A 57671-nucleotide genomic window follows, 5' to 3' on the forward strand; every position below is an offset into this window, starting at 1 on the left:
GGCGCGGACGTTTGCCGCAGAGCGGGCAATTGCCGCTGTGGCGGTGATACCGCCAAAGAATGGTGCCACGATGTTACCCAGCCCCTGGCCAATCAACTCGCTGTTAGCTTTATGCTTGGTTCCGGTCATCCCATCGAGTACGACGGCGCACAGCAGAGATTCAATTGCCCCCAGCATCGCCATCGAGAAGGCTGCCGGTAACAGCGCCTGTAACGAGCTCCAGCTTAGGGTAAAGTTTGATTCCGGCATATTCCACGGCAGGACCAGCTGCGGCAGCAACTGCGGGATACCATTACCCTGTGAGCCGTCAGCCAGAATGTAGTGGAACTGAGAACCAATGGTGGCGACATGGCCGCCGGTCAGGTTCACGATACCCATTACCGCACAGCCTGCCAGCAGTGCGGGAAGGTGACCCGGCAGTCGGATCCCCAGGCGCGGCCAGAAAATCAGGATCCCCAGCGTCACTACGCCAATGGCGGCATCGCCGAAATTGATGGTCGGCAAGGCCATAAACAGCGCACCAACCTTCTGCAGATAGTGCTCCGGGACATGGGCCATCTGCAGGCCAAGAAAATCTTTAATCTGCATGGTACCGATGGTGATACCAATACCCGATGTAAAACCTAACGTTACCGACACGGGGATATATTCGATCAGGCGGCCAAAACGAGCGAGGCCGAAAAGGATCAGGAATATCCCGGACATGAGCGTGGCAACCAGCAGGCCTGCCAGCCCAAACTGTTGCGACACTGGATACAGAATCACCACGAAGGCGGCGGTTGGGCCAGATACGCTAAAGCGCGATCCCCCGGTAAGGGCGATAACAATCCCAGCGACGGCTGAGGTATACAGGCCGTACTGCGGCGCAACGCCACTGCCTATTGCCAGGGCCATTGCCAGCGGAATGGCGATGATCCCAACGGTTATCCCGGCGATCAGGTCACGGGTAAAGCGAGAGGCAGTATATTTTTCTTTCCAACAAGCGTCGATGAGGGCGCGGAAAGGCATCACATGTGAGGAAAATAATCTGTTCACAATAATGTTTCATCCATGAGCGCATCATCTGTCAACTAAATGGCAGGTGAAGGAGGCATAAGTCATACAAATAAGTATTGCAGATAAAAAAACCCGCCGCAGCGGGTTTTTGAGCCGGGCTCGATTAATGCTCGAACATAGCAGAGATGGATTCTTCGTTGCTGATACGACGAATCGCTTCGGCCAGCATACCCGACAGGGTCAATGTACGCACGTTTGGCAGCGCTTTGATTTCGTCAGTCAGTGGAATAGTGTCACAGACAACGACTTCATCAATCACTGAGTTGCGCAGGTTGTTTGCCGCATTACCTGAGAAGATCGGGTGAGTGGCGTAAGCAAATACGCGTTTAGCACCACGTTCTTTCAGTGCTTCTGCTGCTTTGCACAGCGTACCGCCGGTATCGATCATGTCATCAACCAGAACACAGTCACGACCTGCAACGTCACCGATAATGTGCATCACCTGAGAAACGTTCGCACGCGGGCGACGTTTGTCGATGATAGCCATGTCGGTATCGTTCAGCAGTTTAGCGATAGCGCGGGCACGCACGACGCCACCGATATCCGGAGAAACCACAATCGGGTTGTCCAGGTTCAGCTGCAGCATGTCTTCTAACAGGATCGGGCTACCGAATACGTTATCAACCGGTACGTCAAAGAAGCCCTGGATCTGTTCAGCATGCAGGTCAACGGTGAGGACGCGGTCAACGCCAACGCTGGACAGGAAATCAGCGACGACTTTAGCGGTAATCGGTACACGAGCGGAACGTACGCGACGATCCTGACGTGCATAGCCGAAGTAAGGAATAACGGCGGTGATACGGCCTGCGGAAGCACGGCGCAGCGCATCAACCATAACGACCAATTCCATCAGGTTGTCGTTAGTAGGGGCACAAGTGGACTGGATGATGAAAATATCACCACCGCGTACATTTTCATTAATTTGTACGCTGACTTCGCCGTCGCTAAAGCGACCTACAGCGGCGTCGCCGAGTGAAGTGTACAGGCGGTTGGCAATACGTTGTGCTAGTTCCGGGGTGGCGTTACCAGCAAAAAGCTTCATATCAGGCACGAGAAGAACCTCAGGCATGCGTCCATTGGTGGAAAGAATCTGCCGAAAACTGTGCGGGCCAGGCAGTATCCTCTCCATGCGGTGTATTAAAGAGCGCGATGCAACGTCTGGAACAGGGTGACGTTGTCACCGCAACTCAGCTTGCCCGGCTTACTCTTTATCTTTCGCGTTTCATTTGCGCTGGCATCAATTCCTCACACCAGTTACATACTGAAATTGTATGCATCTGGCGATTCGTCATTTCGCCATTTTCCTGAAACCCGAAGGATTTAGAGTAACGCTCTGTGCAATGGGGAGAGGTTGACGCCTTTCGCCACAAAGCCTTTGAGCCATTCCGGGGCTTGCTCAAGCACCTGGCGAGCACGAGACTCAGTGTCAAATTCAGCAAAGACACAAGCCCCTGTACCAGTCAGGCGCGACGGCGCGTATTCTAACAGCCAGGAAAGCGCCGCATCAACCTCGCGAAAACGTTTTCTTGCGATAACCTCGCAATCATTGCCGAATTCACATTTTAGTAACGTTTTTATTGACCTTTTTGGCGTGTTGCGCGGGAGGTCGGGATCGTTAAAAATCACCGGTGTCGGAATACTGACTCCCGGATGAGCAACCAGATACCACTTTTCCTCAGGCTCGACCGGCGTCAGAATTTCGCCAACGCCTTCGGCAAAGGCCGCGTGGCCGCGCACGAATACGGGAACATCCGCCCCCAGCGTTAAGCCGAGTGCCGCCAGTTCATCAACCGAAAGTCCGCACTGCCAGAGATGGTTCAACGCCACCAGAACGGTTGCCGCATTAGACGAACCTCCGCCAAGACCGCCGCCCATCGGCAGGCGTTTGTCGATACTGATGTCCGCACCGCTCCCTTTGGGAAGGCAATTGCTTTCAGATGCCGCTTTCATCAGCGAACGTGCCGCACGGACGATCAGATTGTCTTCATGCGCAACGCCTTCCACTGGGGTTAACAGGTGAATTTCGCCGTCGCTACGCGGCGTAATATCTATCGTGTCGCCATAATCAAGAAACTGAAATAAGGTCTGCAGCGTGTGGTAACCGTCCGCACGCTGTCCGGTGATGTATAAAAACAAATTCAGTTTTGCCGGAGAGGGCCAATGGGTCATCATTTCACAATCCAGTTATCCATTTTCAGCTTAATACGCTGGGAGCCGTCGGACAGCTCCATGTTTGCTGGCATCGCTGGCTGGGTTTTGCTGTCGTAGGCGCTATAGACCACTTTCCAGTTTTTACCGTCTTTGCTGTAGTTCACTTCACTCAGACGATATTGGTCGTCGAGCTTATAATCGGTGGCGTCACCTGGCAGTCCAAGGATCCACTGGCGCAGGCTGTTTAATGGGATAGGCATGCCGGTCAGTTTGCCGATCATCTCTTCAGCGTCGTCGGCGGTGTAATGCTTGCCTTTGTTATCGACCAGTTCGACGTTGCCCGGCTGCGCATTAAGTTCCAGTTCAGTGCTGCCCAGAGGGTTGGTCAGCAGGAGACGATAGCGATCCTGACCGGTTTGCTGCCAGAAAAATCGGGCATACACTTTCTGTTGATCGGAAATATAGGCAAACGCACCACGCGTCTGATACTGGTTCAGGGCGCGAACTTCCTGTTGGTGCTGGCGCCACTGCGGAGAATCGGGGCTTTTACCGGGACCTTTAGGCGTGTTGAGCGTACAGGCAGTAAGAACCAGGGCCGCCAGCGGCAGCAGGCGAATCAGGCGAAAATCAGGCAGGGTCATAATGATGACAAATCCTTGAGATACGTTGCAGTTATAACTCTTAATGCTAGCGCCGCCATCAGACATCGTCTACGTTCAAGTTATCTTAAATCGCTTAAATTTGTGCACTAAGCTATTACTCCAAAAGGGGTCAGTCTCTTTTATTGACCGCACGCATCCTGTATGATGCACCCAGTCTAACCTTATCAACGCTGGTACTATTCCCGCACACATGACCCTTTTAGCGCTTGGTATTAACCATAAAACGGCACCTGTATCGCTGCGAGAACGCGTAACGTTTTCGCCGGATACGCTCGATCAGGCGCTGGACAGCCTGCTCGCGCAGCCAATGGTGCAGGGCGGGGTAGTGCTGTCGACGTGTAACCGCACGGAGCTGTATCTCAGCGTTGAAGAGCAGGATAACCTGCAAGAAGCGCTGGTTCGCTGGCTGTGTGAATACCATAACCTCAATGAAGAAGATCTGCGCAACAGCTTGTACTGGCACCAGGACAACGACGCGGTCAGTCATTTGATGCGTGTTGCCAGCGGTCTGGATTCACTGGTGCTCGGTGAACCGCAAATTCTTGGGCAGGTGAAAAAAGCGTTTGCGGATTCGCAAAAAGGTCACCTGAACGCCAGTGCGCTGGAACGCATGTTCCAGAAATCATTCTCTGTCGCAAAACGTGTACGTACAGAAACTGACATCGGCGCCAGCGCCGTGTCGGTGGCGTTTGCCGCCTGTACCCTGGCGCGGCAGATATTTGAATCGCTCTCCACGGTAACCGTGCTGTTAGTCGGTGCGGGCGAAACCATTGAGCTGGTAGCGCGACATCTGCGCGAGCACAAAGTGAAGAAGATGATCATCGCCAACCGTACTCGCGAGCGTGCGCAGGTGCTGGCGGATGAAGTCGGCGCCGAGGTGATTTCACTGAGTGATATAGACGCGCGTTTACAGGATGCCGATATCATTATCAGTTCTACCGCCAGTCCGCTGCCGATTATCGGCAAAGGAATGGTGGAACGTGCGCTTAAAAACCGCCGCAATCAGCCTATGTTGCTGGTGGATATCGCCGTACCGCGCGATGTCGAGCCGGAAGTGGGTAAATTGTCTAACGCCTATCTGTACAGCGTTGATGACCTGCAAAGCATCATTTCGCATAACCTGGCCCAGCGCAAAGCGGCGGCGGTGGAAGCCGAAACGATAGTGGAGCAGGAAGCCAGCGAGTTTATGGCCTGGCTACGCGCCCAGGGCGCAAGCGACACTATCCGCGAGTATCGCAGTCAGTCAGAACAGATCCGTGATGAACTGACCGCCAAAGCGTTGGCCGCTCTTCAACAGGGCGGTGATGCGCAAGCCATTATGCAGGATCTGGCCTGGAAACTGACCAATCGCCTGATTCATGCACCAACCAAATCACTTCAACAGGCCGCCCGTGACGGGGATAGTGAACGCCTGAATATTCTGCGCGACAGCCTCGGGCTGGAGTAGCAGCACACCAATCTTATTTTTTACAGGGTGCATTTACGCCTATGAAGCCTTCTATCGTTGCCAAACTGGAAGCCCTGCATGAACGCCATGAAGAAGTTCAGGCGCTGCTCGGTGATGCGGGTACTATCGCAGACCAGGATCGCTTTCGTGCGCTGTCGCGCGAATATGCGCAATTAAGCGATGTATCTCGCTGTTTTACGGACTGGCAACAGGTTCAGGAAGATATCGAGACGGCTCAGATGATGCTCGACGATCCTGAAATGCGTGAAATGGCGCAGGATGAACTGCGCGAGGCAAAAGAGAAATGTGAGCAGCTGGAACAGCATCTGCAGGTCCTGCTATTACCTAAAGATCCCGATGACGAACGTAACGCCTTCCTCGAAGTGCGCGCGGGAACCGGTGGTGATGAAGCGGCGCTGTTTGCCGGCGATCTGTTCCGCATGTACAGCCGTTACGCAGAATCGCGTCGCTGGCGGGTTGAGATCATGAGCGCCAGCGAAGGCGAGCATGGCGGGTTTAAAGAAGTCATTGCCAAGATTAGCGGCGAAGGCGTTTACGGGCGACTGAAGTTTGAGTCTGGCGGCCATCGCGTGCAGCGCGTACCTGCGACGGAATCGCAGGGGCGTATTCATACCTCTGCCTGTACGGTCGCGGTTATGCCGGAACTGCCGGATGCCGAACTGCCGGACATCAACCCGGCCGATCTGCGTATTGACACCTTCCGTTCATCAGGCGCGGGCGGTCAGCACGTTAACACCACCGACTCCGCAATCCGTATTACCCACTTACCGACCGGTATCGTAGTGGAATGCCAGGACGAACGTTCACAGCATAAAAACAAAGCCAAAGCGATGTCGGTGCTGGGGGCGCGAATTCGTGCGGCCGAAGTGGCAAGACGTCAACAGGCGGAAGCCTCTGAACGCCGCAACCTGTTGGGCAGTGGCGATCGCAGCGATCGTAACCGTACCTATAACTTCCCGCAGGGTCGTGTGACCGATCACCGCATTAACCTGACGCTCTACCGTCTGGATGAAGCGATGGAAGGCAAACTGGATATGCTCATTGAGCCGATTGTCCAGGAATACCAGGCCGATCAACTGGCGGCATTGTCCGAGCAGGATTAATGGATTATCAGCACTGGCTGCGTGAAGCGATAAGCCAATTACAGGCAAGCGAAAGCCCGCGCCGTGACGCCGAGATTTTACTCGAGTTCGTTACTGGTAAAGGGCGCACCTTTATTCTGGCTTTCGGCGAAACGGAGTTAACCGAGGCGCAGCGTCAACAGCTTGATACGCTACTGGAGCGGCGTCAGCGGGGAGAGCCGGTGGCGCACTTAACCGGCGTGCGTGAGTTCTGGTCGTTGCCGCTGTTTGTGTCTCCAGCCACGCTTATTCCGCGTCCGGATACCGAGTGTCTGGTGGAGCAGGCGCTGGCTCGCCTGCCGGCCTCAGCGTGTCGTATTCTCGATTTGGGAACCGGCACGGGTGCCATTGCGCTGGCGCTGGCAACCGAGCGTCCGGATTGTGCAGTGACAGCTGTAGACCGCATGCCTGATGCCGTGGCACTGGCCATTCGCAACAAGCAGCAACTGGGCATCGACAATGTTTGCGTGCTGCAAAGTAACTGGTTCAGCGCATTGCAGGGACAGCAGTTTGACATGATTGTCAGCAATCCGCCGTATATCGACGAACAGGATCCGCACCTGGCGCAAGGCGACGTTCGCTTTGAACCGCTGTCGGCGCTGGTGGCGGGCGATCAGGGACTGGCGGATATCGTGCATATCATCGACCAGTCTCTGCGCATGTTAACGCCCGGCGGCTATCTGTTGCTGGAACATGGTTGGCAGCAGGGCGAGGCCGTCCGTGATGCCTTTACTCGTGCGGGTTACCTGGCGGTTGAAACCTGTCGTGACTATGGCGGCAACGAGCGAATTACGCTTGGACGCATCCCATCATGAGTACCTTCGGTGTGTTACTCAACGTCCATCTCATCAGCATTGCGCTTTCGGTTGGTTTGCTGACGCTGCGATTTTGGTGGCGTTACACCGACTCGTGCCTTGCCTGCGCGCGCTGGACGCGCATCGTGCCGCCGGTTGTCGATACCGTTTTATTACTCAGCGGCGTAGCGTTAATGGTTAAAGCGCACATCCTGCCATTCACTGAGCACGGGACATGGCTGACTGAAAAGCTGTTTGGGGTTATCATTTACATCGTTTTGGGTTTTATTGCGCTCGATTATCGTCGGGCGCGCAGTCAGCAGGCGCGATTAATCGCTTTTCCGCTGGCGCTGGTGGTGCTGTACATCATCATTAAACTCGCCACCACAAAAATACCGTTACTGGGGTAAGCATGAGGTCGTTAGCTGATTTCGAATTTAATAAAGCGCCATTGTGTGATGGGATGATCCTGGCGTCGGAGTCTATCCGTCTGGATTTTCCAACACAAACTGTCTATGACGAACTGGAACGTCTGGTCAGTCTGGCGCAAGAAGAAATTAGCCAGCTCCTGTCTCAGGATGAGCAACTGGAAAAACTGCTGGCACTTTTTTACGGCGAATGGGGTTTTACGGATACCCACGGCGTCTATCGTCTTTCTGATGCACTATGGCTTGATCAGGTACTGAAAAGTCGTCAGGGCAGTGCCGTATCCCTGGGTGCGATCTTATTGTGGATTGCCAACCGACTGGAGCTGCCACTGGTGCCGGTGATTTTCCCGACACAACTCATCCTGCGTATTGAATCGCTCGATGGCGAAATGTGGCTAATCAATCCGTTCAATGGCGAAACGTTAAATGAGCACACGTTGGAAGTGTGGCTGAAGGGGAATATCAGCCCGGTCGCGGAGCTGTTTAACGAAGACCTGGATGAGGCGGATAATGCAGAAGTAATTCGTAAGCTGCTCGACACGCTGAAATCATCGCTGATGGAAGAGCGGCAAATGGAGCTGGCGCTGCGTGCCAGCGAAGCACTATTACAGTTTAATCCTGAAGATCCGTATGAAATACGCGATCGTGGATTAATTTACGCGCAGCTGGAGTGTGAACATGTTGCGCTGACCGATTTAAGTTATTTCGTTGAACAGTGTCCGGAAGACCCGATCAGCGAAATGATTCGTGCGCAGATTAATACTATTTCGCACAAGCAAATTGTATTGCATTGATTAATGACACTTTACCTACCGTTTAAGGCGATCCTATGAAACAAAAAGTGGTTAGCATTGGCGACATCAACGTGGCAAATGACCTGCCGTTCGTGCTGTTTGGCGGAATGAACGTGCTGGAATCCCGCGATCTGGCGATGCGCATTTGTGAGCACTACGTAACCGTTACTCAAAAGCTGGGTATCCCTTACGTGTTCAAAGCCTCCTTTGATAAAGCCAACCGTTCTTCCATCCACTCTTACCGTGGGCCGGGCCTTGAAGAAGGGATGAAAATCTTCCAGGAACTGAAGCAGACTTTTGGCGTAAAAGTGATCACCGACGTTCACGAAGCCAGCCAGGCTCAGCCTGTTGCTGACGTGGTGGATGTAATTCAGCTGCCGGCCTTCCTCGCTCGTCAGACCGATCTGGTGGAAGCGATGGCGAAAACCGGTGCTGTTATCAACGTGAAAAAACCGCAGTTCGTAAGCCCGGGCCAGATGGGCAATATCGTGGATAAATTCCATGAAGGCGGCAACGACAAAGTAATTCTGTGCGACCGTGGCGCGAACTTTGGTTATGACAACCTGGTTGTGGATATGCTGGGCTTCAGCGTGATGAAGAAAGTTTCTGGCAACTCGCCGGTGATTTTTGACGTTACCCATGCGCTGCAATGCCGTGACCCGTTTGGCGCAGCAAGCGGCGGTCGTCGTGCGCAGGTTACTGAACTGGCGCGCGCGGGTATGGCGGTAGGTCTGGCCGGTCTGTTTATTGAAGCGCATCCTGATCCAGCCAATGCGAAATGCGACGGTCCATCCGCGCTGCCGCTGGCGAAACTGGAACAGTTCCTGACTCAGATTAAAGCGATTGATGATCTGGTTAAAAGCTTCGACGAGCTGGATACTGAGAACTAAGAAAGTGTTGCAGTCCGGAGAGATATCTCTTCGGACTGCTGTTTGAGAAAAGTGTTAAGGGTGGGCGTCAGGCGCCAAACGCACCATCAATTGTATGCATTGCCCCCGTCACAAATCCAGCCTCAGGGCCTGCAAGCCAGGCAACCATTCCCGCAACTTCCTCTGGACGGCCATGTCGTTTTAGCGCCATAAAACTGTGCATCACCTCTTTCAGTGGGCCATCTTCCGGGTTGGCATCGGTATCAATAGGACCCGGTTGAACCACGTTTACCGTAATGCCCCGCGGTCCAAAATCACGTGCCAGCCCCCGGGCCAGCCCTTGCAGCGCTGATTTACTCACCGCATAAGAGGCCAGGCCAGCAAGAGGCATACGGTCGCCATTCACAGAACCAATAATGATAATGCGTCCGCCGTCAGGCATCTGTCGTGCCGCTTCCACGGCCGCATAGTATGGGGAGTGAATGTTAATCCGGAACAGTCGCTCCACGTCATCCGGATCCTGCTCCAGCGCATCACCAAACAGAATAATGCCTGCATTAACTACCAGCACGTCCAGCGGGCCGCTTTCGCGTACCCGGTTGATGACGGCGTTACGATCGGCGCTATCGGTTTGCGCTGTCTGGGTACCCGTCTCATCAGCAAGCGCTTTGGCAGCGTCAGGGGAGCCTGAATAGGTAAAGGTAACCGATGCGCCATCCGCGGCAAAACGGCGCACGATAGCCGCGCCAATCCCACGACTGCCGCCAAGAACCAGAACTGACTTGCCATTAAAAGAAGACATGAGGTACTCCTTGAACAATTATGTAGTGATCGATATATAATAGGTGCACAGTTTTCTGTCAATGGATTTGTAATGAACACTACAAAATGCACTCGAGCACCTGGACGCCCACGTAATTTTGATCCAGAAATGGCCGTTGCCAAAGTACAACCCTTGTTTCACGCACATGGCTATGACGCCGTTAGCGTGGCGGATGTCACCGCGGCGTTGTCGATCAAACCCCCCAGTTTCTATGCTGCTTTTGGGAACAAAATCGGTCTTTATGAACGCGTGCTTGGTCGCTATGTACAAACCGATGCGATTCCGTTTGATGATATTTTGCGCCCCGACAAACCCGTTTCTGCATGTCTTACCGATCTGCTTGAAGAGGCGGCGCGACGTTATGCCGCAGATCCGCATACGCCGGGATGTTTGGTCCTGGAGGGCACGCACAGTAACGATCCGCAGGCGCGGAAGGTCGCGCGGAATTTCTACTCGGCTGCCGAACATAAAATTCACGACTTTATCGCACAGCGGCATCCTAAAGAGGCTGACAGCCTGACTGATTACGTCAGTACCACAATGCTTGGCCTGTCGGGAAAAGCGCGTTGCGGGCATTCGTTCGAACGTCTGCTAGCCAGCGCGCGAATCGCCAGCGTAGCGGTGCGGCATCAGCTTTCCTGATTTTCATCACGTGAAAAGGTAGATAAATATGATGGGTAAACTGGGACTTCGCTTTAATACTCCCCCTCCGGCTATTCGCAAAGCAACGTTGGCCGCAATTCTGATCGGAACTTCATTTCTGGCGCATTCTCAGGACAAGGCCGATGTTATTTTGTATAACGGCAAGCTGATTACCATGGATGAACAACAACCCAACGCGCAGGCGCTGGCGGTAAAAGGGCGGCATATTATTGCGGTGGGTAATAATGAAACGGTGAAAAAATGGTCCGGACCGAACACGAAGGAAATCAATCTTACGGGGCAAACCGTTATTCCGGGATTAATTGATGCGCATCTGCATGGCATTCGGGGTGGGAGGACGTTTTTATTTGAAACCTACTGGTTTGATACTAAAAATTTACCCGATGCGTTAAATAAATTGTCGCAATCTGCGGCACAGAAAAATACTGCGCAATGGGTGGCGGTGGCTGGCTCATGGATACCTGAACAATTTGCTGAAAAACGGGATCCGACGGTTCAGGAACTGAATCAGGCGGTGCCTCATCATCCTGCGTATATACAAAGTCTTTATGACTATGCCCTGTTAAATCAAAAGGCTATCGAGACCCTAAAACTTAATAGTCCACAGCCGGATGTTCCGGCAGGGATCGTGATAGAACGCGATGACAAAGGGCTGGCAACGGGGAAATTGCGCGGGACCATTGGCAGTTTTAACCAGCTTTTCGCCCAGATTAGCCAGACTTCCGATGTTGAAAAGAACCTTAACGCCTTTGTTCGTTATTTAAATAAACGCGGCGTGGTCGGGTTTATCGATCCTTCTGCCGGGCATGAGCAAGCTTATCGTGATTTCTTTAAACTTCAGCAGCAGCAACCTCTCAGGATACGTGTTGGATATCGTTTATCCGCACCGCCTGGTAATGAAACGGAATGGTTTAAACAACGTCTGGCATTTCGCCCGGCAATACACGATGACGGCAGAATAGCCTTTCTGGGCTTCGGTGAAAGCCTGGTGATGGCAATGAATGACGGCGTACGGATGTCATCTGGATTTAAGTCTTCTGCACAATCCCAGCAAGAACAATTTAAGGTGCTCCAGCTTGCCGCCCAGGAAGGGGTCGCCGTAGAAATACATGCCTATACCGATGACAGTGCGGATGCGATTTTAGATCTCATTAGCGAGGTGGCTAAATCGTATGACATTGCTCCGTTACGCTGGTCTATTGCGCATCTCAATACCGGTACGCCAGAAACAATTACCCGCATGAAGAAACTCGGCTTGGCCTATTCTGTCCAGATGGGGCCATATTTTGAATCTCCCGCCATTGGACGCGCAAATGGTAAAACGGTGGCGGCACTCTCATCACCAGTTCAACCCGCGTTAGAGCAGGGGGTAATCGTTGCCGGCGGTACAGATGCGACGCGGATTGGCGTTGCGGGAGTGTGGCATGCCATTGAGTATCATGTCACAGGTAAAGCACTCGACGGCTCAGTACGCCATGACACCCGCCAGTTAAGTCGGGAAGATGCGTTAAAAATGTATACCCGAAATGCCGCCTGGCTGGCTTTTGCAGAACAGCAGAGGGGTAGTTTGCGGGAAGGTAAGTTCGCCGATTTTGCGGTGCTTAATCAGGATATTATGGCTATTCCGGCAGACAAATTGCACCAAACGGAGTCGTTATTAACGTTTGTCGATGGTCAACAGGTTTATCCGGAGCTGTGAGCGGTAAAAGAAAACGGCCCTGAGAAGGGCCGTGGGTTCTACCAGAAAAACTCATCAGGCAAATATCGTCATCAGATAGGCGATAAACAGCGCCAGATGCGCCGCACCGTTAAGCACATTGGTGCGTCCGGTGGAGAAAGATATGTGGCACAGTACCAGTGATGAAACCATCACAATCATCTCTGGCGCGCCCAGCGCAAAGACCAAATCATTCCCGGTTGCCCATGCGATCAGGGTCACTACCGGAACGGTCAGTGAAATGGTGGCTAATACTGAACCGAAAAACAAATTCATCGCCCGCTGTACCTGGTTGCTCAGAACCGCTTTCAGCGAACCCAGTCCTTCAGGAGAGAGGATCAGTAACGCTACCAGGAAACCGGTAAAGGCGACCGGCGCATTCAGTTCAGTCAGCAATGTCTCCAGCGGGCTGGCGTTCATCTTGGTCACAGCAATAACGGCGATCAGATGAATGATAAGCCAGGCAGCGTGCCATAAATTGCTATGTGCTGACGGTTTACCGTGATGCGGGTCGTCGTCGTCACCCTCGTCTTCATGCTCGTAAATGAACAGACTCTGGTGCGTTTTAGTTTGGATCAGCAAAAATACACCGTACATTGCCGCAGAAATTAACGCCACCAACAGCGCTTGTGCGGTAGTGAAATTCGCACCCGGTAAAGCCATCGGGAACACCAGTACAATAATGGCCAGTGGGAACAGAGCAATTAAATACTGCTTAATACCAAACAGATTCATATACTGAGTGGCAAATTTACGGCCACCTAACAGTAATGAAAAACCGACCAGGCCGCCGGTTACGATCATAATGATTGAATATAGCGTATCGCGCATGAGCGTAGGCGCTGCATCGCCGGTCGCCATTAATGCGGAGATTAAGCTGACTTCAAGAATAACAACGGACAGGCTGAGGATCAGCGACCCGTAGGGTTCGCCAAGTCGATGTGCTAATACATCCGCATGACGGACAACACTGAATGCACTGCTTAATATACCAATAAGGGCCAGCGCATTAATGCCGATGACCACTGGTAGTGACTGACTGCTCCCCCATAAGAACAGTACTACCAGTGCCAAAATCGGGAAGACGAGAGAGGTCTCCTTGTGGCGGGTTTTTACCGCCTCATGTACGTGTGTCATTGAATTAATTCTCCGTCTCTGCAGGTATTTATACCCGTCATACTTCAAGTTGCTTATGCGTTGGCTACGCTCGCTCACCCCAGTCACATAGTTATCTATGCTCCTGGGGATTCACTCCCTTGCCGCCTTTAAGCAACTCGAATTATTTAGGGTATATAATTATAAAAAGTATTAAAGAATGTAAAAAATAACAGAAAACCTGGTTTTGTAGGTGACATTTTACGAAATTTTACTACATCGCTTATTTTTCCTCTCAAAGCGGTCAAAAACAAAGTTCTAGCTTATAGACTGTTTAATTAACAGAAGGTTAGATGAAGAAATTTTCTATAAATGCCCATTATTGGCGCATCACCGCATTGTTAACCACACTTAAGGTTTAGCCTAAAAAGAGGAGTTCACAATGCCATATAAATCCAAAAGCGATCTGCCTGAAAGCGTGCAGCATGTTCTGCCAGCCCATGCTCAGGACATCTACAAAGAAGCTTTCAACAGCGCCTGGGAACAATATAAAGATAAATCTGACCGTCGTGATGATGCTACCCGAGAAGAGACAGCACACAAGGTGGCGTGGGCCGCGGTCAAAAATGATTATCAAAAAGGTGATGATGATAAATGGCATAAAAAGGCGTAACAGTATCAATTATAATGCCTTTATGAACTAGCTTGCATCAGGCGTTAGCGAATCGTGCTACGCCGCGCCGTTGCTGGCTTGCAAGCGAGCGGTGAATTGCCTATTGTCCAGCTATTGGTTTCAAAATGAGCAGTTAAAAAGCCCGGAAGGCGTCAAAAAAGTTGTCGCAGGGAAGCAGCAGTGGCGGAGGTGTAAGGTGTTAACGCGTGATTTTTTATTGAATGCCGACTGTAAGACGGCATTTGGTGCTATTGAAGAATCACTACTCTGGTCAGCGGAACAACGGGCAGCCTCACTGGCCGCCACGCTTGCATGCCGACCAGATGATGGACCGGTGTGGATCTTCGGTTATGGATCATTGATGTGGAACCCGGCCTTAGAATTTGAAGAGTCCTGTACCGGGACGTTAGTCGGCTGGCACCGTGCCTTTTGCCTGCGTCTGACGGCGGGGCGAGGAACGGCGTGTCAGCCAGGACGTATGCTGGCCCTGAAAGAGGGCGGACGCACCACCGGTGTGGCCTACCGTTTGCCGGACGCGTCCCTGGAACAAGAGCTTTCACTGCTGTGGAAGCGAGAAATGATCACCGGCTGTTATCTGCCGACCTGGTGTCAGTTGGCGCTTGATGACGGCAGGACGGTGAACGCACTGGTCTTTATTATGGATCCGCGTCATCCGCTGTTTGAGTCAGACACGCGCGCGCAGGTTATTGCGCCGCTTATCGCCGCGGCGAGCGGACCTTTAGGCACCAACGCCCAGTATCTGTTCTCACTGGAACAGGAGCTGGTCAAGTTGGGGATGCAAGATGATTGTCTTAACGATCTGGTGATCACGGTCAAACGATTGTTGGGAGAGAATCTGCCGGAAGGTGTTATGCGTCCAGGATTTGCCTAATATCGCCCGATGTTGTATGCCCGATAAGCCAGGTGCTTATCGGGCGTTTAACGCTTAGGCTGCAATAAAACTTATCGAATGCTCAAGCGACTGGCTATGGCTGTCGATCAGCACATTCCAGACGCCGGTATACGGTACGGTTAACCATGCGTTATCACGATCCTGCACGCTTAAGATGTCGGACTGCGTGTCTTTGACGTGATTTTTCTCGCTTATCAGGTGGATGTGGCAACGCTCAGAACAGCGCACGACTACCGTATCACCACCAAATAACTTTAAACTCGCCTTCACTAATGCCATTTTTCACCCCGTTCTTGAAAACAACGTACTTTCTGTCGAAAGTGCTGCGTGATGTTGTTCACATTTCACTCATTGCATAACACCAAAGGGGGGGCAACAGGATGCTGATTTTGATCAAAAAATGGCATAACGATTAAACAAAAGTGACAAAATCCCTCAAAAGGGTTGAAAAGGCGTGCTAACGTTCAACGAAACCGCGCCCATCTAAGATTAAATCCGGAAATTTCCGGCACTTTCAGTGCGCGTGCCTGCAAGCGCTGTCAGAAGGTCAGCACTTTATCTGCAGCCAGCGTCCATTGAGCCAGTTCAACCAGCGTGCCGACGGCTACTCCGTCAATTAACGGTAGCGTCGTGATCCCACGGCCATCGGTGCAGGTTTTGCACAGTTTGACCGGCACATTTTGCGCCGTCAGGATCTCCAGCATTTGCTGAATATTATATCCTTCCGCAGGTTTTTGACCGCTAAGCCCCGCCGTTACCGCGTCCGACATTAAAAACAGACGCAGGTCGAGATCCGCTTCCTGTTCGCGCAGGGCGATGGCCAGACGCAGGCTGTTAAATAACGATTCGCTTCCATAGGCTGCACCGTTCGCGACGATCACTATCTTTTGCATTATTACTCCTGTTGTCAGATGGAAGGGATAATTCCTGGCGTGTATGTTACTCCCTGTTCCTGATGTGGGAAAGAAAGCATTGTTGCAGGAGTGGGTACCTCTAATTATCCATGTCAGAAAATCCCGAAAACGGGGATAAAGGCTGCAATTAACAGCCGAAGACGTTATGGTTTAGGTTAAGTGTGTCTAATTAATTGATGTAAGAAACAACTGACGATTTGAGCCGTAATATTTATTTTTCTCTCGCTGTATTCTCACTCTTGCCATTGGCAGGCGGTATTGCCAATGCACGGACATCTTTTATTCACCAGGCTGAAAACCCTTTCGATAACAATAGTGATGGCTTACCCGATCTCGGTATGGCGCCGGAGTCGCGGGCAGGCGAAAAGCACTTTGCCGAAATGGTCAAAGCGTTTGGTGAAGCCAGCATGACCGATAACGGGCTTGATACGGGTGAACAGGCGAAGCAGTTCGCATTTGGTCAGGTGCGTGACACGGTCAGTGAACAGGTTAATCAGCAACTGGAATCCTGGCTCTCTCCCTGGGGAAACGCCAGCGTTGGATTGCAGATGGATAACGAAGGCAGCTTTACCGGAAGTCGGGGAAGCTGGTTTATCCCATGGCAGGACAATCAACGATATTTAACCTGGAGCCAGTTGGGGCTGACGCAACAGGACGAAGGTTTAGTCAGCAATGCGGGGATTGGGCAGCGCTGGGTACGCGACGGCTGGTTTCTGGGTTACAACACTTTCTATGACAACCTGTTGGATGAAAATCTGCCCCGGGGAGGCCTTGGCGCCGAGGCGTGGGGCGAATACTTGCGCTTATCCGCTAACTATTACCAACCGTTGTCCTCCTGGCAGGAGCGTTCCGCAACCCAGGAACAACGGATGGCCCGCGGCTACGACCTGACTGCGCAAATGCGCATGCCGTTCTATCAACACCTCAATACCAGCGTCAGCGTGGAACAGTATTTTGGCGACCGGGTGGATTTGTTTCATTCCGGAACCGGGTACCACAATCCTGTGGCGGTGAATCTGGGATTGAGCTATACGCCGGTGCCATTGATTACCGTGACGGCACAACATAAGCAGGGCGAAAGCGGAGTCAGCCAGAATAACCTCGGCTTAACGCTGAATTACCGCTTTGGCGTGCCGCTAAAAAAACAACTGATGGTCAGCGAGGTGGCAAACAGCCGATCGCTGCGCGGCAGTCGTTATGACGATCCGCAGCGTAACAATCTGCCGACGCTGGAATATCGCCAGCGTAAAACATTGTCGGTATTTTTGGCCACGCCGCCCTGGGATCTCAAGTCTGGTGAGACGGTGGTGCTGAAGCTGCAGGTGCGTAGTTTGCATGGGATCCGCCATTTGACCTGGCAGGGTGATACCCAGGCGTTGAGTTTAACGGCGGGTAGCGATAACCGAAGCGCGCAAGGCTGGACGATTATTATGCCGAAGTGGGACAGCAGCGAAGGCGCGACAAACCGCTGGCGGTTGTCTGTGGTGGTAGAAGATGAGCAGGGTCAGCGTGTCTCTTCCAATGAGATCACGCTATCACTGACCGAACCGTTTATTACCGTTTCGGAAAATGATCCTCGTTAGCAATGAAGCATCAACGCGTTATCAGAAAATGCGTTCCTGATGTACCCATACCGCGGCTTCGACGCGTGATTTGAGCTTCATTTTCTTCAACATATGCTTCACATGGACTTTTACCGTACTTTCAGTGATGTCCAGACGGCGGGCGATCATCTTGTTCGGCAGCCCCTGGGCAATGAGCTTGAGAATGTCGCGCTCACGCGGTGTCAGTTGGGTGACATCACGGTCCGACGTTGCACGATTAGCACGCAGGCTGGCGGCCAGAACCGGCGTTAAGGCCTCACTCAGCACCATTTCACCGGCCGCTGACTGCTGTAAGGCTTTGAGTAAATCTTCAGGCTCCATATCTTTCAGCAGATAACCGTCAGCGCCGCGTTTCAGTGCGGTAACTACGTCTTCTTCATGATTGGATACGCTAAACACAACGATACGGCCCGACAGTGACTTTTCACGCAGCTTATCGAGAGTTTCCAGGCCGTTCATGCCGGGCATGTTGAGATCAAGCAGGATCAGATCGGGATCAAGGGATTCAGCCAGCTCGATACCCTGCTCACCATTGCTGGCTTCGCCGACAACGGTAATATCGGGCGCCATGCTGACAAGCTGTTTTACACCGGTTCGCAGCATCGGATGATCGTCGATCAACAGGATGGTTGCCGGTTCCAGATTACTCATGGGTATCTCCTTGGACTTCTGTGAAGTTTGTTTCGGGAATAAAAGTGACAGCAACTTCAGTACCGCCCGTCTCGCGACGGCGTACGCGGCAATCGCCGCGCAAGCTCTGCGCACGGTCGCGCATTATAATCATGCCGTAGTGGTTACTGCGTTCGGCGTTTTCCGGTACGCCGCAGCCGTTATCTTGCACTGTTAGTTTGACCTGCTTGCCATTTTGCACCACCGTCACGACCACTTCATTGGCCTGAGAGTGTTTAAGTGCATTACTCAGGGCTTCGCGCGCAATTTGTAGCAGGTGAATCGCCTGATGCGAAGGGACCAGGCGTGGCGGTAGCTGATAATCCAGCTTAACCGTAAATCCAAAACGGGCGCTGTACTCCTGACAGCTGGCTTCAAGCGCCGGTCGTAATCCAGGTTCCGTGAGCTGTAAACGGAAGGTGGTTAACAGCTCACGCAGTTGTGCCCATGAAGCATTCAGCTCGTTACGTATCTGGCTGAGCAACTCGCGACAGTTATCTGAAAGCGCATCGCCCTGCATCTGCAAACAGCTAACCTGCATCTTCATACAAGAGAGCGATTGTGCAATAGAATCATGAAGTTCGCGTGCAATGGTGGCACGCTCTTCCATCACGATCAACTGCTGTTGACGCTCCTGATGTCTGTCGAGCGCGAGCGTTGCGGTCAGTTGCTCAACCAGGGTATCAACCAACTGCTGCTGATCGTGGCTGAGATGGCGTCCGTTCGGCAAGGTGGCGAGCAGAATACCATATTGGGTATGCGCATCGGTCAGCCGCCATTTCAATGTGATCCCGCCGTCAATCGCGGGCAGTGTTCCGCGAGGACACAGATGGCAACCTTTTTCATCACAGCTGGCATTGGACTGACAGGTAAATTCCTGATGATTGTCTTCATCTTCCAGGTCGTAAACCCGGAGTTCAATATCATGTAGCAAGGTCAAATTTTGCAGACCGTTCAGCACCGGAGAGAGGCGTTCGCACAACGGCACCTGAGAGTGCAGGCGGCGGTTGGCTTGCCACAGAAAAGAAAGGATCTGATTTTTGTGCTCCAGTCCCGCCGTTTTTTCCTGCACCCGCTGTTCCAGCACGGCATAACTCTCAGCCAGCTCTTCGGACATATTATTCAGTGCCGAACCCAGAGCGGCCATCTCATTACGCCCGCTGATACGCGCGCGTTGGGTAAAATCACGTTGGCTGACGGCTCGCGCCATCGCCAGCAGCTGTTTCCACGGCTCTAACAGGCGCACGCGCAGCCAGATAATGGTGAAAACCAGCAGCAATGCCATAAATATGGCCATCAGGCGATGCAGCAGGACGACGCGTTCAATGCGTAATTCGGTGGTATGGTCAAAGGCGGTAACCAGCTTATCCAGACCGCCTACAAAGCGCGTCACATCCTGCGCTACCGCATCAGGCGTTTGCGCATGCGCAAGCCCCGGCGCCAGTTCAGTGTGCCAGTAATCCTGTAGTGCTTTTAACTGCGCCTGTTGTCCGTCTCGCTTTGCGGCACGCGTCAACTCCGGGCTAAACGCCGTTTTCTCCATTTCATCCAGAAGCGGTTGATCGCTAGCGTCCAGCGGTACGGCTGCCAGCAGGCGATAACTCTGCATGCGCAGCGATCCCGCTTTGTTGATTGCATGGGCGCTACCCTGAACGCCCTGAACCAGCCAGCCGGAGACAGCCATACCCGCCACGCCGATGGCTGTGGACAATAAAACAATCAGCGCCACCTGGTTGACCAGCGTAAGCGGGGAGAGACAACGTTTAAACATGGTGACTTGTTCCTTCGGGTTTTCGTCGAACAGAAAACCTTATTGAATGACGATTCTGCTGCAGGCAGTGGCGTTATTCTCGGCGATACACTGGAGTATACCCATACCTCAAACGGGCTACCTCTTAATTGCCAGCGGAGGGAGAGATCCTGGGCGAGGGGGAGTAGGGGGCGACAGAAGCGTGAAAAACCACATCTTTTTTACCGAAGTTATGTACTCATTTAGGGTAATGATAAATTTTAGGCATGAATAATGACACCTTTTCCTTTGATTTATATCAACTTACCTCCAGCTGTAAACCCTAATGTTGCAGGCATCGAAACAAGTATCAGAGGTGTCTATGAGTCACTCATCTGCCCCGGAAAGGGCATCTGGAGCTGTAATTACCGAATGGCGGCCGGAAGATCCCGCCTTCTGGCAGCAGCGTGGTCAACGAATCGCCAGCCGTAACCTGTGGATTTCAGTCCCTTGCTTGCTGCTGGCGTTTTGCGTGTGGATGTTATTTAGCGCCGTGGCGGTGAACTTACCGAAAGTCGGTTTTGATTTCACCACTGAACAGCTGTTCATGCTGACGGCATTACCTTCGGTGTCAGGCGCGCTGCTGCGTGTTCCGTACTCCTTTATGGTTCCCCTGTTTGGTGGACGTCGCTGGACAGCGTTTAGCACCGGTATCCTGATCATTCCTTGCGTATGGTTAGGTTTTGCGGTGCAGGATACCTCCACGCCGTTTAGTACTTTTATTATTATCTCTCTGTTGTGCGGTTTCGCCGGTGCGAACTTTGCGTCCAGCATGGCAAACATCAGTTTCTTCTTTCCAAAACAGAAACAGGGTGGTGCGCTGGGTCTGAACGGTGGCCTGGGCAACATGGGCGTCAGCGTGATGCAGTTGGTTGCGCCGCTGGTGGTTTCACTGTCAATCTTTGCCGCATTTGGTAGCCACGGGGTTGAACAACCGGATGGTACGCAGCTGTATCTGGCAAACGCCGCATGGATTTGGGTACCGTTTCTGGCGGTGTTAACGCTGGCTGCATGGTTTGGTATGAATGAACTGGCAACCTCAAAAGCGTCGCTGAAAGAGCAATTGCCGGTGCTGAAACGTGGGCATCTGTGGATTATGAGCCTGCTGTATCTGGCAACCTTCGGTTCATTCATCGGTTTCTCTGCCGGTTTTGCCATGTTGTCAAAAACGCAGTTTCCTGAGGTACAGATCCTGCATTACGCCTTCTTTGGACCGTTGATTGGCGCGCTGGCTCGTTCAGCGGGTGGCGCAATCTCTGACCGTCTGGGCGGAACCCGTGTAACGCTGGTGAACTTTGTGCTGATGGCTATTTTCAGTGCCTTACTGTTCCTGACGCTGCCATCAAACGGCGTTGGCGGCAACTTTATCGCCTTCTTCGCGGTGTTCCTGGCATTGTTCCTGACGGCTGGTCTGGGGAGTGGTTCAACCTTCCAGATGATCTCCGTTATCTTCCGCAAGCTGACGATGGACAGAGTGAAAGCTGAAGGCGGTTCAGAAGAGAAAGCAATGCGCGAAGCAGCAACCGACACCGCGGCAGCGTTGGGCTTTATCTCAGCCATTGGTGCGATTGGCGGCTTCTTTATCCCGAAAGCATTTGGTACGTCTCTGGCGTTAACTGGTTCGCCGGTCGATGCGATGAAAGTCTTTCTGATCTTCTATGTCGCTTGTGTGGTCATCACCTGGGCGGTATACGGACGTCATTCTAAAAAGTAAAAAAGTAGTAGCAGTTGATTATCCATTGCGCGGCGTTAGACCGCGCTTTTTTTTGCTTTAAATTAGTTACAACATACTTATATGTGAGCTCATGACGAAAGTCTGCGAAAACGGTGCTGGTAATATGCCTGGCAGGGGGGATACCCCTTAATACCCACTTATAAAGAATTTAACATTTGTATGATAAGTGATTTTAATAAAATCATTTAAATTCAATATGTTGACTGTTTTATTAATATCCTACTAAGGGGGTATGTGAAAATCGACCCTCTGTTTTCATCCCTGCATGCCTTGATCGTTATCAATTCTCACGCCCTTTCAGAGCGTTACCTTCGCTCTCAATCAAGCAATGTCGATTTATCAGAGAGCCGTCAGGCTCCTACAGGAGAAAACCGATGAGTAAATTCCTGGACCGGTTTCGCTACTTCAAGCAGAAGGGCGAAACCTTTGCCGATGGGCATGGCCAGCTTCTCAATACCAACAGGGACTGGGAGGACGGATACCGCCAGCGTTGGCAGCATGACAAAATCGTGCGTTCAACCCACGGGGTAAACTGCACGGGCTCATGCAGCTGGAAAATCTATGTGAAAAATGGTCTGGTGACCTGGGAGACCCAGCAAACTGACTACCCACGCACGCGTCCAGATATGCCTAACCACGAGCCTCGCGGCTGCCCACGTGGTGCAAGCTATTCCTGGTATCTCTACAGCGCTAACCGTCTGAAATACCCGCTGATGCGCAAACGTCTGATGAAGATGTGGCGTGAAGCAAAAAGACTGCACAGCGATCCGGTAGACGCATGGGCATCCATCATCGAAGACGCCGACAAAGCAAAAAGCTTCAAACAAGCGCGTGGTCGTGGTGGGTTTGTTCGTTCTTCCTGGCAGGAAGTGAATGAACTGATTGCTGCATCTAACGTTTACACCATCAAAACCTATGGCCCTGACCGCGTTGCAGGCTTCTCTCCGATTCCGGCGATGTCGATGGTTTCTTATGCTTCCGGCGCACGCTATATGTCGCTGATTGGTGGTACCTGCCTGAGCTTCTACGACTGGTACTGTGACCTGCCGCCGGCTTCCCCGCAAACCTGGGGCGAGCAAACCGACGTACCGGAATCTGCCGACTGGTATAACTCCAGCTACATTCTTGCATGGGGCTCTAACGTACCGCAGACCCGTACTCCGGATGCGCACTTCTTTACTGAAGTTCGCTATAAAGGCACCAAAACGGTAGCGATTACTCCGGACTACGCAGAAATTGCCAAACTTTGCGACCTGTGGCTGGCACCGAAGCAGGGAACCGATGCGGCGATGGCAATGGCGATGGGCCATGTCATGCTGCGCGAGTTCCACCTCGATAACCCGAGCCAGTACTTCACCGACTACGTTCGTCGTTATACCGACATGCCAATGCTGGTGATGCTCGAAGAGCGTGACGGCTACTATGCTGCTGGTCGTATGCTGCGTGCGGCGGATCTGGTCGACTCTCTGGGCCAGGAAAATAACCCAGAATGGAAAACCGTCGCTATCAACAGCAACGGCGAAATGGTTGCGCCAAACGGTTCAATAGGTTTCCGTTGGGGCGAAAAGGGCAAATGGAACCTTGAGCAACGCGACGGTACGTCCGGTGATGAAACCGAACTGCAACTCAGCCTGCTGGGTAGCCAGGACGATATCGCTGAAGTGGGCTTCCCGTACTTTGGCGGCGAAGGTACCGAGCACTTCAGTAAAGTAGAGCTGGAAAATATTCTGCTGCACAAACTGCCGGTTAAACGCCTGCAGTTGGCCGATGGCTCTACCGCGCTGGTGACCACCGTTTACGACCTGACCATGGCTAACTATGGCCTGGAACGTGGTCTGAACGACGAAAACTGCGCGACCAGCTACGATGACGTGAAAGCGTACACGCCGGCATGGGCAGAAAAAATCACTGGCGTATCACGTTCTCAGATCGTGCGCATTGCCCGTGAATTTGCGGATAACGCCGATAAAACACACGGTCGTTCGATGATCATCGTCGGTGCGGGCCTGAACCACTGGTACCACCTCGATATGAACTATCGTGGCCTGATCAATATGCTGGTGTTCTGCGGTTGTATCGGTCAGAGCGGCGGCGGTTGGGCCCACTACGTCGGCCAGGAAAAACTGCGTCCGCAAACCGGCTGGCAGCCGCTGGCGTTTGCTCTTGACTGGCAGCGTCCGCCTCGTCATATGAACAGCACTTCCTACTTCTATAACCACTCCAGCCAATGGCGCTATGAGACGGTTACTGCGCAGGAACTGCTTTCCCCGATGGCAGACAAATCCCGCTACAGCGGTCATTTGATTGATTTTAACGTTCGCGCTGAACGTATGGGCTGGTTGCCATCTGCGCCGCAGTTAGGGACTAACCCACTGCGTATCGCCGAAGAAGCGCAGAAAGCAGGTATGACGCCGGTGGATTACACCGTTAAATCCCTGAAAGAAGGTTCTATTCGTTTTGCGGCAGAGCAGCCGGAAAACGGTAAAAACCATCCGCGCAACCTGTTTATCTGGCGTTCTAACCTGCTCGGTTCTTCCGGTAAAGGCCACGAGTACATGCTCAAGTATCTGCTGGGTACTGAACATGGTATTCAGGGCAAAGATCTCGGCCAGCAGAGCGGCGTGAAGCCTGAAGAAGTGGAATGGCAGGATAACGGTCTGGACGGCAAACTGGATCTGGTTGTCACGCTGGACTTCCGTCTGTCGAGCACCTGTCTGTATTCCGACATCGTGCTGCCGACCGCAACCTGGTATGAAAAAGACGATATGAATACCTCGGACATGCATCCGTTTATTCATCCTCTGTCTGCGGCGGTTGACCCGGCCTGGGAATCGAAGAGCGACTGGGAAATCTACAAAGCCATCGCCAAGAAATTCTCTGAAGTTTGCGTGGGTCATCTCGGTAAAGAAACCGACGTCGTTACGCTGCCAATTCAGCACGACTCTGCCGCAGAACTGGCACAACCGCTGGACGTGAAGGACTGGAAAAAAGGTGAATGTGACCTGATTCCTGGTGTTACCGCACCGCACATCATGACCGTTGAGCGTGATTATCCGGCAACCTACGAGCGTTTCACCTCCATCGGCCCGCTGATGGAAAAAATCGGTAACGGTGGTAAAGGGATTGCCTGGAATACCCAGAGCGAAATGGATCTGCTGCGTAAGCTCAATTACACCAAGGCTGAAGGTCCGGCAAAAGGCCAGCCTTGGCTTAATACCGCAATTGATGCAGCCGAGATGATCCTGACGCTGGCGCCGGAAACTAATGGTCAGGTAGCCGTTAAAGCCTGGGCTGCGCTGAGTGAATTTACCGGTCGTGACCATACGCATCTGGCGCTGAATAAAGAAGACGAAAAAATTCGCTTCCGCGATATTCAGGCGCAGCCGCGCAAAATTATCTCCAGCCCGACCTGGTCAGGACTGGAAGATGAACACGTGTCTTATAACGCCGGCTATACCAACGTTCACGAGCTGATCCCATGGCGTACACTGTCTGGTCGCCAGCAGTTGTATCAGGATCATCAGTGGATGCGTGACTTTGGTGAAAGCCTGCTGGTTTACCGTCCGCCAATCGACACCCGTTCGGTGAAAGCGGTGATCGGCGAGAAATCTAACGGTAACCCGGAAAAAGCGCTCAACTTCCTGACGCCGCACCAGAAATGGGGTATCCACTCCACTTACAGCGACAACTTGCTGATGCTGACGCTGTCACGCGGTGGCCCGATTGTGTGGATGAGCGAAGTCGATGCGAAGGATCTGGGAATCGAAGATAACGACTGGATCGAAGTCTTCAACAGCAACGGTGCGCTGACGGCACGTGCAGTTGTCAGCCAGCGTGTACCGGCCGGGATGACCATGATGTACCACGCGCAGGAACGTATCGTTAACCTGCCGGGTTCAGAAATCACCCAGCAGCGCGGTGGGATCCACAACTCGGTGACCCGTATTACACCGAAACCGACCCATATGATCGGCGGCTATGCGCAGCTGGCCTACGGCTTTAACTACTACGGCACCGTCGGTTCAAACCGTGATGAGTTCGTAGTTGTACGTAAGATGAAGAACATTAACTGGTTGGATGGCGAAGGCAATGACCAGGTACAGGAGAGCGTAAAATGAAAATTCGTTCACAAGTCGGCATGGTGCTGAATCTCGATAAGTGCATCGGCTGCCACACCTGTTCAGTGACCTGTAAAAACGTCTGGACCAGCCGTGAAGGTATGGAGTACGCCTGGTTCAACAACGTCGAAAGTAAGCCTGGCGTTGGCTTCCCGAACGACTGGGAAAACCAGGAAAAATGGAAGGGCGGTTGGATCCGTAAAATCAACGGCAAACTGCAGCCGCGCATGGGTAACAAAGCGCTGCTGTTGGGTAAAATCTTTGCTAACCCGCATCTGCCGGGCATGGATGATTACTACGAGCCGTTTGATTTTGACTACCAGACATTGCATAACGCCCCTGCAGACAGCAAAGCGCAGCCGATTGCTCGTCCTCGCTCGCTCATCACCGGTCAGCGAATGGACAAAATCACCAGCGGTCCGAACTGGGAAGAAATTCTGGGCGGCGAGTTTGAAAAACGCGCCAAAGACCAGAACTTCGAAAACATGCAGAAGGCGATGTACGGTCAGTTCGAAAACACCTTCATGATGTACCTGCCGCGTCTGTGTGAGCACTGCCTTAATCCGGCGTGTGTGGCGACCTGTCCGAGCGGCGCTATCTACAAGCGTGAAGAAGATGGCATCGTGCTGATCGACCAGGACAAGTGCCGCGGCTGGCGTATGTGTATCACCGGCTGCCCGTACAAGAAGATCTACTTCAACTGGAAGAGCGGGAAATCTGAGAAGTGCATTTTCTGCTACCCGCGTATCGAAGCTGGTCAGCCGACCGTTTGCTCCGAAACCTGTGTAGGTCGTATCCGTTACCTCGGCGTACTGCTGTATGACGCAGATGCGATCGAAAGCGCGGCCAGCACCGAGCACGAGAAAGATCTGTACCAGCGTCAGCTGGACGTGTTCCTCGATCCGAACGATCCGGCGGTTATTGAACAGGCGCTGAAAGATGGTATTCCGCTGAGCGTCATTGATGCCGCACAGCAGTCTCCGGTTTACAAAATGGCGATGGACTGGAAGCTGGCGCTGCCGCTGCATCCGGAATACCGCACACTGCCGATGGTCTGGTACGTGCCGCCATTGTCACCGATTCAGTCTGCCGCCGACGCGGGCGAGCTGGGCAGCAACGGTATTCTGCCGGATGTTGACAGCCTGCGTATTCCGGTTCAGTACCTGGCGAACCTGCTGACCGCTGGCGACACCCAGCCGGTACTGTTGGCCCTGAAACGTATGCTGGCGATGCGTCACTACAAACGTGCGGAAACAGTTGACGGTAAAGTTGATACCCGTGCGCTGGAAGAGGTGGGCTTAAGCGAAGCGCAGGCACAGGAAATGTATCGTTACCTGGCAATCGCGAACTACGAAGATCGTTTCGTGGTACCGAGCAGCCATCGTGAACTGGCGCGTGACGCGTTCCCGGAGAAAAGCGGTTGTGGCTTTACCTTCGGCGACGGTTGCCACGGTTCTGATACTAAATTCAATCTGTTCAACAGCCGCCGCATCGACGCTGTCGATGTGACCAGCAAAACGGAGCCGCACCAATGATTGAACTCGTCATTGTTTCGCGTCTGCTCGAGTACCCGGATGCTGCCTTGTGGCAGCATCAGCAGGAACTTTTCGATGCACTCGCGTCATCTGAGAACCTGGATAAAGAGGATGCCCAGACTCTGGGCGTTTTCCTGCGCGATCTAACCGCGCAGGACATGCTGGATGTGCAGGCCGCCTACAGCGAACTGTTTGACCGTGGCCGCGCGACATCGCTGCTGCTGTTTGAACATGTTCACGGTGAATCCCGAGATCGCGGTCAGGCTATGGTTGACCTGATGGCACAGTATGAGCAGCACGGTTTGCAGCTCGACAGCCGCGAACTTCCCGATCATCTGCCTCTGTATCTGGAATATCTTGCGCAACTGCCGAAAAGCGAAGCGCTAGGTGGCTTACAGGATATTGCGCCGATTCTGGCGCTGCTCAGCGCTCGTTTGCAACAGCGCGAAAGCCGTTATGCGGTGCTGTTCGATCTGCTGTTAAAACTGGCGAATACCGTTATCGACAGCGATAAAGTGGCTGAAAAAATTGCGGATGAAGCCCGTGACGATACTCCACAAGCGCTTGATGCGGTCTGGGAAGAAGAGCAGGTGAAATTCTTCGCCGATCAGGGGTGTGGCGAGTCGGAAATCTCCGCTCACCAGCGTCGTTTTGCCGGGGCCGTTGCGCCGCAGTATCTGAATATCACCACCGGAGGACAGCAATAATGCACTTCCTGAATACGTTCTTCTTTGACATCTATCCGTACATCGCGGGTTCTGTCTTTCTGATCGGCAGCTGGTTGCGTTATGACTATGGGCAATATACATGGCGTGCAGCTTCCAGTCAGATGCTGGATCGCAAAGGGATGAACCTGGCGTCAAACCTGTTTCACATCGGGATCCTGGGAATCTTTGCTGGGCACTTCCTTGGCATGTTGACGCCGCACTGGATGTATGAAGCCTGGCTACCGCTTGAAGTGAAACAAAAGATGGCAATGTTTGCGGGCGGTGCCAGTGGCCTGATGTGTCTGATTGGTGGCGTACTGCTGCTGAAACGTCGTCTGTTCAGCCCACGCGTGCGGGCCACCACCACCGGAGCGGATATTCTGATCCTCTCACTGCTGGTGATCCAGTGTGCACTGGGCCTGCTGACCATTCCGTTTTCCGCCCAGCATATGGACGGTAGCGAGATGATGAAGCTGGTGAACTGGGCGCAGACAGTGGTGACCTTCCAGGGCGGAGCGTCTCAGTATCTCGATGGTGTTGCGTTCATTTTCCGTATGCACCTGGTGCTGGGTATGACGCTGTTCCTGTTGTTCCCATTCTCTCGTCTGGTACACATCTGGAGCGTCCCGGTCGAATATCTGACACGCAAATACCAGATTGTTCGCGCGCGTCACTAATCGTACATTTGAGAATGACAAAACCCTGCTTCGGCGGGGTTTTTTTATGCCTGTTTGCCGGATGGCGGCGCAAGCGCCTTATCCGGCCTACGAAGGTATCAGCGAGCGCTGTCGGCCTGATAAGTGCAGCGCATCAGACGAATAGCGGGCACGTATCGAGTTCGTAGGCCTGATAAGCGCAGCGCAGCAGACAAATTACGGGCACATGTCGAGTTAGTAGGCCTGATAAGCGCAGCGCAGCAGACAAATTACGGGCACATGTCGAGTTCGTAGGCCTGATAAGCGCAGCGCAGCAGACAAATTGCGGGCACATGTCGAGTTAGTAGGCCTGATAAGCATAGCGCATCAGGCAAATAAAAGGCATTGCTGAGGAATTGAGTGTGTTGCTTTATGAAGTGATGGTGGTGGGGGAAGGATTACTCAGCGCTACGCGCTTCGCCCTTCGGGTCGTTGCCTGCGGCAACGCTTTCTCGCTACGCTCGAATCGAACCTTAGTCGAAGCTTCTCATCCTTCCCACATGGGCAGAATATGGGGCATTAGAGATTGATTTGCTGTTGGTGCTTTATGAAGTGATGGTGGTGGGGGAAGGATTCGAACCTTCGAAGTCGATGACGGCAGATTTACAGTCTGCTCCCTTTGGCCGCTCGGGAACCCCACCAGGGGTAATTCAAATTGTAGGCAGTGCTAGAAGATGGTGGTGGGGGAAGGATTCGAACCTTCGAAGTCGATGACGGCAGATTTACAGTCTGCTCCCTTTGGCCGCTCGGGAACCCCACCACAGGGTAAATTCATTATGCTGCTTGCATTCTATAGCGGGAAGGATTATTCGGAGCTAAAGCTCCTCACCCTTCGGGCCGTTGCCTGCGGCAACGTTCTCTCACTATCGCTCGAGTCGAACCTTGAAGTCGATGACGGCAGATTTGCAGTCAGCTCCCTTATGATCGCTCGGGAACCCCACCTCGGGGTAATGCTAATTACTGGCATGCTTCCGTTGGAAGCGGGGCGCATCATATCAAATGATGCGCCCCTGTAAAGCATTCCGTTGATAAAAAAGAACTGGTTGCCTGATTTTTACACGTAAAGATGTAAAGGTAACCAATTAACTTATCAATCGATTACAGAATAATCGTTCGGTTACCGTAAACAAAGACGCGTTGAGCCAGAACCTGATATAGCGCACGGCTTAATACATTTTTTTCAACGTCGCGACCCGCGCGCATCATATCTTCGGCAGTGTAGGTGTGATCAACATGGATCACGTCCTGCATAATGATTGGGCCTTCATCGAGGTTATCATTCACGTAGTGGGCCGTCGCGCCGATGATCTTCACGCCACGCTCATAAGCCTGATGGTATGGACGAGCACCAATGAATGCTGGCAGGAATGAATGGTGAATATTGATAATTTTATTCGGAAAGCGTGAAACAAATGTCGGGGTCAGAACGCGCATGTATTTAGCCAGCACGACATAATCCGGCTGGTGGGCGTCGATAGCATCAGCCATTTTCTCATCATGTTCGTCACGTGTTAAACCTTCATGGCTCACCAGCTCAAACGGAATATCAAACCGTTCAACCAGAGGACGCAAGGTCTCGTGATTGCCGATCACCGCGGCGATTTCAACATCCAGCCCGCCGTAATTGGCCTTCATTAATAAATCGCCCAGGCAATGCGCTTCCTTGGTGACCAAAATGACGATGCGGCGGCGGCCTGCTGGGGTTAATTCACGAATCGAGCCTTCAGGTAAGGCGCTGTCCAGATCGGCAAGCAGCGTGATGTCGTTAAATATGCCCTCCAGTTCGGTGCGCATAAAAAAGCGTCCGGTACGGTGGTCCACAAACTCATTGTTCTGCACGATGTTCAGTTCATGCTTGTAACAGATATTTGTAATGCGCGCGATCAGACCTTTTTGGTCCGGGCAAATAGTACGCAGCACTTTTCGTTGTAATGAATGCATTTGCAGCGGTGATCCTGTTGAGAATGTTTGCAAAATTGATACTGTCGGGCGTTGATTAGCCGCAGCACTTTTTAAATTTTTTACCTGAGCCACAAGGGCAGGTATCGTTTCGTCCAATTTGAGGGCGTGTACCGTCTATATAGTACCACTGACCGTTTTCTTTTAAAAAACGAGAGCGCTCGATAATTGCACCTGTTTTACCTTGTTCAGAAAACCGTGCGACAAAACTGACATAGCCGATATTTTCTGTGTCTGCCGTCTCTTGTTCAAAAACGGTCAGTCCAAGCCATTCGGTATGAGTAAATCCTGCGATAATGTCGTCGCGAAACTCGGCCGCATGACAATCCGGATGCCAGGTCCTGATAAGGTAATCTGCGTCTTTCATCACAAAAGCACAGTAACGAGAACGCATGAGGTGTGACGGCGTAGGTGCTACTTGCGCGCCGGACACATAACGGTAGCAACATAGGCTATACTCGACAGCGCTACCACAGGGACAAAGCTGAGACACAAAGTACTCCCTGGAATATAAAAACGGCGTAAAAACGCCAGAGTGGCACTATGTTAACTGAGCGGTAGCGATGTTGCTACGTCTGCAAGCCAGGGGAAGTTTGTACGTATAATGAGAAAAATAAAAATTGGGCTGGCGCTAGGTTCCGGCGCAGCGCGAGGTTGGTCGCATATTGGCGTTATTAAAGCCCTTAAGCATATGGGTATTGATGTTGATATCGTGGCAGGGTGCTCCATCGGTTCGTTGGTTGGCGCTGCCTACGCCTGCAATAAGCTGCCTGCTCTCGAAAAGTGGGTCTGTTCTTTCAGCTATTGGGATGTTTTACGGCTGATGGATCTCTCGTGGCGCAGGGGAGGTTTACTGCGCGGTGAACGGGTATTCAATCAGTATCGTAATGTGATGCCGGTAGAAGCAATTGAGCAATGTACTCGCCGTTTCGCAACAGTGGCCACCAATCTGAGTACGGGTCGGGAACTTTGGTTCACCGAAGGTGATTTACATCTGGCTGTCCGGGCCTCCTGCAGTATTCCTGGCCTGATGTCACCTGTGGCGCACAATGGTTACTGGCTGGTCGATGGTGCGGTGGTGAATCCTGTCCCTGTCTCCCTGACTCGCGCGTTGGGGGCCGATATTGTTATTGCGGTCGACCTGCAACACGATGCGCATCTCATGCAACAAGATTTACTCTCCTTCAACGTCAATAGCGATGCCGAATCGGGTGATGATGCTGACGAACTCTCATGGCATGCCCGTCTGAAAGAACGCTTGAGCAACATTACTGCCAGGCGTGCAGTAACTGCGCCCACGGCGATGGAGATTATGACGACGTCTATTCAGGTTCTGGAAAACCGACTGAAACGTAACCGCATGGCCGGTGACCCTCCAGACATTCTGATTCAGCCGTTTTGTCCACAAATATCCACGCTGGATTTTCACCGCGCCAGTGCGGCAATTGCTGCCGGGCAGTTAGCGGTCGAGAAGAAAATGGATGAGCTTCTACCCCTGGTGAAAACCAACGTCTAACGCATTTTTTATCAACACTTAAGCTAATTCTGACAGGCGTGAGTGGCAATAGCATGCCACTATTTATTAAAGCCAGTCAGGGGGGAGAATATGACGCAGCCATTGGTCGGAAAACAGATTCTTATCGTTGAGGATGAGCCGGTATTTCGCTCACTCATGGACTCATGGTTTTCCTCTTTGGGAGCGACAACGGCGGTAGCTGGTGACGGACTTGAAGCACTGGACTTGCTTGGGCATTTTAAACCCGACCTGATGATCTGCGACCTGGCTATGCCAAGAATGAACGGTCTCAAACTGGTTGAGTATTTACGTAATCGTGGCGATCAGACCCCGATACTGGTGATTTCTGCGACGGAAAACATGTCCGACATAGCCAAAGCGCTACGACTCGGTGTGGATGATGTCCTGTTGAAGCCGGTGAAAGACCTTAATCGCTTGCGAGAAACCGTCTTTGCCTGTCTTTATCCCAACATGTTTAATTCACGCGTGGAAGAAGAAGAACGGCTGTTTCGCGACTGGGATGCGATGGTGGACGATCCTGCTGCTGCTGCGAAGTTGCTAAAAGAATTACAGCCTCCAGTGTCGCAAGTGCTCTCGCACTGTCGCATTAACTACCGACAATTGGTGGCAGCCGACCAACCGGGGCTGGTGTTGGATATTGCGCCGCTGTCGGATCATGACCTTGCATTCTATTGCCTTGATGTGACGCGGGCAGGGGATAATGGCGTGCTGGCTGCATTATTACTGCGAGCGCTATTTAATGGTTTACTGCAGGAGCAACTGACACAACAAAATCAACGGTTGCCAGAGCTAGGTACGTTATTGAAACAGGTAAATCATCTGTTGCGGCAAGCCAATTTACCAGGGCAGTTTCCCTTGCTGGTAGGGTATTACCACAGTGGATTAAAAAATCTAATTCTGGTATCAGCAGGGCTGAATGCGACATTAAATACCGGTTCCCACCAAGTGCAAATCAGCAATGGCGTTCCGCTGGGTACCTTAGGTAATACGTATCTTAATCAGCTGAGCCAACATTGTGAGTCATGGCAATGCCAGATTTGGGGGGCGGGAGGTCGCCTGCGCTTGATGTTGTCTGCGGAATGAACAATTGAGAGGCGTGCAAATGAAATTGGTTCACCCTCCCCATGCTGTGAGTGCTACTATCAGCGCCAGATTTATTCGTATTTATCTTAATTATACCGACGCGCGTCCTTTTCAGACCAGAAGCTTGTCGCTGTACTGATATACTCGGATGCGATACAGAATGATGAACACGTTCAATACATGAACAGTCCAGGAGAGTTTTAAATGGCTGCCCTTAATTCAAAAGTCAAAAAAGCCGTTATCCCGGTTGCGGGATTAGGAACCAGGATGTTACCGGCTACGAAAGCAATCCCGAAAGAGATGCTACCGTTGGTTGATAAGCCATTAATTCAGTACGTCGTAAACGAATGTATTGCTGCGGGCATCACTGAAATTGTACTTGTAACTCACTCGTCTAAAAATTCTATTGAAAACCACTTTGATACCAGCTTTGAACTTGAAGCGATGCTGGAAAAACGTGTAAAACGCCAGCTTCTGGAAGAAGTGCAATCTATTTGCCCGCCACATGTGACTATTATGCAGGTGCGTCAGGGGCTGGCTAAAGGTCTGGGCCACGCGGTATTGTGCGCGCACCCTGTGGTTGGCGATGAACCGGTAGCTGTAATCCTGCCGGACGTAATTCTTGACGAATACGAATCTGATTTATCCCGCGACAACCTTGCCGAAATGATTCATCGTTTTGATGAAACAGGTAGCAGCCAGATTATGGTTGAACCGGTAGAAGATGTTACGGCTTATGGCGTTGTTGATTGTAAAGGTGTTGAATTATCCCCGGGCGAAAGCGTCCCGATGGTTGGCGTGGTTGAAAAACCAAAAGCTGATGTTGCGCCTTCTAATCTGGCCGTTGTGGGTCGTTACGTTCTTAGTGCCGATATCTGGCCTCTGCTGGCTAAAACCCCTCCGGGAGCGGGTGATGAAATTCAGCTGACAGATGCTATCGATATGCTGATTGAAAAAGAGACGGTTGAAGCTTATCACATGAAGGGCAAAAGCCATGACTGTGGTAATAAACTGGGCTATATGCAGGCGTTCGTTGAATATGGTATTCGCCATAATACTCTCGGCGCCGAATTTAAAGCCTGGCTGGAAGACGAGATGGGTATTAAGAAGTAACCTTCTGGTATTATCTGGTCAGAACGGCGCTGTATTAACAGCGCCGTTTTTTTATACCTAATCCGGGTAGGGTTGAGCGAAGTACCGGTAAAAAAAATCCCGCCACTGGCGGGATTTTAAGCAAACTATTTCTGAATTATTCCTTGATCAGGAAATCGTCCAGTTGTTTACCTTGTTCTTCCATCGCTTTTTTGATCACTGCCGGTGTACGACCCTGGCCAGTCCAGGTTTTAGTTTCACCGTTTTCGTCAACATAGCTATATTTAGCCGGGCGTGCAGCGCGCTTAGCTTTGGTGCCAGATTTAACAGCAGCCATGCTATTCAGCAATTCGTTCGGATCAATGCCGTCAGCGATCAGCATTTCACGATATTGTTGCAGTTTACGAGTACGTTCTTCAACTTCAGCAGCAGCAGCGCTTTCTTCTTCGCGACGCTCGCTAACTACAACTTCTAATTTTTCCAGCATTTCTTCAAGCGTTTCCAGAGTGCATTCTCTTGCCTGCGCACGAAGAGTACGGATGTTGTTCAGAATTTTAAGTGCTTCGCTCATTGTAGTAATCTCAAACTTATATTGGGGTGGTTTGTTGAGCTAATAATAGAGCGATAAATTCAGTTGTGCAATAGCCAGGAATGTAAGGAATTCAAAATTGCGCTTTATTTACTATCAGAATTAATTCTCCTGTCTTAAATTCCCCATGATGTTGGGCATAAAAAAGGCTTATTGGCGAGGGGGCTTCTCAGCGGCTGAGAGTAAAAATTCAAGATTCAGGTCACATTTTATGGTGTACAAATAGTATCTCTTTGCAGTGATTTCAACCTTTTGTATTAGTTTTGCTTACGTGAATTCGCTAATACATGGCGACAGTGGGTAGATTCAATAACAATATGGGAAGGGTTTCTTTATTGCCGTATGATGATAAGTGACATTGATAAATTTCATGAGCACTATTTGTGAAAGAGTGTGTATATACGCGTCCGAGCACAGGCTGTTTGGTCGATGGTTGTATGCTCTCTCACTATCCGTTACTTAAATTCAGGCGGCACTGTGCGAGCTTGCCCGCTCATTTATACGCCTTTGCGACCAACGCTACACCGACATGTTCGTGAAATATGATACAATCCAGCCCATATTTATTTCCCCGGGTGAGGGCCTTCGGTCAATGGCACAACTATATTTTTACTATTCTGCAATGAACGCAGGTAAGTCGACTGCATTGTTGCAATCTTCGTACAATTATCAGGAACGTGGGATGCGTGCCGTTGTATATACAGCGGAAATTGATGACCGTTTTGGTGCTGGAAAAGTAAGTTCGCGTATAGGTCTGTCGTCACCTGCAAAATTGTTTAACCAAAATTCATCATTGTTCGAAGAGATTCGCGCCGAGAATGCGCAGCAAAGAATTCACTGTGTACTGGTCGATGAGTCTCAGTTTCTGACCCGACAACAGGTTTATGAATTATCTGAAGTTGTCGATCAACTGGATATTCCTGTTTTGTGTTACGGCTTACGCACTGATTTTCGTGGTGAGTTATTTGGTGGCAGCGAATACCTGCTTGCGTGGTCAGATAAACTGGTTGAATTAAAGACCATTTGTTTCTGTGGCCGTAAGGCCAGCATGGTATTACGCCTTGATCAGGCTGGAAGACCTTATAACGAGGGCGAGCAGGTGGTTATCGGCGGGAATGAACGCTATGTGTCGGTATGTCGTAAACACTACAAACAAGCGCAGTCTGAGGGCTCTCTGACGGCGATACAAGAACGACACAGCCACGATTAACCCAGTACGCTTCTGAGCGCTTATAAACACAGGGTAGGCTGGAACCTTCGCCAATGTTCTCTACCCTGTCAGACTCTCTTCTGACGGCTATTCTCACATCTTCCTGAATACATCTCTTACCGTGCCATTCTATTCACACGGCTAGATTGCGTATCACCCGATTTTCATAACACAAGACGAAAAAAAACGGTCCCAACTGGGACCGTTTATGGTGAAACTAAAACTTATCTGAGCAAATTAAGCGGATTTCTTCGCTTTCTTTTCTGCTTTCGGTGCAGCTACTGCTTCAGTCTTAGCGGCAGTCTGGTCTTCGCTGTACTCGCGACCGTAGTAGGTATCCAGCAGAATCTGTTTCAGTTCAGCAATCAGCGGGTAACGTGGGTTAGCACCAGTACACTGGTCGTCAAACGCGTCTTCAGACAGTTTGTCTACGTGTGCCAGGAAGTCAGCTTCCTGAACGCCAGCTTCACGGATAGACTTAGGAATACCCAGTTCAGCTTTAATTTCTTCCAGCCAGCCCAGCAGTTTCTGGATTTTCGCGGCAGTACGGTCACCCGGTGCGCTCAGACCCAGATGGTCTGCGATTTCAGCGTAGCGACGGCGTGCCTGCGGACGGTCGTACTGGCTGAATGCAGTCTGTTTAGTCGGGTTGTCGTTCGCGTTATAACGAATAACGTTGCTGATCAGCAGGGCGTTCGCCAGACCGTGAGGAATGTGGAACTGAGAACCCAGTTTGTGCGCCATTGAGTGACATACACCCAGGAAGGCGTTAGCAAACGCGATACCGGCGATAGTTGCTGCACTGTGTACACGCTCACGCGCTACCGGGTTCTTAGAACCTTCATGGTAAGACGCTGGCAGGTTTTCTTTCAGCAATTTCAACGCTTGCAGAGCCTGACCGTCAGAGAACTCAGACGCCAGTACTGAAACGTAAGCTTCCAGAGCGTGAGTGACCGCATCCAGACCACCGAACGCACACAGTGACTTCGGCATATCCATAACCAGGTTGGCGTCAACAATCGCCATATCCGGAGTCAGCGCATAGTCTGCCAGCGGGTATTTCTGCCCAGTTGCATCGTCGGTAACGACCGCAAACGGAGTCACTTCAGAACCGGTACCGGAAGTGGTGGTAACTGCAACCATCTTCGCTTTTACGCCCATTTTCGGGAACTTGTAGATACGTTTACGGATGTCCATAAAGCGCAGTGCCAGTTCTTCGAAGTGAGTTTCCGGGTGTTCGTACATAACCCACATGATTTTCGCGGCGTCCATCGGGGAACCACCACCCAGTGCGATGATTACGTCTGGTTTGAAGGAGTTAGCCAGCTCAGCACCTTTGCGAACAACGGTCAGAGTCGGGTCAGCTTCAACTTCAAAGAACACTTCGGTTTCAACGCCAGCAGCTTTCAGAACGGAGGTGATCTGGTCTGCATAACCGTTGTTGAACAGGAAGCGGTCGGTCACGATCAGCGCACGTTTGTGTCCATCGGTAATCACTTCATCCAGTGCGATTGGCAGAGAGCCACGACGGAAGTAGATAGATTTCGGAAGTTTGTGCCACAACATGTTTTCAGCTCGCTTAGCAACGGTTTTCTTGTTGATCAGGTGCTTAGGACCAACGTTTTCAGAGATGGAGTTACCACCCCAGGAACCACAACCCAGAGTCAGGGAAGGTGCGAGTTTGAAGTTGTACAGGTCACCGATACCACCCTGAGAAGCAGGGGTGTTGATCAGGATTCGTGCGGTTTTCATCATCTGACCGAAGTAAGCAACACGCTCTGGCTGGTTGTCCTGGTCAGTGTACAGGCAAGAGGTATGACCGATACCGCCCATCGCAACCAGTTTTTCAGCTTTGATAACTGCGTCTTCGAAGTCCTTCGCACGGTACATTGCCAGCGTTGGAGACAGTTTCTCGTGAGCAAACGGTTCGCTTTCGTCAACAACCTTCACTTCACCGATCAGGATCTTGGTGGTTTCTGGTACGGAGAAGCCTGCCAGTTCAGCAATCTTGTATGCCGGCTGACCAACGATAGCTGCGTTCAGCGCGCCATTTTTCAGGATAACGTCCTGAACTGCTTTCAACTCTTTGCCCTGCAGCATGTAGCCGCCGTGAGTCGCAAAACGCTCACGTACTGCATCATATACGGAGTCAACCACGACGACAGACTGCTCAGAAGCACAGATTACGCCGTTATCGAAGGTTTTAGACATCAGAACAGATGCAACAGCACGTTTGATATCAGCGGTTTCGTCGATAACCACAGGGGTGTTACCTGCGCCTACGCCGATAGCCGGTTTACCGGAGCTGTATGCCGCTTTAACCATGCCTGGACCACCGGTCGCAAGGATCAGGTTGATGTCCGGGTGGTGCATCAGCGCGTTAGACAGTTCAACGGAAGGTTGATCGATCCAGCCGATCAGATCTTTCGGTGCGCCAGCAGCGATTGCTGCTTGCAGAACGATGTCAGCTGCTTTGTTAGTTGCATCTTTTGCGCGCGGATGCGGAGAGAAGATGATGGCGTTACGGGTCTTCAGGCTGATCAGTGATTTGAAGATTGCAGTAGAAGTCGGGTTAGTGGTTGGAACGATACCGCAGATGATACCAATCGGTTCAGCAATGGTAATGGTACCAAAAGTGTCGTCTTCAGACAGCACACCACAGGTTTTTTCATCTTTGTAAGCGTTGTAAATGTATTCAGAAGCGAAGTGGTTTTTAATCACTTTATCTTCGACAATACCCATGCCGGATTCGGCAACGGCCATTTTCGCGAGAGGAATTCGAGCGTCTGCGGCAGCCAGAGCGGCGGCACGGAAGATTTTGTCAACCTGTTCTTGAGTGAAACTGGCATATTCACGCTGGGCTTTTTTTACGCGCTCTACAAGTGCGTTAAGTTCAGCGACATTAGTAACAGCCATGATGCTCTCCTGATAATGTTAAACTTTTTTAGTAAATCATCTGCTCGATACGAGAGTATAGACAGACCGACGAAAATTTGTGTAATGGTTTGAAAATCAAACGGTTAATTAACGTCCACTTTACTTTGATTTACTAAAAGAGCTTATACGCTAGCGCCTGTTAACTCTAACGCGTTACCTCCAGGTGGCGTAAGCAAGATTACTCACTTCTGAGTAGTAATTGCGTGATCTGGATCAAAAATTCGCAAAGCTGACACCTTTCAGCAGACCCTTTTAGCGTTTCTCGTTAAGTGTTAATAAATTGACGTAATGAATGCTAATAACATTAGCATATTTAATACATATTAATAACACTGAGTATTGGTAGCGTATTTACATTGATATACGCAGATAGAAGGTGAAGTATGCTGACAAAAGGCGTATCTTCAGCGCGGATTTTATCAATTTTTATGACTCATTTTATCCGGCTAACGCTTCGGAGCTAACCGTGATCCAAACGCTATTTGATTTTCCTGTCTATTTTAAATTTTTCATTGGGTTATTTGCGTTGGTCAACCCGGTAGGGATCATCCCCGTCTTTATCAGTATGACCAGCTATCAAACTGCCGCAGCACGAAACAAAACCAACCTCACGGCAAACCTATCGGTCGCAATCATCCTGTGGACTTCGCTGTTTCTTGGTGATGGTATTCTGCAACTCTTCGGCATCTCAATTGACTCGTTCAGGATCGCTGGCGGCATTCTGGTTGTGACTATCGCGATGTCAATGATTAGCGGAAAACTAGGGGAAGATAAACAAAACAAACAGGAAAAATCAGAAACCGCAATCCGTGAAAGTATCGGCGTTGTGCCGTTGGCATTGCCGTTGATGGCGGGGCCGGGGGCGATAAGCTCAACCATTGTTTGGGGTACGCGATATCATAGCGCGATTAACCTGTTTGGCTTTTTTGTAGCGATTGCGTTGTTTGCCCTGTGCTGCTGGGGGCTGTTCCGCATGGCACCATGGTTAGTGCGTCTGTTGGGCCAAACCGGTATCAACGTCATTACGCGTATTATGGGACTGCTGTTAATGGCTTTGGGTATCGAATTTATCGTTACAGGCATCAAATCCATTTTCCCTGGTTTGCTGGCCTGAAACCTCTCTTCTGTGCAAACGGAGTCGTGTCCGGCTCCGTTTCCTTTCATTATCAGTAAAACTTCTCACTAAAGTTGAAAATCAGCAGAGCAATAATAAAAAATGCTGATGATTAACTCTCCTGTTAGCCATTGATTCTAAAGATATAACACGTCCCAGTACGCCCGGCGAAAACCGATACTGCTGTTATTTTATTAACATCATACTCTGGGGCTTGCTGAAGGATTATCGAAATGTTATTAGTTATTTCAGCCTTTATTTCAGATGAATGTGCTAATTAATAACCAATTGTTAAATTTATGTGCATTTTGACATGGCGTTGACTTCGGACAGGATGGTTAACACTATAGTCGACATAATGCATTGATTTTTGTGATCTTTTCATAATAAATCTTCATTCGTAAGACTTTTTAAGTGAGATTTATTTCCAATAAAAGAGAATTGGTTAACAAATTTGTAAAATGTATTGGCGGTTAAGAAACGCATTTGATACTTTCCGGCCAAGTATTATGCAGAAGAATTCACGTTGATGAGAATCATTTGCAGTTAGTTTCTCTCAACAGGGTAATAGCGTGTTTCCGGCAGGGGAGGCACGTAGAGAATCGACGCAAGGCGGTCATACGAATCGCCAGAATAAATAAAGTCGGTGATAGCAAGCAGTAAAACAATAAACCACCTGACGGCAGAAAATCTCCGGTGCCGTACAGGGATCCTGACAGGATTAACAGTCTGGTTAAAAAACCAGCCATAATAATGAGGGAGTACAACACAATGACTAACATCACTAAAAAAAGTTTAGTAGCTGCGGGGATCTTAACTGCGCTAGTCGCTGGAAATGTTGCCACGGCGGCAGTAGTGCCAGCGGGTGTGCAGCTTGCTGAAAAGCAGACTCTGGTGCGTAATAACGGTTCGGAAGTGCAATCACTCGATCCCCACAAAATCGAAGGTGTACCTGAATCCAACATTAACCGTGACCTGTTTGAAGGTTTATTAATCAGTGATGTCGATGGCAAACCATCGCCTGGCGTGGCTGAAAAATGGGAAAATAAAGATTTTAAAGTCTGGACATTCCATCTGCGTAAAGATGCTAAGTGGTCTGACGGCACGCCTGTTACCGCGCAAGATTTCGTGTATAGCTGGCAACGTTTGGCTAATCCAAATACTGCATCACCGTATGCCAGTTATTTGCAGTACGGTCATATTGTCAACATTGATGATATTATCGCCGGTAAAAAACCGGTCACCGATCTGGGCGTAAAAGCTATCGACGATCATACTTTTGAAGTTACCCTCAGCGAACCAGTTCCTTATTTCTACAAACTGCTTGTGCACTCTTCCGTTTCACCGGTTCCCAGAGCGGCTGTTGAAAAATTCGGCGAGAAGTGGACCCAGCCCGCTAACATCGTTACTAACGGTGCGTATAAACTGAAAGACTGGGTTGTGAACGAGCGCATTGTGCTTGAGCGTAATACCAACTATTGGGACAACGCCAAAACGGTTATTAACCAGGTAACCTACCTGCCTATTTCTTCTGAAGTGACTGACGTTAACCGCTATCGCAGCGGTGAAATCGACATGACCTATAACAACATGCCGATTGAGTTATTCCAGAAACTGAAAAAAGAGATCCCGAACGAAGTCCACGTTGACCCGTATCTGTGCACCTATTATTACGAAATCAACAACCAGAAAGCACCGTTCAACGATGTTCGTGTTCGTACCGCCCTGAAGCTGGCGTTGGATCGTGACATTATCGTCAATAAAGTGAAAAACCAGGGTGACCTGCCAGCATATAGCTTTACTCCTCCATACACCGATGGTGCGAAACTGGTTGAGCCAGAGTGGTTCAAGTGGTCTCAGGAAAAACGTAATGAAGAAGCGAAGAAACTGCTGGCTGAGGCCGGATATACCGCTGAGAAACCGCTGACCTTTGATCTGCTGTATAACACCTCAGACCTGCATAAGAAGCTGGCTATTGCCGCGGCATCTATCTGGAAGAAAAATCTGGGTGCTAATGTGAAGCTGGAAAACCAGGAATGGAAAACGTTCCTCGATACGCGCCATCAGGGCAACTATGATGTTTCACGTGCGGGCTGGTGTGCGGACTATAACGAACCGACGTCCTTCCTGAATATGGTGCTGTCCGACAGCTCCAATAATACCGTCCACTATAAGAGCCCGGCATTTGATAAGCTGATTGCGGATACGCTGAAAGTGACGGATGAAGCGCAGCGCAGCGAACTGTATTCGAAAGCGGAACAGCAGCTGGATAAAGATTCTGCGATTGTACCGGTTTATTACTATGTTAACGCCCGCCTGGTGAAACCATGGGTTGGCGGATACTCAGGTAAAGACCCGATGGATAATATCCACGTTAAAGACTTGTATATTATCAAGCATTAATGGCAAGACGTGGGGCAATCATGTTGCCCCACAGTGTCTTTTTCTTCGAACTATAAATACCTCTTTAGACAAAGAGAGGTATACCCTAAATAATTCACGTTGCAGGAAGGCGGCAACGCAGCGAATCACCAGGAGCTTACTTAAGTAAGTGACTGGCGTGAGCGAGTAAAGCCAACGCACTTGCAGCTTGAAGTATGACGGGTATAAAGGCACACGCCAGAAGGTACGGGCAATGTTAAAATTTATATTACGTCGCTGTCTGGAAGCGATTCCGACGCTGTTTATTCTTATTACGATTTCATTCTTTATGATGCGCCTTGCGCCCGGAAGCCCATTCACCGGGGAACGCGCGTTACCGCCAGAGGTGCTGGCGAATATTGAAGCGAAATATCATCTTAACGATCCCATCTCGACGCAGTACTTCAGCTATCTGAAACAGCTGGCGCACGGCGATTTTGGACCATCCTTTAAATATAAAGACTACACGGTTAACGACCTCGTTGCCTCGAGCTTCCCGGTTTCTGCGAAGCTGGGTGCGGCAGCCTTTATTCTGGCGGTACTCGTCGGTGTTAGCGCCGGAGTGATAGCCGCGCTGAAGCAAAATACACGTTGGGACTATACGGTGATGGGGGTGGCAATGACCGGGGTGGTTATCCCCAGTTTCGTGGTCGCTCCCTTATTGGTCATGATATTTGCCATAACCTTGAAATGGCTACCCGGCGGGGGCTGGAACGGCGGGGCGCTGAAATTTATGATCCTGCCGATGGTGGCCTTGTCACTGGCCTACATCGCCAGTATCGCCCGTATTACTCGCGGTTCGATGATTGAAGTACTGCACTCTAACTTTATTCGTACCGCACGCGCTAAAGGGCTGCCGATGCGGCGGATTATTTTCCGCCATGCGTTGAAACCTGCGCTGTTGCCAGTGTTGTCCTATATGGGACCGGCATTTGTCGGCATTATCACCGGTTCGATGGTTATTGAAACCATTTATGGTTTGCCGGGTATTGGCCAGTTGTTCGTCAATGGGGCGTTAAACCGCGACTATTCGCTGGTTCTTAGCCTGACCATACTGGTGGGTACGCTGACCATCGTGTTTAACGCGATTGTCGATGTGCTGTATGCCGTTATCGACCCGAAAATTCGTTACTGATACTGGAGCTCGCTATGATGTTAAGTAAGAAAAACAGCGAGGCGCTGGAGAATTTCAGTGAAAAGCTGGAGGTCGAAGGCCGCAGCCTGTGGCAGGACGCGCGTCGACGCTTTATGCATAACCGCGCGGCGGTAGCAAGCCTGGTGGTGCTGGTGATTATTGCGCTGTTCGTGACGCTGGCACCGATGCTGTCGCAGTTTACCTACTTTGATACCGACTGGGGCATGATGTCTAGCGCGCCGGATACAGAATCAGGCCACTATTTCGGTACTGACTCGTCGGGACGCGACCTGTTGGTTCGCGTGGCGATTGGCGGGCGTATCTCGCTGATGGTCGGCATTGCCGCGGCGCTGGTCGCGGTGGTTGTTGGTACGCTGTACGGCTCTCTGTCGGGCTATCTCGGCGGTAAAATCGACTCGGTGATGATGCGTCTGCTGGAAATCCTCAACTCCTTCCCGTTCATGTTCTTCGTGATTCTGCTAGTGACCTTCTTTGGACAAAATATCCTGCTGATTTTTGTCGCTATCGGAATGGTCTCCTGGCTGGATATGGCGCGTATCGTGCGTGGACAAACGCTGAGCCTGAAGCGCAAAGAGTTTATTGAAGCGGCGCAAGTCGGCGGGGTGTCTACCGTGCGTATCGTTATCCGCCATATTGTGCCGAACGTGTTGGGTGTGGTGGTGGTTTACGCTTCATTGCTGGTGCCTAGCATGATCCTGTTTGAATCCTTCCTGAGCTTTTTGGGACTAGGTACGCAGGAACCGTTAAGTAGCTGGGGCGCGCTGCTCAGTGATGGTGCCAACTCTATGGAAGTCTCACCATGGCTGCTGCTGTTCCCGGCTGGTTTCCTGGTGGTCACTTTGTTCTGTTTTAACTTTATTGGCGATGGCCTGCGTGATGCCCTCGACCCGAAAGACCGTTAAGGAGTGCAGCCATGAGCGTAATTGAAACCTCAACCGCGCCGCTCGCGCAACAACAGGCTAACGCACTGCTGAACGTAAAAGATCTGCGCGTGACGTTTGCTACCCCCGACGGCGATGTAACTGCGGTCAACGATTTAAACTTTTCTCTGCGAGCCGGAGAAACGCTGGGTATTGTCGGGGAATCCGGTTCGGGTAAATCGCAGACGGCCTTTGCCCTGATGGGGCTGCTGGCGGCGAATGGTCGTATCGGGGGCTCCGCAACGTTCAACGGGCGTGAAATTCTGAATTTACCGGAACGTGAACTGAACAAACTGCGCGCCGAGCAAATCTCGATGATTTTCCAGGACCCGATGACGTCTCTCAATCCGTACATGCGGGTCGGGGAGCAGTTGATGGAAGTTCTGATGCTGCATAAAGGCATGAGCAAAGCGGAAGCTTTTGACGAGTCGGTCAGAATGCTGGATGCGGTGAAGATGCCGGAAGCGCGTAAGCGTATGAAAATGTATCCGCATGAATTCTCCGGTGGTATGCGTCAGCGCGTAATGATCGCCATGGCGCTGCTGTGCAGGCCCAAATTACTGATTGCCGATGAACCAACCACTGCGCTCGATGTGACGGTACAGGCGCAAATTATGACGCTGCTGAATGAACTGAAAAGTGAATTCAACACCGCGATTATCATGATCACCCACGATCTGGGGGTTGTTGCCGGTATTTGCGATAAAGTCCTGGTGATGTATGCCGGACGTACTATGGAATACGGCAGTGCGCGGGATGTCTTTTATAAACCCGTTCATCCGTATTCGATTGGTTTGCTAAATGCCGTACCTCGTCTGGATGCCGAAGGGGAAGAGATGCTCACTATCCCTGGCAACCCACCGAACCTACTGCGTCTACCAAAAGGTTGTCCATTCCAGCCGCGTTGCCCGCATGCGATGGAAATCTGTAGCAGTGCTCCGCCACTGGAGGAATTTAGCCCAGGCCGTCTGCGTGCCTGCTTTAAGCCGGTGGAGGAACTGGTATGAATACGGTGACCGAACAACGTAAAGTGCTCCTTGAGATTGCCGACCTTAAAGTCCATTTCGATATTAAAGATGGCAAACAGTGGTTCTGGCAACCGTCTAAAACCCTGAAGGCGGTTGATGGCGTAACCCTGCGACTGTATGAGGGCGAAACCCTGGGCGTGGTCGGTGAATCAGGCTGCGGGAAATCGACCTTTGCCCGTGCGATTATCGGCCTGGTGAAGGCCACCGATGGAAAGGTTGCCTGGCTGGGTAAAGATTTACTGGGTATGAAACCCGATGAGTGGCGGGAAGTGCGCAGCGATATCCAGATGATTTTCCAGGATCCTCTGGCATCGTTAAACCCGCGCATGACCATTGGTGAAATCATTGCCGAACCGCTGCGAACTTATCATCCGAATCTTCCGGGTCAGGAAGTCCGCGACCGTGTGAAGGCGATGATGATGAAGGTTGGACTACTACCTAACCTGATTAACCGCTACCCACATGAGTTTTCCGGTGGCCAGTGTCAGCGTATTGGTATTGCCCGCGCGCTGATCCTCGAACCGAAGTTGATTATCTGTGATGAACCGGTTTCAGCGCTGGATGTATCAATCCAGGCCCAGGTGGTTAACCTGCTGCAACAGCTTCAGCGCGAAATGGGATTATCGTTAATCTTCATTGCCCACGACCTCGCGGTGGTTAAACACATCTCCGACCGTGTGCTGGTTATGTATCTCGGACATGCGGTGGAATTAGGGACTTATGACGAGGTGTACCATAACCCGCTGCATCCTTATACCAAAGCGCTGATGTCTGCGGTGCCAATCCCCGATCCGGATCAGGAAAGGAATAAGGTTATTCAGTTGCTGGAAGGCGAGTTACCGTCCCCGATTAATCCTCCTTCCGGTTGCGTGTTCCGTACGCGCTGTCCGATTGCTGGACCGGAATGCGCAAAAACGCGCCCGGTTCTGGAAGGAAGTTTCCGACATGCAGTTTCCTGCCTGAAAGTAGACCCGCTATAATCCTGAGGGCTGACAAAGGTCAGCCCTTTTTTTGGTGAGGTATCTGTGCCAGGTTTAGTCTCTTCTGTCCGCCGTGCGCTCTATCGCAAATTATTTGATTTAAATACCCGTTCAGGGCGTCGCTTTGAAGGTATGTGCGCGCTATTTGCCTTGCTCAGCGTTATCGTTATCTTCATTGAGTCCGGAGTAGGGACGCAATACCATTTAACCTTTGAGGAATGGCGCGTTTTTGTCTGGCTTGAGATCTTTATTACTCTGGTCTTCACCCTCGAATATCTTCTGCGCTTATGTTGCTGGGCCAACCCCGCTAAATATGTGTTCAGCTTCTGGGGGATAATTGACCTTGCCACCATTCTGCCGCTGTATGTGATGTGGCTATGGCCGGAAATCAGTCTGAGCTATGTTTTCGCCTGGAGAGCGATGCGTGTCCTGCGCGTCCTGCGTATTCTCAAGCTGCTGCGCTTTATGCCTTCTCTGCGGGTGTTCTGGAATGCGTTAAAAAGCGCCCGACATCAGCTGATGCTGTTCTATTCCTTTATTGCCATCCTGATGGTGGTTTTTGGCGCGATGATGTATCTGATTGAAGGGCCAAAATATGGGTTTACTACGCTGAATGCGTCGGTGTATTGGGCGATTGTTACTGTAACCACCGTCGGCTATGGCGATATCACGCCGCACACCCCGTTGGGGCGCATGGTGGCGTCCGTGCTTATCCTGATTGGTTACTCGGTGATTGCGATACCGACGGGATTGATTACCACGCACATGAGCAGTGCGTTCCAGCAGCGCGGGCACCAACGAAAATGTCCGCAGTGCCAGCAGACGCAGCACGAACATAGTGCGCAATTTTGTAACCGCTGTGGAAGTAAACTGCCGGGTTAAAAATGAAAAAAGCTGCGAGAGCAGCTTTTTTGTTTGATTATTCGCGCCAGAGAATATGGCAGAGCTTATGATCTTTTTCGCGACATAATAAAACGCGCGCGAAAATATCGTTAATCTCGCCGTCTTCTGTATCTGCCAGACCAATCACGACCTCGGCAAAGAAGTCAGGGTTCAGGTCAAAATCAACATGCTCCTGCCAGTCTTCTGCCGGATCGAACAACTCGGCACCGCCACGCTCTTCAAACTGCAAATTGAACAGAATGATGTCGGCTGGATCCAGATTGTCCGCAGCCAGTTCGAGAAAAATGTCGTAAGCCTGCTCAAGCGTTTCGTCTTCGGTCAGGCGATTGTTCAAATCCATATCCATAATGACTACCTGTTTACTGTCTGATGGGCACGTTTTACAGCAACGGACTAAAGAAGTAAAACAGTCGCTCTGCTATCCGCTGCCAGAGTGGTCGTTTTACCCACAAACGGGCATCAAGCAGGCGGGAACGCGAAATATAATCATCCTGCACTGCCGCGAGATCGCCACCGAATCCGGCATCATCAATGACCAGCGTGATTTCAAAATTGAGCCACAGACTGCGCATATCCAGGTTAACCGTACCGACCAGGCTCAGCTCGCCATCGACCAGTACGCTCTTGGTGTGCAGCAAGCCACCTTCGAACTGATAAATTTTAACGCCAGCCGCCAGCAGCTCGGTGAAAAAGGCCCGGCTTGCCCAGCCAACCAGCAGGGAGTCATTTTTACGTGGAAGAATGATACTGACGTCAACCCCACGCTGCGCCGCCGTGCAAATCGCGTGCAACAGGTCGTCGCTGGGGACGAAGTAGGGGGTGGTCATAATTAAATATTCACGCGCTGAATAAGCAGCGGTTAGCAGCGCCTGATGAATCAAATCTTCAGGGAAACCAGGACCCGAGGCGATAGTGTGAATGGTGTGGCCGCTGGCCTGCTCAAACGGCATGATATTGACGTCCGGTGGCGGAGGCAAAATGCGCTTTCCGGTCTCAATTTCCCAGTCGCAGGAATAGACAATGCCCATAGCAGTGGCGACAGGACCTTCCATTCTCGCCATTAAATCAACCCATTGCCCGACGCCCGCATCTTGTTTGAAGAAACGCGGGTCGACCATGTTCATGCTGCCGGTATAAGCAATGTAGTTATCGATCATGATCATTTTGCGGTGCTGACGCAGGTCCATACGGCGTAAAAATACACGCATCAGGTTCACCTTCAGCGCTTCTACAACCTCGATACCTGCGTTACGCATCATCGCCGCCCAAGGGCTGCGGAAGAACGCCACGCTGCCTGCGGAGTCCAACATTAGGCGACAGTGAATGCCACGCCTCGCGGCAGCCATTAACGACTCGGCTACCTGATCGGCCATACCGCCTGGCTGCCATATGTAGAACACCATTTCGATGTTGTGGCGCGCCAGTTGAATATCACGGATCAGCGCCTGCATCACGTCATCTGAACTGGTGAGCAACTGCAGCTGGTTTCCCTTTACGCCGGCTATTCCCTGACGACGCTCGCACAGTTTAAACAACGAAGAGGCGACGCTGCTGTTTTCCTGGGCAAAAATATGCTTGCAGGCCTTGAGGTCGTTCAGCCATTTGGCGGTTGAAGGCCACATCGCCCGGGCGCGTTCGGCACGTCGCTTACCCAGGTGAAGTTCACCAAAAGACAGATAAGCAATAATTCCTACCAATGGCAGAATGTAGATGATCAACAGCCAGGCCATTGCGGAGGGCACTGCGCGTCGCTTCATCAGAATGCGTAACGTTACGCCAGCAATGAGTACCCAGTAACCCAGAATGACCAGCCAACTCACCACGGTGTAGAAGGTTGTCATAAATTTAAAAATCCTTTTGAAAGCGTATTGTTAAGAGTTTACGCATCAGGATTAATCTGGCAAATAAAAACACGGGAAAACCACTGGTCTGCATTCGGTCTGGCGTTATAATGGCCGCTCAGTGACTGGAAGAGTAGTTAACATGAAGCGTAGTAGAACGGAAGTGGGACGCTGGCGGATGCTGCGTCAGGCTAGCCGCCGTAAAGCACGTTGGCTTGAAGGACAATCGCGTCGTAATATGCGTATCCATACCATCAGGAAGTGCGTTCTCAACCACCAGCGTAACTCGTTGTTGTTTGCGATCCACAGCATCTGATCCCAAAAGGGCACCGCTGGCGGTGCCCAATGTCTGTTTTCCCGTATTGATTCTTAAATACTTTCCTGGCTGCCATTATTGTTTTGGTCCAGATAAGAGATAGCCATTTCATTATTTATATTATTGTCATCTTTCAGGTGCCGTATCTACTCGAAAAAAAGAATGCTGGTGACAAGAAAATATGTTTTTATTTCAGTGAGAACTGATACATTTTAACGATTAAACAACGAGACAGTATGATGGCATTCGACAAAATTAAAGCCGATACCCACCGTGAATTTGGTTATTTCTCATGAAGTAAACTAATAATTGGTACAGTAATTAGCAGAACATTCCGTATCATTGTGATGATGCGTTTATGCCAATACTGTGCGGTTTCGCGCACACCGCTGCGTATCATGCTCTATCCATTTAAGATCTTGCATCGGTGTGCTGCTCACATGGGCTCGATGGATTTTCCATCGAGCACGCAGGTTGGTGCCGGGTTGGCTATCACTCATGGCTGGGGGATAGTGATATCGCCGAGTGCAAGAATTGGAAAGAACGTTACCTTATTTCATGGTGTAACCATCGGTCAGCGAGATACTATTCGGGGAGCAGGAACCCGCATCACGGGTTACCCCATTATTGAGGATGAAGTTTGGATTGGTCCAAATGCTGTCATCGTCGGCGGGGTCATCATTGGACAAGGGAGTAAAATTGCTGCCGGGGCGTTTGTGACCGAAAGTATCCCGCCTTTTTCTGTCGTTGTTGGTAATCCTGGCGTGATTGTTAAAACCGGGTGCATCCCAGACGTAATGAATAAAGCACCGTTGTTTCAAGAAAGAACTGTTGAAAAAACGGCAGCGTAAATTTCTCGCTGATTATACTTTTATTTTTATTATCAATACGATGATTCTACATTCTGGGGCTAGTGGTTCATAATAGTGTGGTCAGGTATTACTCGTTATCCTATTCTGTTAGTTTATTGTCTTTTGAGGGAAGTCATTATGTGTACAAATCTTTTTGACAACGCTCGTCGCTACACTGACGAGAAAAAATAACAACCAAAGCCGCTATCTGCGGCTTTTTTACTTGAGTGAATATTAGTATCCGAATGGATATGATTCCCATAGTTCTGGTCAAGCGTCAAAGTTGCAGGGCGTTAGTTGCCTCGGTATGTTCTGCTTGTTTAAATGCGCGTTGAAACATGGGGAGTAAAAGCCTACTGCCAAATGCACTTAGGTGGTTACTGTCTGAGTAAAGTGGACGTCCACCAGCATCTCCCCAACACCGCCCATCCTTGCAAAGATAGGGTAACGGATTGAGAATATTGACGCCGCAGTGCAGGGCCGCCTCATCTTGTGCTGCCCAAATGGCTGTTTGTCGCTGGTAATATTTATCGAGAGAAATAGATACTGTACTGTCTGACTTACCAAACATCAGTGCCCTGGCCATTGTATTAGGCACATCGACTGCCATTTCAGGAATAGGGCGGACCAGAAATACCCTCTGACTATTCTCTATGGAACACAGAGTTTTTACGAGTTGCTGGCTAAACTGCTGTGTTAAATTCTGATTGGGGTGTTCATTCGGCGTATCAAAAAATCCCATAGGAATATTAAAAAAATCGTCCTTTTCATTTTGTCCCAGGATAGCGAGGCTGCTTCTGTTGGCGATAAAGACGAGTTTACTTTTATATTCATTATTTAGTAAATTAATAGCTCGATCATTAAATAGTTTACAGTCATCATTAATATCCTCTCTTCGTTTCATGCCTAACACTGTCGGACAGCTCGCATAGGTCATCTCAACAACCGCACCGGGTGCAGCCTCTGCGACAGCTGAAACCAGCATGCTTGCATGACTGTCTCCAAGGACAATGGCCGTTAACTCTCCTTTGCCATATCTGCACATAGGAGACTCGCTTCCTTTACCCGGCGCGAGCAGACATTTTTCAAATCGGACTGCGTAATCAAGTTTCGGGATCATCGCTAATTCAATTGCCGGGTTAATTCTGCCGTCGACTTGCTGATAACGAGCCCCTGCGGCCAATCCACCAGTGCTCAAAATTAACAGTAATAGTACCCAGCTCTGTTTGCGTGCAGGGGTTAGCGCAAGCTGTTTGCGTGTCGGAATCTCTACGAGCAATAAAGAGGTCTTTCCCAATAGCAAACTCATTACGATGCCAGTAGCAATCCACCAGGGATTGTGCTGTTTGTCGGCATAACTGAGCAGCACCGCCAGCGGCCAGTGCCACAGATAAATTGAATAAGAACTGGCACCTATCTGGCGAAAAATTGCCGTAGATGTAAAAAATGATCGCTGGCGATTAGCCGCAAGAACCAGCACGGTCCCCAACACAGGAACCACGGCATAACTTCCCGGCCATGGTCGTGTCGCATCCAGGAGTGTGACTGACAGGGCAATTAAAATAAAACCCACCAACTCTAGTATCCGGGCTGGGCGTTGCGACATAGAATGCCGACGAGTTAGCCACCATACAGCTCCTCCAGCTAATAATTCCCAAATGCGGGTGGGGAGTAGGTAAAACGCACTACCTGGGAGTCGAGGGCTCACGTAAATTGATAGAGCTAATGACAGTACGCCTGCGGCGATAAGTGCAAACTTAACACCCTGCAGGCCAAACCAGCGCCAGAGTAAAATGCAGCCAACAGGCAACAAAATGTAAAATTGCCACTCCACCGAAAGAGACCATGTGTGCAGCAGCCAGTTTTCTCTGGAAGTGATATCGAAATAACCCGCTTCACGCCAAAACTTGAGATTGGAAACAAAAGTAAGCGCTGTGATCGCATTGAGTGCCAGCACATGATAATCAGCGGTGGGCAACCAAAACCAACCCAAGAAAAGTAATGTGCTACATAATACAATTAAGGCAGGAATAATTCGTCTGGCACGTGCCAGATAGAAACTCCATAATGAAAAATTGCCACGTTCAAGGCCGTTCACGATGATGGCGGTCATCAGGAAATCTGATATAACAAAAAAAACATCAACGCCGATAAAGCCACCGCTAAATCCGGGTACGCCAAAGTGATAAAATACGACCGCTAATACAGCCCATGCTCACAGGCCATTGATATCATGGCGTAATGCTTTAGGAGAGGGAGAGGCGGGACGGAACGAATCAAAAGCCATAATTGACTAAAATCCCGTATAGCGTAACAACGCAGCCTGTCTGCATTGTGACAAATTAATCTCGACAGATAATAAAATACACTGAGGTTGAGTAAGAAACAATCAATGACACGCTAATAAACGGTCGTTGCTACCTTTTATAAGGGTACTTATCATTGCTTTGATATGCTGAATTAATGCATAGAGACGAGAAGTGAGGGCGTTTAGACTAATGTGCACCTAAATGCGCCCTCAATGGCTATGTATTTTGCTTACAGTTCAGTATTTTTATAAATGAAAATGGCCTTTTGTTTTGTCAAAATACTTTTTTGTAAGGTTTTACTGAAACCTGCGCATATACGCCCGCCGCAACATACGGATCGGCTTCTGCCCACGCCTGTGCCGCCTCCAAAGATTCAAATTCGGCAATCACCGTCGAGCCGGTAAAACCCGCCGCACCGGGATCGTTACTGTCGACCGCTGGCATAGGGCCCGCCGTGAGCAAACGACCTTCGTCATGAAGGAGTTGCAGGCGAGCCAGATGAGCAGGGCGCACGGAAAGACGTTTTTCGAGAGAGTCTGCGATATCTTGAGCGTAAATAACATACAGCACGGGTAGAGCTCCTTGAACGGTAAAAGTCGTTAATAACGTTATTGGAAAGGCCTAACAACTGCAACGGAAAGATAACTGATATGTTAAGGCCATACTCTGAAAGTGGTTTTTTATCATAAAATCGCGTTTTAAATGTCAGTTAGCACCACGGGCTTATTGAATATGATTGCTATTTGCATTTAAAATCAGGGCCTGGTTTTTTTACTGAAACGATTATGACTTCAATGACCCTTGATTTACCTCGTCGCTTTCCCTGGCCAACGTTACTGTCTGTCGGCATTCATGGTGCCATAGTGGCTGGTTTGCTGTATACCTCGGTACATCAGGTTATTGAACTACCTGCGCCAGCGCAGCCGATCTCTGTCACGATGGTCGCGCCTGCCGATCTCGAACCGCCTCAGGCCGTTCAGCCGCCGCCGGAACCCGTTGTCGAGCCTGAACCGGAACCTGAACCGATTCCAGAGCCACCAAAAGAGGCGCCGGTGGTGATTGAAAAACCGAAGCCCAAGCCTAAACCGAAGCCAAAACCGGTGAAAAAGGTGGAAGAGCAACCGAAACGCGATGTTAAACCAGCAGAACCGCGCCCGGCCTCCCCACTGGAAAATACGGCACCTACGCGCACAATGACCAATACCGCGCCGGCAACTACCAGCAAACCGGTGGTCAGTGCGCCATCGGGTCCACGTGCTTTAAGCCGTAATCAGCCTCAGTATCCGGCGCGAGCTCAAGCGCTGCGCATTGAAGGCCGGGTAAAGGTCAAATTTAACGTAACGCCGGATGGCCGGGTTGAAAATGTGGAAATCCTGTCTGCACAGCCTGCCAATATGTTTGAACGTGAAGTGAAAAACGCGATGCGTAGATGGCGTTATGAAGCTGGTAAACCCGGTTCCGGACTTGTGGTGAATATTGTTTTCAAATTAAACGGCACAACGCAGATCGAGTAAGCATCAGGCCGTCCGGCAATGATCAAGAGTGATGATTGCCGGATAGCAGTACTGACGTGCGCTATCAGACCAACGTGGGAATTGGACGCGGTTTCCCGTCTTTATCAACGGCAACGTAGATAAACAGAGCTTCGGTGGCCTTATAGCGCTGCCCAATAGGTTCAGAAGCGACCTTCTTCACCCAAACTTCAATATTGATGCTGATCGAGGTTGTCCCGCGTTTCACACAGCGCGCATAGCAACACACCACATCACCTACGGCGACCGGGCGCAAAAAGCTCATCCCTTCCACTCGCACCGTTACCACACGACCATGTGCGATCTCTTTGGCCTGAATCGCGCCACCTATATCCATTTGTGACATCAGCCAGCCGCCAAAAATATCACCGTTCGCGTTGGTATCGGCAGGCATGGCCAGAGTGCGTAAAACCAGTTCACCCTGGGGAGTGTTATTCGTTGTTGTCATTGTAGAACCGACTATAGAGAAAGATTACAGGCGCGATGCTACTAGAATTTGTACGTTGAGAACAGAGGTGATGCGGCGTGCAGAGCAGATGTAAGTCAGGTTGTCAGCTCTTTGGAACGCGAAGGGATAAAAATTCGCCAGATCCGCAGATCTGGCGAGCATGTATTACGATTTATCTTCTTGCGGCAGATGACGGTAAATATAGACCCCACTCAGCAGCGTAAAGAATAAAGTCAGGGCGGTCAGGCCGAACACTTTGAAGTTGACCCAAATGTTCTGCGGTAGCCAAAATGCAATATAGATATTCGCCAGGCCACACAGGATGAAAAATACGGCCCAGGCTAGATTAAGTTTCGACCACACCGGCTGCGGCAGGGTCAGCTCTTTACCTAACATGCGTTGAATCAGCGGCTTTTTCATCACCCACTGGCTAACCAGCAGAGCACCAGCAAACAGCCCGTAAATCACCGTTACTTTCCACTTAATGAATTCATCGTTGTGGAAAAAAATAGTCAAACCACCAAATACGGCCACCAGGACAAAGGTGATTAACGCCATCTTCTCGACCTTGCGATAGCGAACCCAGCTGTAAATCAACACCACAGCCGTCGCGACAATCAGCGCCGAGGTCGCCGCATAGATGTCGTAAAGCTTATAAAAAGCAAAAAAGACAACCAGCGGTAAAAAATCAAGAAACTGCTTCATTCTTCGATTCCGTCATCAAAAGCACCGGGTACAAGCCCGGAATGCGTTCAGGGTTTATTGGCGAATCAGCATGTACAGGCGGAACAAATAGATCAGCAACACGGCGGAGATCATATTGCTCAGCGTATTCGCCAATACCGCGCCTACATTCGGCGTAAGTACTGCAAAACTTGGCGCAAAAAGCAACAGCAGCGTTTTTGCCAGCAACCAACCGATCACTGCCGGCGCAACCAGTCGCATATTCGACCACGCCAGACGCATGCTGTTGCGCATCGCGGCAAAGACACCCATTTTGTCCTGTACCAACATCACAGGTGCGAGTGCCAGCAGGATGGCCAGCAGAATACCGGGAACAACAACCAGCATAATACCGATTTGCACCAGCAGAGTAGTCAGAAAAATCAGAATAAACAGCTTCGGTAACACTGGCGCACTGGCACCGATGGCGCGTAATGCGCTAACCCGATGACCTGCTGAAATCAGCTGAATCATCAGGATGACCCCCCCGGCGAGGATGGCATTACCAATCAGGCCGGAAAACGTCGACGCCGCGGAAGCGCGTAGCAAAATTTGCTGTTGCTCCGGGGTCATGTTTTGCACCAGATCGAACAGCCCCACGCTGCTGGTTAACTGATCGCCTTCACTGAGTTGCGCAATTTGTGCGTCAGTGGGGGAAAAGGCATGCCCTAACACCACTGTGATAAACGCGCACAACAACGATACCAGCAAGATGGTAATGAATTGATTACGGAAAAAGTTTCCCGTGTCACGGTAAACGGATTTCGCCGTGATAGACATGCACTCTCCTTGAGTTTTGCAGGTGTTCATTTGCGGGCAATTGTACCCTGGATAACTCTACAGTGGCAGCATCGCGCGATGTATGGAAAAGCATATCTTTGTAAAGCTGCAGTAATTTTTGGCTACGACTTCAGCGTCGTGCATGAACGCTGTTTGTTATCTGCACATCACGCGCAGATATCCATCACCCATCAGCAATGAGCTGGAGGTACTTGCACATTGAAAATATATCAAAATTGATCTGAATTAATTTAACCTGGATTTTGAATGCAAGTTCTAACTTAATCTGGATCAATAAATGTTAAATTATCAAAGTCAATGTGATCCATGTTAGATCACTTATTACTCCAATGTGGGTATATTCGTTCCGCTTTTATAACCATAACGATGGAGCGGACATGAAAAAATTAACAGTTGCAGCATTGGCTTTAACAACTCTTCTCTCTGGTAACGCATTTGCGCATGAAGCTGGAGAATTCTTTATTCGTGCAGGTTCAGCCACCGTCAGGCCGACGGAAGGTGCAGGTGGTACGCTGGGCAGCTTAGGTGGCTTTGATGTCAGCAATAACACGCAGTTAGGTCTGACATTTACCTACATGGCAACCGACAATATCGGTGTTGAATTACTGGCAGCTACGCCGTTCCGCCATAAAATCGGCACTGCTGCAACGGGTGATATTGCCACCGTACATCATCTACCGCCGACGTTAATGGCGCAGTGGTACTTCGGTGACTCCAGCAGTAAACTGCGTCCGTACGTAGGTGTTGGGGTGAACTACACGACCTTCTTCGATGAAGGCTTTAACGATAACGGTAAAGAAACGGGGTTATCGGATCTGAGCCTGAAAGATTCCTGGGGTGCAGCAGGGCAAGTCGGTATGGACTATCTGATTAACCGCGACTGGCTGATTAACATGTCGGTCTGGTACATGGATATCGATACCACCGC

General features: G+C 50.7%; 52 protein-coding genes, 2 tRNA genes, 2 other RNA genes and 2 pseudogenes (2 of these 58 only partly in view). 31 read left to right on the forward strand and 27 right to left on the reverse strand.

Features of this window, described 5'->3' with window-relative positions; all coding sequences use genetic code 11:
* The 4 genes from dauA to lolB form a co-directional block, all read right to left on the reverse strand.
* A protein-coding gene (gene dauA / locus JQN59_RS10700; protein ID WP_239484225.1) for a C4-dicarboxylic acid transporter DauA crosses the window boundary here: on the reverse strand, positions 1 to 1008 show its 5' portion. Its footprint begins 648 nt before the window's first position; 1008 of the gene's 1656 nt are visible here — the first part of the coding sequence; the start codon lies at positions 1006 to 1008; the stop codon falls past the left edge of the window.
* A gap of 151 nt (positions 1009 to 1159) precedes the next feature.
* Positions 1160 to 2107: a ribose-phosphate diphosphokinase gene (prs, locus tag JQN59_RS10705; RefSeq protein ID WP_001518537.1), complete on the reverse strand. Its 948-nt coding sequence runs from the start codon at positions 2105 to 2107 to the stop codon at positions 1160 to 1162.
* A gap of 269 nt (positions 2108 to 2376) precedes the next feature.
* Positions 2377 to 3228, reverse strand: a complete 852-nt coding sequence (gene ispE, locus JQN59_RS10710; RefSeq protein WP_008784980.1) for a 4-(cytidine 5'-diphospho)-2-C-methyl-D-erythritol kinase — start codon at positions 3226 to 3228, stop codon at positions 2377 to 2379.
* Positions 3225 to 3848 (reverse strand): lipoprotein insertase outer membrane protein LolB, encoded by a 624-nt coding sequence (gene lolB / locus JQN59_RS10715; RefSeq protein WP_103014340.1) that lies wholly within the window; start codon positions 3846 to 3848, stop codon positions 3225 to 3227. Before lolB ends, ispE begins: the two co-directional genes overlap by 4 nt.
* Positions 3849 to 4059: 211 nt before the next feature.
* Between lolB and hemA the strand changes: the two genes are divergently transcribed.
* From hemA to kdsA, 6 genes are read left to right on the forward strand one after another with little or no spacing between them, the layout of a single operon-like run.
* Entirely contained in the window at positions 4060 to 5316 is a 1257-nt protein-coding gene (gene hemA / locus JQN59_RS10720; RefSeq protein WP_003833420.1) for a glutamyl-tRNA reductase, read from the forward strand.
* 41 nt (positions 5317 to 5357) lie between these two features.
* The gene (gene prfA, locus JQN59_RS10725; RefSeq protein ID WP_003020786.1) at positions 5358 to 6440 is read left to right on the forward strand and encodes a peptide chain release factor 1; all 1083 of its coding nucleotides are present in this window, start codon (positions 5358 to 5360) and stop codon (positions 6438 to 6440) included.
* The gene (prmC, locus tag JQN59_RS10730) at positions 6440 to 7273 is read left to right on the forward strand and encodes a peptide chain release factor N(5)-glutamine methyltransferase (protein WP_103014341.1); all 834 of its coding nucleotides are present in this window, start codon (positions 6440 to 6442) and stop codon (positions 7271 to 7273) included. The genes prfA and prmC overlap by 1 nt, the downstream gene beginning before the upstream one ends.
* Positions 7270 to 7662, forward strand: coding sequence for an invasion regulator SirB2 (gene sirB2, locus JQN59_RS10735; protein ID WP_048224049.1), 393 nt, complete (start codon positions 7270 to 7272; stop codon positions 7660 to 7662). Before prmC ends, sirB2 begins: the two co-directional genes overlap by 4 nt.
* Positions 7663 to 7664: 2 nt before the next feature.
* The gene (gene sirB1, locus JQN59_RS10740) at positions 7665 to 8474 is read left to right on the forward strand and encodes an invasion regulator SirB1 (protein ID WP_008784975.1); all 810 of its coding nucleotides are present in this window, start codon (positions 7665 to 7667) and stop codon (positions 8472 to 8474) included.
* Between the two features lie 35 nt (positions 8475 to 8509).
* Positions 8510 to 9364 carry a 3-deoxy-8-phosphooctulonate synthase gene (gene kdsA / locus JQN59_RS10745; RefSeq protein ID WP_003020772.1) on the forward strand — a complete coding sequence of 285 codons (855 nt, stop codon included), beginning with the start codon at positions 8510 to 8512 and terminating at the stop codon, positions 9362 to 9364.
* A 67-nt stretch (positions 9365 to 9431) separates the two neighbouring features.
* On the opposite strand, the gene bdcA is transcribed toward kdsA, so the two are convergent.
* The gene (bdcA, locus tag JQN59_RS10750; protein ID WP_048216243.1) at positions 9432 to 10145 is read right to left on the reverse strand and encodes an SDR family oxidoreductase; all 714 of its coding nucleotides are present in this window, start codon (positions 10143 to 10145) and stop codon (positions 9432 to 9434) included.
* A gap of 72 nt (positions 10146 to 10217) precedes the next feature.
* Here bdcA and JQN59_RS10755 point away from each other — a divergent pair, with 72 nt between their 5' ends.
* Together JQN59_RS10755 and JQN59_RS10760 are read left to right on the forward strand one after the other, a co-directional pair.
* Positions 10218 to 10808 (forward strand): TetR/AcrR family transcriptional regulator, encoded by a 591-nt coding sequence (locus JQN59_RS10755; protein WP_048216244.1) that lies wholly within the window; start codon positions 10218 to 10220, stop codon positions 10806 to 10808.
* Between the two features lie 28 nt (positions 10809 to 10836).
* Positions 10837 to 12528, forward strand: a complete 1692-nt coding sequence (locus JQN59_RS10760; protein WP_149607719.1) for an amidohydrolase — start codon at positions 10837 to 10839, stop codon at positions 12526 to 12528.
* A gap of 54 nt (positions 12529 to 12582) precedes the next feature.
* On the opposite strand, the gene chaA is transcribed toward JQN59_RS10760, so the two are convergent.
* Positions 12583 to 13683 (reverse strand): sodium-potassium/proton antiporter ChaA, encoded by a 1101-nt coding sequence (gene chaA / locus JQN59_RS10765; RefSeq protein WP_204528200.1) that lies wholly within the window; start codon positions 13681 to 13683, stop codon positions 12583 to 12585.
* A 400-nt stretch (positions 13684 to 14083) separates the two neighbouring features.
* Between chaA and chaB the strand changes: the two genes are divergently transcribed.
* Both chaB and JQN59_RS10775 read left to right on the forward strand, forming a co-directional pair.
* On the forward strand, positions 14084 to 14314 hold the full coding sequence (chaB, locus tag JQN59_RS10770) for a putative cation transport regulator ChaB (RefSeq protein WP_008784971.1): 231 nt from the start codon (positions 14084 to 14086) through the stop codon (positions 14312 to 14314).
* A gap of 196 nt (positions 14315 to 14510) precedes the next feature.
* Positions 14511 to 15206 carry a gamma-glutamylcyclotransferase gene (locus JQN59_RS10775; RefSeq protein ID WP_016156738.1) on the forward strand — a complete coding sequence of 232 codons (696 nt, stop codon included), beginning with the start codon at positions 14511 to 14513 and terminating at the stop codon, positions 15204 to 15206.
* A gap of 54 nt (positions 15207 to 15260) precedes the next feature.
* On the opposite strand, the gene JQN59_RS10780 is transcribed toward JQN59_RS10775, so the two are convergent.
* Positions 15261 to 15506, reverse strand: coding sequence for a DUF1883 domain-containing protein (locus tag JQN59_RS10780; protein ID WP_149607720.1), 246 nt, complete (start codon positions 15504 to 15506; stop codon positions 15261 to 15263).
* Positions 15507 to 15766: 260 nt separating this feature from the next.
* Positions 15767 to 16120 (reverse strand): DsrE/DsrF/TusD sulfur relay family protein, encoded by a 354-nt coding sequence (locus JQN59_RS10785; RefSeq protein ID WP_048216246.1) that lies wholly within the window; start codon positions 16118 to 16120, stop codon positions 15767 to 15769.
* Positions 16121 to 16338: 218 nt separating this feature from the next.
* On the opposite strand from JQN59_RS10785, the gene JQN59_RS10790 reads away from it, so the two are divergent.
* Positions 16339 to 17724 (forward strand): YchO/YchP family invasin, encoded by a 1386-nt coding sequence (locus tag JQN59_RS10790; RefSeq protein ID WP_149607721.1) that lies wholly within the window; start codon positions 16339 to 16341, stop codon positions 17722 to 17724.
* Between the two features lie 21 nt (positions 17725 to 17745).
* Here the strand turns inward: JQN59_RS10790 and narL are convergent, their stop codons facing one another.
* A complete protein-coding gene (gene narL, locus JQN59_RS10795) occupies positions 17746 to 18396 on the reverse strand; it encodes a two-component system response regulator NarL (RefSeq protein ID WP_003833392.1) in 651 nt (216 codons plus the stop codon).
* The gene (narX, locus tag JQN59_RS10800) at positions 18389 to 20185 is read right to left on the reverse strand and encodes a nitrate/nitrite two-component system sensor histidine kinase NarX (protein WP_003833391.1); all 1797 of its coding nucleotides are present in this window, start codon (positions 20183 to 20185) and stop codon (positions 18389 to 18391) included. Before narX ends, narL begins: the two co-directional genes overlap by 8 nt.
* Before the next feature lie 340 nt (positions 20186 to 20525).
* Between narX and JQN59_RS10805 the strand changes: the two genes are divergently transcribed.
* The 5 genes from JQN59_RS10805 (at position 20526) to narI (ending at position 28975) form a co-directional block, all read left to right on the forward strand.
* A complete protein-coding gene (locus JQN59_RS10805) occupies positions 20526 to 21917 on the forward strand; it encodes a NarK family nitrate/nitrite MFS transporter (protein WP_003833390.1) in 1392 nt (463 codons plus the stop codon).
* A gap of 395 nt (positions 21918 to 22312) precedes the next feature.
* Complete coding sequence (locus JQN59_RS10810; protein WP_008784960.1) at positions 22313 to 26056, forward strand: nitrate reductase subunit alpha; 3744 nt, start codon at positions 22313 to 22315, stop codon at positions 26054 to 26056.
* Positions 26053 to 27591, forward strand: a complete 1539-nt coding sequence (narH, locus tag JQN59_RS10815; protein WP_003833388.1) for a nitrate reductase subunit beta — start codon at positions 26053 to 26055, stop codon at positions 27589 to 27591. The genes JQN59_RS10810 and narH overlap by 4 nt, the downstream gene beginning before the upstream one ends.
* The gene (gene narJ, locus JQN59_RS10820) at positions 27588 to 28298 is read left to right on the forward strand and encodes a nitrate reductase molybdenum cofactor assembly chaperone (RefSeq protein ID WP_008784959.1); all 711 of its coding nucleotides are present in this window, start codon (positions 27588 to 27590) and stop codon (positions 28296 to 28298) included. Before narH ends, narJ begins: the two co-directional genes overlap by 4 nt.
* Positions 28298 to 28975: a respiratory nitrate reductase subunit gamma gene (narI, locus tag JQN59_RS10825; protein WP_003833386.1), complete on the forward strand. Its 678-nt coding sequence runs from the start codon at positions 28298 to 28300 to the stop codon at positions 28973 to 28975. The genes narJ and narI overlap by 1 nt, the downstream gene beginning before the upstream one ends.
* A 399-nt stretch (positions 28976 to 29374) precedes the next feature.
* Here narI and JQN59_RS10830 read toward each other — a convergent pair.
* The 6 genes from JQN59_RS10830 to JQN59_RS10855 all read right to left on the reverse strand — a co-directional run bounded on the left by JQN59_RS10830 (position 29375) and on the right by JQN59_RS10855 (position 31445).
* Positions 29375 to 29505, reverse strand: a non-coding RNA gene (locus JQN59_RS10830) — RtT sRNA.
* Positions 29506 to 29549: 44 nt separating this feature from the next.
* A tRNA-Tyr gene (locus tag JQN59_RS10835) sits at positions 29550 to 29634 on the reverse strand.
* 34 nt (positions 29635 to 29668) lie between these two features.
* Positions 29669 to 29753 (reverse strand) — tRNA-Tyr (locus JQN59_RS10840).
* Positions 29754 to 29781: 28 nt separating this feature from the next.
* Positions 29782 to 29923: non-coding RNA, RtT sRNA (locus JQN59_RS10845), on the reverse strand.
* A gap of 168 nt (positions 29924 to 30091) precedes the next feature.
* Positions 30092 to 30934 (reverse strand): formyltetrahydrofolate deformylase, encoded by an 843-nt coding sequence (gene purU / locus JQN59_RS10850; protein WP_149607722.1) that lies wholly within the window; start codon positions 30932 to 30934, stop codon positions 30092 to 30094.
* A 55-nt stretch (positions 30935 to 30989) separates the two neighbouring features.
* The gene (locus JQN59_RS10855) at positions 30990 to 31445 is read right to left on the reverse strand and encodes a YchJ family protein (protein ID WP_008784957.1); all 456 of its coding nucleotides are present in this window, start codon (positions 31443 to 31445) and stop codon (positions 30990 to 30992) included.
* Positions 31446 to 31556: 111 nt separating this feature from the next.
* Between JQN59_RS10855 and rssA the strand changes: the two genes are divergently transcribed.
* The 3 genes from rssA (at position 31557) to galU (ending at position 34685) form a co-directional block, all read left to right on the forward strand.
* Positions 31557 to 32468, forward strand: coding sequence for a patatin-like phospholipase RssA (gene rssA, locus JQN59_RS10860; protein ID WP_008784956.1), 912 nt, complete (start codon positions 31557 to 31559; stop codon positions 32466 to 32468).
* 90 nt (positions 32469 to 32558) lie between these two features.
* The gene (gene rssB, locus JQN59_RS10865) at positions 32559 to 33572 is read left to right on the forward strand and encodes a two-component system response regulator RssB (RefSeq protein ID WP_003833382.1); all 1014 of its coding nucleotides are present in this window, start codon (positions 32559 to 32561) and stop codon (positions 33570 to 33572) included.
* Positions 33573 to 33776: 204 nt separating this feature from the next.
* On the forward strand, positions 33777 to 34685 hold the full coding sequence (galU, locus tag JQN59_RS10870) for a UTP--glucose-1-phosphate uridylyltransferase GalU (protein ID WP_003020727.1): 909 nt from the start codon (positions 33777 to 33779) through the stop codon (positions 34683 to 34685).
* Positions 34686 to 34821: 136 nt separating this feature from the next.
* Here galU and hns read toward each other — a convergent pair whose 3' ends face one another.
* The gene (gene hns, locus JQN59_RS10875) at positions 34822 to 35235 is read right to left on the reverse strand and encodes a histone-like nucleoid-structuring protein H-NS (protein ID WP_003020723.1); all 414 of its coding nucleotides are present in this window, start codon (positions 35233 to 35235) and stop codon (positions 34822 to 34824) included.
* A 610-nt stretch (positions 35236 to 35845) separates the two neighbouring features.
* On the opposite strand from hns, the gene tdk reads away from it, so the two are divergent.
* Positions 35846 to 36463, forward strand: a complete 618-nt coding sequence (gene tdk / locus JQN59_RS10880; protein ID WP_008784954.1) for a thymidine kinase — start codon at positions 35846 to 35848, stop codon at positions 36461 to 36463.
* Between the two features lie 237 nt (positions 36464 to 36700).
* Here tdk and adhE read toward each other — a convergent pair whose 3' ends face one another.
* Entirely contained in the window at positions 36701 to 39379 is a 2679-nt protein-coding gene (adhE, locus tag JQN59_RS10885) for a bifunctional acetaldehyde-CoA/alcohol dehydrogenase (RefSeq protein WP_123267320.1), read from the reverse strand.
* 487 nt (positions 39380 to 39866) lie between these two features.
* Between adhE and ychE the strand changes: the two genes are divergently transcribed.
* The 7 genes from ychE (at position 39867) to JQN59_RS10920 (ending at position 47901) form a co-directional block, all read left to right on the forward strand.
* Entirely contained in the window at positions 39867 to 40514 is a 648-nt protein-coding gene (gene ychE / locus JQN59_RS10890; RefSeq protein WP_003020714.1) for an NAAT family transporter YchE, read from the forward strand.
* 771 nt (positions 40515 to 41285) lie between these two features.
* The gene (gene oppA, locus JQN59_RS10895; protein ID WP_103014343.1) at positions 41286 to 42917 is read left to right on the forward strand and encodes an oligopeptide ABC transporter substrate-binding protein OppA; all 1632 of its coding nucleotides are present in this window, start codon (positions 41286 to 41288) and stop codon (positions 42915 to 42917) included.
* 232 nt (positions 42918 to 43149) lie between these two features.
* Positions 43150 to 44070, forward strand: coding sequence for an oligopeptide ABC transporter permease OppB (gene oppB, locus JQN59_RS10900; RefSeq protein ID WP_003020708.1), 921 nt, complete (start codon positions 43150 to 43152; stop codon positions 44068 to 44070).
* Between the two features lie 14 nt (positions 44071 to 44084).
* Positions 44085 to 44993 carry an oligopeptide ABC transporter permease OppC gene (oppC, locus tag JQN59_RS10905; protein ID WP_003020701.1) on the forward strand — a complete coding sequence of 303 codons (909 nt, stop codon included), beginning with the start codon at positions 44085 to 44087 and terminating at the stop codon, positions 44991 to 44993.
* Positions 44994 to 45004: 11 nt separating this feature from the next.
* Complete coding sequence (gene oppD / locus JQN59_RS10910; protein WP_048216254.1) at positions 45005 to 46018, forward strand: murein tripeptide/oligopeptide ABC transporter ATP-binding protein OppD; 1014 nt, start codon at positions 45005 to 45007, stop codon at positions 46016 to 46018.
* Positions 46015 to 47019, forward strand: a complete 1005-nt coding sequence (gene oppF / locus JQN59_RS10915; RefSeq protein ID WP_008784949.1) for a murein tripeptide/oligopeptide ABC transporter ATP-binding protein OppF — start codon at positions 46015 to 46017, stop codon at positions 47017 to 47019. Before oppD ends, oppF begins: the two co-directional genes overlap by 4 nt.
* A gap of 45 nt (positions 47020 to 47064) precedes the next feature.
* Positions 47065 to 47901 carry an ion transporter gene (locus JQN59_RS10920; RefSeq protein WP_048216255.1) on the forward strand — a complete coding sequence of 279 codons (837 nt, stop codon included), beginning with the start codon at positions 47065 to 47067 and terminating at the stop codon, positions 47899 to 47901.
* A gap of 37 nt (positions 47902 to 47938) precedes the next feature.
* Here JQN59_RS10920 and JQN59_RS10925 read toward each other — a convergent pair whose 3' ends face one another.
* Together JQN59_RS10925 and cls are read right to left on the reverse strand one after the other, a co-directional pair.
* Complete coding sequence (locus JQN59_RS10925; RefSeq protein WP_003020691.1) at positions 47939 to 48268, reverse strand: HI1450 family dsDNA-mimic protein; 330 nt, start codon at positions 48266 to 48268, stop codon at positions 47939 to 47941.
* A 34-nt stretch (positions 48269 to 48302) separates the two neighbouring features.
* The gene (gene cls / locus JQN59_RS10930) at positions 48303 to 49763 is read right to left on the reverse strand and encodes a cardiolipin synthase (RefSeq protein ID WP_003020687.1); all 1461 of its coding nucleotides are present in this window, start codon (positions 49761 to 49763) and stop codon (positions 48303 to 48305) included.
* A 142-nt stretch (positions 49764 to 49905) separates the two neighbouring features.
* Between cls and JQN59_RS10935 the strand changes: the two genes are divergently transcribed.
* Together JQN59_RS10935 and JQN59_RS10940 are read left to right on the forward strand one after the other, a co-directional pair.
* Positions 49906 to 50079 (forward strand): YciY family protein, encoded by a 174-nt coding sequence (locus tag JQN59_RS10935; protein WP_122984013.1) that lies wholly within the window; start codon positions 49906 to 49908, stop codon positions 50077 to 50079.
* Between the two features lie 449 nt (positions 50080 to 50528).
* Complete coding sequence (locus tag JQN59_RS10940; protein WP_239484221.1) at positions 50529 to 50930, forward strand: serine O-acetyltransferase; 402 nt, start codon at positions 50529 to 50531, stop codon at positions 50928 to 50930.
* Positions 50931 to 51207: 277 nt separating this feature from the next.
* Here the strand turns inward: JQN59_RS10940 and JQN59_RS27165 are convergent, their stop codons facing one another.
* From JQN59_RS27165 to JQN59_RS10950, 3 genes and pseudogenes are all read right to left on the reverse strand, one after another.
* A complete protein-coding gene (locus tag JQN59_RS27165) occupies positions 51208 to 52239 on the reverse strand; it encodes an SGNH hydrolase domain-containing protein (protein ID WP_316254845.1) in 1032 nt (343 codons plus the stop codon).
* 45 nt (positions 52240 to 52284) lie between these two features.
* A pseudogene (locus JQN59_RS27170) lies at positions 52285 to 53085 on the reverse strand (acyltransferase family protein); the annotation flags it as partial.
* A 427-nt stretch (positions 53086 to 53512) separates the two neighbouring features.
* Positions 53513 to 53809 carry a YciI family protein gene (locus JQN59_RS10950; RefSeq protein WP_003020675.1) on the reverse strand — a complete coding sequence of 99 codons (297 nt, stop codon included), beginning with the start codon at positions 53807 to 53809 and terminating at the stop codon, positions 53513 to 53515.
* Positions 53810 to 54024: 215 nt separating this feature from the next.
* Here JQN59_RS10950 and tonB point away from each other — a divergent pair, with 215 nt between their 5' ends.
* Positions 54025 to 54753, forward strand: a complete 729-nt coding sequence (gene tonB, locus JQN59_RS10955) for a TonB system transport protein TonB (protein WP_168978222.1) — start codon at positions 54025 to 54027, stop codon at positions 54751 to 54753.
* Positions 54754 to 54817: 64 nt separating this feature from the next.
* Here the strand turns inward: tonB and yciA are convergent, their stop codons facing one another.
* The 4 genes and pseudogenes from yciA to JQN59_RS26950 all read right to left on the reverse strand — a co-directional run.
* Positions 54818 to 55219, reverse strand: a complete 402-nt coding sequence (gene yciA / locus JQN59_RS10960; protein ID WP_008784945.1) for an acyl-CoA thioester hydrolase YciA — start codon at positions 55217 to 55219, stop codon at positions 54818 to 54820.
* Between the two features lie 165 nt (positions 55220 to 55384).
* Complete coding sequence (locus JQN59_RS10965) at positions 55385 to 55924, reverse strand: septation protein A (protein ID WP_003020667.1); 540 nt, start codon at positions 55922 to 55924, stop codon at positions 55385 to 55387.
* Positions 55925 to 55978: 54 nt separating this feature from the next.
* The gene (locus JQN59_RS10970) at positions 55979 to 56722 is read right to left on the reverse strand and encodes a YciC family protein (protein ID WP_003020663.1); all 744 of its coding nucleotides are present in this window, start codon (positions 56720 to 56722) and stop codon (positions 55979 to 55981) included.
* Between the two features lie 28 nt (positions 56723 to 56750).
* Positions 56751 to 56828, reverse strand: a pseudogene (locus tag JQN59_RS26950) (YkgJ family cysteine cluster protein); the annotation flags it as partial.
* Positions 56829 to 57120: 292 nt separating this feature from the next.
* Between JQN59_RS26950 and ompW the strand changes: the two are divergent.
* Positions 57121 to 57671 carry the 5' portion of an outer membrane protein OmpW gene (gene ompW / locus JQN59_RS10975; protein ID WP_003833354.1) on the forward strand. The gene runs 88 nt beyond the window's last position, so only the first 551 of its 639 coding nucleotides appear in the window; the start codon lies at positions 57121 to 57123; its stop codon lies beyond the right edge, outside the window.

It is taken from the genome of Citrobacter sp. B72, assembly GCF_016894305.1.
GTDB lineage: Bacteria > Pseudomonadota > Gammaproteobacteria > Enterobacterales > Enterobacteriaceae > Citrobacter > Citrobacter portucalensis.

Bases quoted from the DNA above. Each gene is read 5' to 3' on its own strand.
- oppB (WP_003020708.1), top strand. From the start codon at position 43,150: ATGTTAAAATTTATATTACGTCGCTGTCTGGAAGCGATTCCGACGCTG.
- chaB (WP_008784971.1), top strand. From the start codon at position 14,084: ATGCCATATAAATCCAAAAGCGATCTGCCTGAAAGCGTGCAGCATGTT.
- hemA (WP_003833420.1), top strand. From the start codon at position 4,060: ATGACCCTTTTAGCGCTTGGTATTAACCATAAAACGGCACCTGTATCG.
- JQN59_RS10935 (WP_122984013.1), top strand. From the start codon at position 49,906: ATGAAGCGTAGTAGAACGGAAGTGGGACGCTGGCGGATGCTGCGTCAG.
- galU (WP_003020727.1), top strand. From the start codon at position 33,777: ATGGCTGCCCTTAATTCAAAAGTCAAAAAAGCCGTTATCCCGGTTGCG.
- narI (WP_003833386.1), top strand. From the start codon at position 28,298: ATGCACTTCCTGAATACGTTCTTCTTTGACATCTATCCGTACATCGCG.
- bdcA (WP_048216243.1), bottom strand. From the start codon at position 10,145: ATGTCTTCTTTTAATGGCAAGTCAGTTCTGGTTCTTGGCGGCAGTCGT.
- rssB (WP_003833382.1), top strand. From the start codon at position 32,559: ATGACGCAGCCATTGGTCGGAAAACAGATTCTTATCGTTGAGGATGAG.
- prmC (WP_103014341.1), top strand. From the start codon at position 6,440: ATGGATTATCAGCACTGGCTGCGTGAAGCGATAAGCCAATTACAGGCA.
- JQN59_RS10940 (WP_239484221.1), top strand. From the start codon at position 50,529: ATGGATTTTCCATCGAGCACGCAGGTTGGTGCCGGGTTGGCTATCACT.
- sirB1 (WP_008784975.1), top strand. From the start codon at position 7,665: ATGAGGTCGTTAGCTGATTTCGAATTTAATAAAGCGCCATTGTGTGAT.
- hns (WP_003020723.1), bottom strand. From the start codon at position 35,235: ATGAGCGAAGCACTTAAAATTCTGAACAACATCCGTACTCTTCGTGCG.
- JQN59_RS10810 (WP_008784960.1), top strand. From the start codon at position 22,313: ATGAGTAAATTCCTGGACCGGTTTCGCTACTTCAAGCAGAAGGGCGAA.
- ispE (WP_008784980.1), bottom strand. From the start codon at position 3,228: ATGATGACCCATTGGCCCTCTCCGGCAAAACTGAATTTGTTTTTATAC.
- narX (WP_003833391.1), bottom strand. From the start codon at position 20,185: ATGTTTAAACGTTGTCTCTCCCCGCTTACGCTGGTCAACCAGGTGGCG.
- JQN59_RS10925 (WP_003020691.1), bottom strand. From the start codon at position 48,268: ATGGATATGGATTTGAACAATCGCCTGACCGAAGACGAAACGCTTGAG.
- sirB2 (WP_048224049.1), top strand. From the start codon at position 7,270: ATGAGTACCTTCGGTGTGTTACTCAACGTCCATCTCATCAGCATTGCG.
- yciA (WP_008784945.1), bottom strand. From the start codon at position 55,219: ATGACAACAACGAATAACACTCCCCAGGGTGAACTGGTTTTACGCACT.
- narL (WP_003833392.1), bottom strand. From the start codon at position 18,396: ATGAGTAATCTGGAACCGGCAACCATCCTGTTGATCGACGATCATCCG.
- oppC (WP_003020701.1), top strand. From the start codon at position 44,085: ATGATGTTAAGTAAGAAAAACAGCGAGGCGCTGGAGAATTTCAGTGAA.
- rssA (WP_008784956.1), top strand. From the start codon at position 31,557: ATGAGAAAAATAAAAATTGGGCTGGCGCTAGGTTCCGGCGCAGCGCGA.
- tdk (WP_008784954.1), top strand. From the start codon at position 35,846: ATGGCACAACTATATTTTTACTATTCTGCAATGAACGCAGGTAAGTCG.
- prfA (WP_003020786.1), top strand. From the start codon at position 5,358: ATGAAGCCTTCTATCGTTGCCAAACTGGAAGCCCTGCATGAACGCCAT.
- JQN59_RS27165 (WP_316254845.1), bottom strand. From the start codon at position 52,239: ATGAGTTTGCTATTGGGAAAGACCTCTTTATTGCTCGTAGAGATTCCG.
- narH (WP_003833388.1), top strand. From the start codon at position 26,053: ATGAAAATTCGTTCACAAGTCGGCATGGTGCTGAATCTCGATAAGTGC.
- JQN59_RS10760 (WP_149607719.1), top strand. From the start codon at position 10,837: ATGATGGGTAAACTGGGACTTCGCTTTAATACTCCCCCTCCGGCTATT.
- JQN59_RS10965 (WP_003020667.1), bottom strand. From the start codon at position 55,924: ATGAAGCAGTTTCTTGATTTTTTACCGCTGGTTGTCTTTTTTGCTTTT.
- lolB (WP_103014340.1), bottom strand. From the start codon at position 3,848: ATGACCCTGCCTGATTTTCGCCTGATTCGCCTGCTGCCGCTGGCGGCC.
- cls (WP_003020687.1), bottom strand. From the start codon at position 49,763: ATGACAACCTTCTACACCGTGGTGAGTTGGCTGGTCATTCTGGGTTAC.
- kdsA (WP_003020772.1), top strand. From the start codon at position 8,510: ATGAAACAAAAAGTGGTTAGCATTGGCGACATCAACGTGGCAAATGAC.
- adhE (WP_123267320.1), bottom strand. From the start codon at position 39,379: ATGGCTGTTACTAATGTCGCTGAACTTAACGCACTTGTAGAGCGCGTA.
- oppF (WP_008784949.1), top strand. From the start codon at position 46,015: ATGAATACGGTGACCGAACAACGTAAAGTGCTCCTTGAGATTGCCGAC.
- JQN59_RS10805 (WP_003833390.1), top strand. From the start codon at position 20,526: ATGAGTCACTCATCTGCCCCGGAAAGGGCATCTGGAGCTGTAATTACC.
- JQN59_RS10785 (WP_048216246.1), bottom strand. From the start codon at position 16,120: ATGCAAAAGATAGTGATCGTCGCGAACGGTGCAGCCTATGGAAGCGAA.
- JQN59_RS10970 (WP_003020663.1), bottom strand. From the start codon at position 56,722: ATGTCTATCACGGCGAAATCCGTTTACCGTGACACGGGAAACTTTTTC.
- oppA (WP_103014343.1), top strand. From the start codon at position 41,286: ATGACTAACATCACTAAAAAAAGTTTAGTAGCTGCGGGGATCTTAACT.
- narJ (WP_008784959.1), top strand. From the start codon at position 27,588: ATGATTGAACTCGTCATTGTTTCGCGTCTGCTCGAGTACCCGGATGCT.
- oppD (WP_048216254.1), top strand. From the start codon at position 45,005: ATGAGCGTAATTGAAACCTCAACCGCGCCGCTCGCGCAACAACAGGCT.
- tonB (WP_168978222.1), top strand. From the start codon at position 54,025: ATGACTTCAATGACCCTTGATTTACCTCGTCGCTTTCCCTGGCCAACG.
- purU (WP_149607722.1), bottom strand. From the start codon at position 30,934: ATGCATTCATTACAACGAAAAGTGCTGCGTACTATTTGCCCGGACCAA.
- JQN59_RS10780 (WP_149607720.1), bottom strand. From the start codon at position 15,506: ATGGCATTAGTGAAGGCGAGTTTAAAGTTATTTGGTGGTGATACGGTA.
- JQN59_RS10755 (WP_048216244.1), top strand. From the start codon at position 10,218: ATGAACACTACAAAATGCACTCGAGCACCTGGACGCCCACGTAATTTT.
- chaA (WP_204528200.1), bottom strand. From the start codon at position 13,683: ATGACACACGTACATGAGGCGGTAAAAACCCGCCACAAGGAGACCTCT.